A 57,671-nucleotide genomic window follows, 5' to 3' on the forward strand; every position below is an offset into this window, starting at 1 on the left:
TGTCCGGCACACTGAACGCCAGGCCGTCGTAATGGCCTCGCAGGTTCGGGTACATATCGGCCACAGCCAGGCCGGCCTCGGATCGGGAAGTGATGACCACCACCTCAGCTTGCGGATGCTGAGCCAACAGACGCAGCAATTCGACACCGGTGTAACCCGTGCCGCCGACGATACCGACCTTGACCATAAACCTGCCCTCAAAGAACCCACTGGAAAGCCGTCGATAATAGGGGCCGCATTGTCCTGCGACAACCGCCAAGGTGACGTAAGGACGCATGAGCCACTACTATCTTCAGTTACCGTGAACCTGGGAATAACTAAAAATGCTTTATCTATGGGTCAAAGCCTTCCATATCGTCAGCATCGTGTGCTGGTTTGCCGGGCTGTTCTACCTGCCGCGCCTGTTCGTCTACCACGCCCAAAGCGAAGACACCGTCAGCAAGGAACGCTTCAGCGTCATGGAGCGCAAGTTGTATCGCGGCATCATGGGCCCGTCGATGCTTGCCACGCTGGTCTTCGGCATCTGGATGATCGCCCTCAACCCCGGCCTCTTCCATATGGGCGCCTGGCTCCACGTCAAGCTGACCCTGGTCGTTCTGCTGATCGGTTACCACCACATGTGCGGCGCGCAGGTAAAACGCTTCGCCCGTGGCGAAAACACCCGCAGCCATGTCTTTTATCGCTGGTTCAATGAGTTCCCGGTTCTGATATTGCTGGCTATCGTAATTCTGGTCGTGGTCAAACCGTTCTAACGTCAATGCCTCGGGGTACCTCCAATGTCGCTGCCCGCTTTGCTTGAACAACGTTTGCGCCTGCCCGTCGTGGCCGCGCCGATGTTCCTGATTTCCAATCCGCAACTGGTCCTGGCGTGCTGCCGCAATGGCGTGGTCGGAAGTTTCCCGGCACTGAACCAGCGCGAAAGCAGTGGTTTCAAGGCCTGGCTGGAGGAAATCGAAGCGGGCCTGGCGCAGTTGAGCAACCCTGCGCCCTACGCCGTCAACCTCATCGTCCACCACAGCAACCCACGGTTGGAGGCAGACCTGGCGATCTGCGTCGAGCACAAGGTGCCGATCGTCATCACCAGCCTCGGCGCGGTGAAGGCGTTGGTCGATGCGGTACACAGCTACGGCGGCCTGGTCTTCCATGACGTCACCACTCGACGTCACGCCGAGAAAGCCGCCGAAGCCGGGGTGGACGGCCTGATCGCCGTGGCCGCCGGCGCCGGTGGCCATGCCGGCACCTGGAGCCCGTTCGCGTTGATCGCAGAGATTCGCCAGTTCTTCGATAAAACCCTGCTGCTGGCCGGCTGCCTCAACCACGGGCACGAAATCCTGGCCGCCCAGTTGCTGGGCGCGGACCTGGCGTATCTGGGCACGCGGTTTATCGCCACCGCCGAAAGCCACGCGCCGGATGCGTATAAAGAGATGCTGCTCACATCAGGCGCCGTCGACATCGTACACACTGCCGCAGTCTCCGGCGTGCCCGCCAGCTTCATGCGTCAGAGCCTGGCAAACGCCGGTTTCGACCTGGCCGCCCTGCAAGGCAAAGGCGAAGTCAATTTCGGCGCCAAGCTCAAGCCGTTGAACGACGAGGCCAAGGCCTGGAAGACCGTATGGTCCGCCGGCCAGGGCGTTGGTGAGATCGATGATTTGCCCGGCGTCGATGAACTCGTTGCGCGCCTGGATGCCGAATACCGCGAAGCCCGCGAGAAGGCGGCACAGTTGCGCTGGCCGCGCTGATACACTTGCCGGGCCCGCCCATTGAAGCGGGCCTGCCCCCTCCCCTGTAACATGACAAGGATGCCCGCATGAGCGACAACCGTTTCAAGATTGTGTTTGATGGAGCCCTGCTCCCGGGTGTCGAAAGCACCACCGCTAAACTGAATCTCGCCGAATTGTTCAAAAGCAACGTTGAGGCCATCGAGAAGCTCTTTACCGGTCGCCCCGTCGCCCTCAAGCGCGACCTCGCGCGCCCCGATGCCGAAACCTACCTCACCGCGCTGAAGAACGCCGGGATCGACGCGCGTATCGAAGCCGAACAGCCCGTGGCCTTCAGCCTTGACGAAACCCACGAGACCGAGCCCTCTGCCCGCCCTGCCGCCTCCCCGTATGCACCACCGCGTGCCGCAGTGGGTGACGATTTGCCGGAGTACGCCGAGCTCAAGATCTTCACGATCCATGGCCGCATCGGTCGCCTGCGCTACCTGGCCTGGACGCTGGTACTCACCGTCGCGATGCTCGTCGCCTCGGGCATCCTCGCCACTGCCGGCTTCGCCGTGGCGACCGCTTCGCCGACGGCGGGCATCATCCTGGGCTCGCTGCTGGGTTTCGCGCTGTTCGTGGCGATTGTCTGGGTCAGCGTGCAAATCGGCGTGCAGCGTCTGCACGACCTGGGCTGGTCCGGCTGGCTGTACCTGCTGAACCTGGTGCCGCTGGTGAACAGCATTTTCCCGCTGCTGCTGCTGGTGTTGCCAGGTAACACCGGCGCCAACCAGTACGGTGCGCCGCCACCGCGCAACTCCACGGCAGTGAAAGTCCTGGCCTCCCTGTGGCTGGCGTTTATTCCGTTGATGCTCATCATCTTGATGGCCTTGGGGATGAACGGCTACCTGGACCAAATCGAAAGCAACGTGGACAGCAGCTACGAAAGCAGCTCCATCACCTCCGATGAAGACGCCGATCAAAGCGTGATCGTCAATGAAGAAGACGTGCAAAGTGCTGACGACGCGGCCGAACCTGTAGACTCTCCAGAACAGTGAAAAAACGCCCGCCGCCTGTGATGCCTCTGTCACAGGTCCGGCGGCGTTGCGATGGAGAAAGGCATGACCCGTTACGCTCTGATCACCGGTGCCTCCAGCGGCATCGGCCTGGCCTTGGCCGAAGCACTGGCCCGGCGCGGCCGCAGCTTGATTCTGGTGGCCCGCCAGCGTGATCAGTTGGAAAGCATTGCAATCGAATTGACGCAACGCTTCGGCGTCGAGGTGCTGTTCCGCGCCTGCGACCTGGGTGAGCCGCTGCGTTTGTCCGGGTTCCTGTTGGAGCTTGAGGAAGGCGAGCGGCAGATCGACTTGCTGGTCAACTGCGCTGGCATGGGCACCAGCGGGCCGTTCCTGGCCCAGGACTGGATGACCGAGCAGGACCTGATCGAAGTCAACATCCTCGCCCTGACCCGTATGTGTCACGCCCTCGGCAATGCCATGGCCCTGCATGGCGGCGGGCAGATCCTCAACGTCGCCTCGATCGCCGCATTCCAGCCCGGCCCGTGGATGAGCAGTTACTACGCCAGCAAAGCCTATGTATTGCACTTCTCCGAAGGTCTGCGCGAAGAATTGAAAACCTGCGGCATCAAGGTCTCGGTGCTGTGCCCCGGCCCGACGCGCACGGCCTTCTTCGGCACGGCGCAAATGGACACCGCCAAGCTCGAGCGCAGCGCGCACTTGATGAGCCCGGAAGAAGTGGCGCTCTACACCGTGCGCGCCCTGGAAAAAAACCAAGCCATCATCATCCCCGGCCGCCGCAATCGCTGGCTCGCCTTCAGTCCGCGCTTGAGCCCACGCTGGCTGACCCGCAAGCTCGCCGGCGCGATCAACAAGGCCTATTGCCCGCGCTGAAGGCCTGAGTACACTCACCCTGCACATTCACCATGGAGAAACAGCTTTGGATACTCTGTTCACCAAGATCATCAACAGAGAAATACCCGCGAAGATCATCTATGAAGATGATCAGGTCCTCGCCTTCCACGATATCGCCCCACAAGCGCCGGTACATTTTCTGGTTATCCCGAAAAAACCGATCCGCACCCTGAACGATCTGACCGAAAGCGACAAAACCCTGGCTGGGCACATCCTGTTCACCGCTCAGCGCCTGGCCCTGGAACAGGGCTGCGAGAAGGGCTTTCGTGTGGTGATGAACTGCAATGAAGACGGTGGACAGACCGTTTACCATATCCACATGCATGTGCTGGGCCAGCGCCAGATGAACTGGCCGCCGGGCTGATACGCCTGACACACGGGTCGCCGGCCTCCCGCATGCGACCCCATGCCCTTGACTCAACGCAAACGCTTCGCCCTCTCTTGCGGTAAACTGGCCGCCGAGATTCTTCCCGGAGGTCAGCATGACTACCCAACGTCACTACTCGCCGATTGACCGTCTGTTGTTGCAAGCCGACACGGCCATACGCACGCTGCTGCCATTCAGCGGCCAGCCGTATCGCCCGTCGCCCGCCATCGTGCAGCCCGATGCACAGATGAACGAGACCGACACCCGCCACGTCGCCGGCCTGATGCGTATCAACCATACCGGCGAAGTCTGTGCCCAGGCGCTGTACCAGGGCCAGGCGCTGACCGCCAAGCTGCCGCAAGTGCGCGCAGCCATGGAGCATGCCGCCGAGGAAGAAATCGACCACCTGGCCTGGTGCGAGCAACGCATTCGCCAATTGGGCAGCCATCCCAGCGTGCTGAACCCGCTGTTCTATGGCCTGTCGTTTGGGATTGGCGCCGCAGCCGGCTTGATCAGCGACAAAGTCAGCCTGGGGTTTGTCGCGGCCACGGAACAGCAAGTATGCAAGCACCTGGATGAGCACCTGGAACAGTTACCGACCGAAGACGAAAAGTCCCGGGCGATTCTTGAACAGATGCGTATCGATGAAGAACACCACGCAAAAAGCGCACTGGACGCCGGTGGTTTCCGCTTCCCGGCGCCGGTGAGGTTTGGCATGAGCCTGATGGCCAAGGTCATGACCAAAAGCACCTACCGCATCTAACCTGCAAAAAAGGGCGCTATCAAAGCGCCCTGTCTTTATTGCCGGCGAATCCCTGGATCAGCCCAACTCAATGATTTCGTAATCATGGGTAATGGCGACACCGGCCGCGCCCAGCATGATCGACGCCGAGCAATACTTCTCAGCCGACAGCTCGATGGCACGCTTGACCTGGGCTTCTTTCAGCGCCCGGCCCTTGACCACGAAATGCATGTGGATCTTGGTGAACACCTTGGGATCTTCAGTCGCACGCTCGGCTTCGAGGAAGGCTTCGCAGCTTTCCACGGCCTGGCGGGACTTTTTCAAAATGCTGACCACGTCGAAATTGCTGCAACCGCCTACACCAAGCAGGAGCATTTCCATCGGGCGTACGCCCAGGTTGCGGCCACCGGCTTCCGGCGGACCGTCCATGACCACGACATGGCCACTGCCCGACTCACCGAGGAACATGGCTTCGCCCGCCCATTGGATGCGTGCCTTCATCGCCCAGACTCCACTGCTAAAAAAGGGTCGCCAGCTTAGCACACGGCCCGCGGCCGGCAGCTTTTGCGCGTAAAGCCATCAATCGCCACAGTTACCCGGTAAATTGGCTAATCGAGTCACAATGTGTCTGGTAAGCTGGCGCCAAATGAATGGCGCATTGCCATCCTTTGTACAACGTGTATCAATGCAGATACAGCTAGATAAAAACAAATCCAACCACCCTGTGCAGTCTTTTTCGGGATACAACCATGGTTGCTTTTACTCCCATACCCAAGATCAAGAATCTCGACAGACTGCTGACGCATTGCCAGAGTCGTCGCTACCCGGCCAAGCACAACATCATCTGCGCAGGCGAACGCTCCGAAACACTGTTCTTCATTATCAAGGGCTCGGTCACCATCCTGATCGAGGATGAAGATGGCCGCGAGATGATCATTGCCTACCTCAATACCGGCGATTTCTTCGGCGAGCTGGGGTTATTTGAACAAGCCGGCAAAGAACAGGAGCGCAGTGCCTGGGTGCGGACCAAAATCGAGAGCGAAGTGGCCGAGATCAGTTACACGAAGTTTCGTGAACTGACCCAGCACGATCCCGACATCCTTTATGCACTGAGCGGCCAGATTGCCCAGCGCCTGCGGGACACCACGCGCAAAGTCGGCGACCTGGCATTCTTTGATGTCACCGGCCGCGTGGCCCGCTGCCTGTTGGAGCTGTGCAAGCAGCCCGACGCGATGACTCACCCCGATGGCATGCAGATCAAAGTCACGCGCCAGGAAATCGGGCGCATTGTCGGTTGTTCGCGGGAGATGGTCGGTCGCGTGCTCAAGGATCTGGAAGAACGCAACCTGGTAGACGTCAAAGGCAAGACGATGGTGGTGTTCGGCACCCGTTAAACCGGCAGAAAGCTGGCCAGCATCTGCCGGTACAGCAGATCCAGCCGGCTGAGCGCGTCCGGTGCGGGGAAGGCTTCGTGCAGGGCGATATGGCTGTCGGCGCGAACGCGCTGTTCCAGGCCGCAGGCTTGATTGAAGCGATTGACCGCCGCGATCAGTTCTTCGCGATCGTTGTCCAGCAACAAGGCTCCGTGTACCAGCCCCACCGGACGACCACCACTTTGACGCCAGCGCTGGGCGGTGCCGACCATTTTGCGGCCATTGAGGTTGACGTTGTAGCGGCCGTCGCAGAACGCGCCGTCGATTTCGCCGACGGAAGCATCGCCGCCCAGTTCGATCAGCAAGTCACAGATCGGCTGGCACAAACGCAGGTAGCCGGTTTCGATGCGCCCCTGATCGCCTTCGCTGCGCGGCGGTGCGTAGACCAGGGCGATATTGACCGTGGCGTTTGATTGCGGCACCGGCTCGCCGCCGGTTTCGCGCAACAGCACCGGCCAGCCGGCCGCGGCTGACACTTGGCTGGCCACGTCAAACCCCGGCAGTCGGCTCAAGCGCCGCGGCATCACCAATGCCTGGTCGCTGGGCTGCCAGAACAGCAGGCCAAACGCCTGCTCCCCTGCACAAACAGCCGCCAGCAGGTTTTGCTCGGCAGCAAGCCCGGCTTCGACGCTCATCGACACTGGCTGGATCATCGAACACCTACCTCGCTGAATAAACACAAAACCCAATGTGAATGTGGGAGGGGGCTTGCCCCCGATGGCGGTGTATCAGTTGATAAATGTATCTGACTGACACTCCGCCATCGGGGGCAAGCCCCCTCCCACATGTTGACCGCACTTCAAATACTGACCGCGGTTTGATCAATCCAGGGTCGAACCGCTGACTGCCACACCACGCTCCGGGAAGAACAGGCGTTGCAGTTCGGCGCCCGGGTTCTCGGCGCGCATGAAGGTCTCGCCCACCAGGAACGAATACACGTCGCTGATTTCCATCAGTTCCACGTCGGCGCGGTTAACAATGCCGCTTTCGGTAATCACCAGGCGGTCGCGCGGGATACGCGGCAGCAGGTCGAGGGTGTTTTCCAGGCTGACTTCGAAGGTGTGCAGGTTGCGGTTGTTGACCCCCACCAGCGGTGTGTCGAGGGTTTTCAGCGCACGTTCCAGCTCATCGCCGTCGTGGACTTCCACCAGCACGTCGAGGCCGACGCTTTTGGCCACGGCCGCCAGCTCGGCCATCTTCACGTCATCCAGCGCGGAGACGATCAGCAGCACACAGTCGGCGCCCAGGGCACGGGCTTCAACGATCTGGTATGGATCGATCATGAAGTCCTTGCGGATCACCGGCAACTTGCATGCGGCGCGGGCCTGTTGCAGGAACAGGTCGGAACCCTGGAAGAAATCAACATCAGTCAGCACGGAGAGGCAAGTCGCCCCGCCTCTCTCATAGCTGGCGGCGATGTCGGCCGGTACGAAGTTTTCGCGGATCACGCCTTTGCTTGGCGAGGCCTTCTTGATTTCAGCGATGACAGCCGGCTGCTTGAGCTTGGCCTGAGCGATCAAGGCCTTGGCGAAGCCACGCGGCGCATCGGCGATTTTCGCCTGGCTTTCCAGCTCGGCCAGGCTCACGCGGGCACGGCGTTCCGCGACTTCTTCGGCTTTGCGGGCCAGGATCTTTTCCAGAACGGTCGGCACACTCATCCTTCATTCTCCATCTTGAACACCGCAGTAAAGGCCCCCAGTTCTTCGAGCTTCTCGCGGGCAAGGCCGGTGTGCAATGCATCATGCGCGAGGGCCACGCCTTCGTTAAGACTATAGGCGTGATCGGCGGCATAAAGCGCGGCACCGGCATTGAGCACAATCATTTCGGCGGCTTTCTGGCCGTTTTCGGTCTTGCGACGCCCCAAGGCGTCCTGAATCAGCGCCAGGGAATCGGCCGGGCTTTCCACTGCCAGACCATGCAGGCTCTGGCTCTTCATGCCGAGGTCTTCGGGCTCGACCCAATATTCGGTGATCTGATCATTCTTCAGCTCCGCCACAAAGGTCGGCGCCGCCAGGCTGAATTCGTCCAGGCCGTCTTTGGAATGCACCACCAGCACATGCTTGCTGCCCAGGCGCTGCAATACTTCGGCCAACGGCCGGCACAATGCCTGGCTGAACACGCCGACTACCTGATGCTTCACACCGGCCGGATTCGTAAGCGGGCCGAGCATGTTGAACAGGGTGCGCAGGCCGAGATCCTTGCGCGGGCCGGCGGCGTGTTTCATCGCGCCGTGGTGGGACTGCGCAAACATGAAGCCGATGCCCACGTTGTCGATGCAGCGCGCCACTTGTACGGGGGTCAGGTTCAGGTAGATCCCGGCCGCTTCGAGCAGATCAGCGCTGCCGCTTTTGCCGGACACCGCTCGGTTGCCGTGCTTGGCCACGGTGCAACCCGCCGCCGCGACCACGAAGGAGGCCGCCGTGGACACGTTGAAAATATTCGCACCGTCGCCGCCGGTGCCGACCACGTCGACCACGCCGTCGAGGGTCTTGAGCTCGACCTTGTCTGCCAGCTCGCGCATCACCGACACGGCGCCGACGATTTCGTCGATGCTCTCGCTCTTCATACGCATCGCCATCATGAACGCGCCGATCTGCGCGTCGGTGCATTGACCGGTCATGATCTCACGCATCACATCGCTCATTTCCGCGGTGCTCAGGTCCAGATGGCCGACGATACGGCTCAGGGCAGTCTTGATATCCATGAAAAATCCTTAGCGCGTGCCGCCGCTCTGCTTGAGAAAGTTGGCGAACAGCTCGTAGCCCTGCTCGGTCAGGATCGACTCGGGGTGAAACTGCACCCCTTCGATGTTCAGTGTCTTGTGGCGCAAGCCCATGATCTCGTCGACCGAGCCGTCTTCCAGCTGGGTCCAGGCGGTCAATTCCAGGCAGTCGGGCAGGGTTTCGTGCTTGACCACCAGCGAATGGTAGCGCGTCACGGTGACCGGCAGGTTGAGGCCTTCGAACACACCGAGGTTGTTATGGAACACCGGGCTGGTCTTGCCGTGCATCACTTGGCGCGCCCGCACCACCTCACCGCCAAACGCCTGGCCGATGGACTGGTGGCCCAGGCACACGCCGAGGATCGGCAGCTTGCCGGCGAAGTATTTGATGGCCTCCAGGGAGATGCCCGCCTCGGTCGGCGTGCAGGGCCCCGGCGAAACCACAATGCGCTCCGGGTTCAGGGCGGCGATTTCGGCGACGGTCAGTTCGTCGTTGCGCACCACCTTGACCTCGGCACCGAGTTCGCCCAGGTACTGCACAACGTTGTAGGTAAAGGAGTCGTAGTTATCAATCATCAGCAACATGGGGGAAACCTCAAGAATTCTTAGCCCTGGGGGGTCTGTTCAGCCAACGCCACTGCACGGAACATGGCGCGGCGCTTGTTCAGGGTTTCTTCCCATTCGAGGGCCGGCACCGAGTCGGCGACGATCCCGCCACCGGCCTGCACATGCAGTTCCCCGTCCTTGATCACTGCCGTGCGAATCGCAATGGCGGTGTCCATGTTGCCGTTCCAGGCGAAATACCCCACGGCGCCGCCGTAGACACCGCGCTTGACCGGCTCGAGCTCGTCGATGATCTCCATCGCGCGAATCTTCGGCGCGCCCGACAAGGTGCCCGCCGGCAGAATCGCCCGCAGCGCGTCCATCGCGGTCAGGCCGGCCTTCAATTCGCCAGTGACGTTGGAGACGATGTGCATCACGTTGGAGTAGCGCTCGATGACCATCTTCTCCGTCAACTTCACCGAGCCGATTTCCGAGACGCGCCCGGTGTCATTGCGGCCCAGGTCGATCAGCATGAGGTGCTCGGCGATTTCCTTGTCGTCGCTGAGCAGCTCTTCTTCGAGCGCCAGGTCCGCTTCCTCGGTCGCGCCACGCGGGCGGGTACCGGCGATCGGGCGCACGGTGATCAGGTTGTCTTCGACGCGCACCAGCACTTCCGGCGAACTGCCGACGACGTGGAAGTCGCCGAAGTTGAAGAAGTACATGTACGGCGTCGGGTTGAAGCAACGCAGCGCACGGTACAGGTCGATCGGCGCGGCCTTGAAGTCGATGGACATGCGTTGCGACGGCACCACCTGCATGCAGTCGCCGGCGAGGATGTATTCCTTGATGGTATCGACCGCCCGCTCATAGTCATCCTGGGTAAAGCTGGAGCGGAACACCGGGTCGGCCGCCGGCGGACGGCGCAAATCCAGGCCGCGACGCGGGGTGATCGGCTGGCGCAGTTTTTCCAGCAGGGCTTCGAGGCTGGCCAGGCCTTGCTCGAACGCATCGCTCTGGGAGGGGTCGGCCAGCACGATTGCATGCATCTTGCCGGCGAGGTTGTCGAACACCACCACGGCGTCGGAGACCATCAGCAGAATGTCCGGAACGCCCAGTGGATCGGGGTTCGGGCATTTACCCAGGCGTTTTTCCACATAACGCACGCAGTCGTAGCCGAAATACCCGACCAGGCCGCCGTTGAAACGCGGCAGCCCAGGGATGGTCGGCACGTTGTAGCGCGCCTTGAAGGTTTCGACGAAGGCCAGTGGGTCTTCGACGTCATGGCTTTCGATCTCGACGCCGTCATGGGTGATGCTGACGTGATGGTCGTACACGCGCATGACGGTGCGGCACGGCAGGCCGATGATCGAGTAACGGCCCCACTTCTCGCCGCCCTGTACCGATTCAAGCAGGTAGGAGTTGGGCGCGTCGGCCAGCTTCAGGTAGATCGACAGCGGCGTGTCGAAGTCGGCCAGGGTTTCGCAGGCCAGGGGGATACGGTTGTAGCCGGCAGCGGCCAAGCGCAGGAATTCTTCGCGGATCATGAGGTGCCTCGTGGCATGAGGGTCTAACGGTCAGGTGTGCAAACGTGCCGCAGCGCGGCCAGGATTCAGTCAGGCGCGCCAACGCCAGCGGGCCAGGGCCTTGATAACTTTCATCCAGAGTTTGCGAGTGACTACCACGATGGTATTTCCAGAAGGGGATGGATCGGTGTCGGCCAACGTTATCTCAGCGCCCGCTCCCAAGCAACCGGGGATTAGTCGGCGCAGGTCATCAATTACCAGCGCGGGCGACTCTTCGGCGATCGGCCGACCGTGGTTATAGCCGTAACTCAAGGCCACGCACTGCACGCCCGCCGCCTTGGCCGCCAGCACGTCGCTACGCGAATCGCCGACAAACAACGACTGGGACGCCGGGATATTGGCCATTTTCATCACGAAAAACAGCGCCGCCGGGTCGGGTTTCTTCTGCGGCAAGGTATCGCCACCGATGATCCAGCGGAAATAACGGCCGATTTTCATCTGGTCCAGCAACGGAGCGACGAAGCGCTCCGGCTTGTTGGTGATCAGGGCCATTTCCACGCCCTGCTTGCTCAGCCATTTGAGGGTGTCGCGCACGCCGGGGTACACCACGGTCAGTTCGTGGTGGTCTTCATAGGCGAGGTTGAACAATTCCAGGGCGTGTTCGGCCTCGACATCATCGACCCCCTCTGCCTCGATGCGGTTGGCCAGCGCCCGGCGCACCAGCACCTGCGCGCCGTTGCCGACCCATTTGCGCACCGACTCGATACCGACCGGCTTGCGCCCCAGCTTGAGCAGCATCTCGTCCACCGCCGCCGCCAGGTCCGGCACCGAGTCGATCAACGTACCGTCCAGATCGAACATCACCAGCCGTGGCAGTTTGCCGGGGAACAGCCGCTCGAAGCCGCTCATGGACGCGCCAGCGCCAGTTCCGCACGCATCTTGGCGATGACGTCCTGGTAGTCCGGCGCATTGAAGATCGCCGAGCCGGCGACAAAGGTGTCGGCGCCGGCGGCAGCGATTTCGCGGATGTTGTTGACGTTGACCCCGCCGTCGATTTCCAGGCGGATCTCACGCCCCGAGGCATCGATCAGCGCACGGGCTTCGCGCAGCTTGTCGAGGGTGCCGGGGATGAACTTCTGCCCGCCGAAACCTGGGTTGACGCTCATCAGCAGCACCATGTCGACTTTGTCCATCACGTACTTGAGCACGTCCAGCGGGGTGGCCGGGTTGAACACCAGGCCCGCCTTGCAGCCGCCTTCGCGGATCAGTTGCAGGGTGCGGTCGACGTGCAGCGAGGCTTCCGGGTGGAAGGTGATGTAAGTCGCGCCCGCTTCAATGAAGTCCCCGACGATGCGGTCTACCGGGCTGACCATCAGGTGCGCGTCGATCGGCGCGGTGACACCGTACTTGCGCAACGCCGCGCAAACCATCGGGCCGATGGTCAGGTTGGGGACGTAGTGGTTGTCCATGACATCGAAGTGGACGAAGTCGGCACCGGCGGCCAACACGTTGTCCACTTCCTCACCCAGACGGGCGAAGTCGGCGGAGAGAATCGATGGAGCGATAACGAAGGGCTGCATGACGCACCTTTTTTGAGCTAAATCACAATGGCGCGCATTGTATACCTCATGCTTTGCCCAGCGCACCGTGACCTAACTCAACGGCTAGTACGCCGCCCGATAGATTTTCTCGATATCGGCGGCGCTGAGTTGGCGCGGATTGTTGCACATCAGGCGCTCGATACCCGCCGCTTCCACGGCCATGGCTGCGAGTGCGTCTTCGGGGATACCGAAGCTGCGCAGGCCCGACGGGATCTCCACCGCGGCGCACAGTCGCGTCATCGCCTCGACCGCCTGGTCGGCGGCTTCATTGACGCTCAGGCCGGTGACATTCACGCCCATGGCCTGGGCAATGTCCTGCATGCGTTCGACACACGCCAGCTTGTTCCAGTGCATGACATACGGCAGCAACAACGCATTGCTCACGCCATGGGCGATATTGAAGCGCCCGCCCAGCGGATACGCCAACGCATGCACCGCGCCGACCCCGGCGTTACCGAACGCCATCCCGGCCATCAGGCTGGCGGTGGCCATGTCGTCGCGGGCCTGCAGGTTGGCCGGGTTGGCGTAAGCCTTGGGCAACGCCTTGGCAATCAGCTTGATCGCGCCGATGGCCAAGGCATCGGTAATCGGCGAGGCGTTCAGCGACAGGTAGGACTCAATGGCATGCACCAGCGCATCCACGCCACTGGCGGCGGTGACGCTGCGCGGGCAGGTCAGGGTCATCTGCGGGCTGATGAGTGCGACGTCCGGCAGCAGGAAATCACTGACGATGCCCTTTTTCAGTTGCGCGGCCTTGTCGGAGAGGATCGCGACGTTGGTCACTTCCGAGCCGGTGCCGGCCGTCGTGGGAATGGCAATCAGCGGCGGACCCTTGCGCGGCACCTGATCGACACCGAACAGGTCCGCCAGCGCGCCGTGGTATCCGGCATAGGCCGCCACGCTCTTGGCGATATCGATCGCACTGCCGCCGCCCAGGCCGATCAGGCCGTCATGCCCGCCTTCGCGGTAGGCGCGCATGCAATCTTCGACAATGGCGATTTCCGGGTCGGGCAGCACCCGGTCGAAGATCTCGTAGGAGCGCTCGCCCAAATGCGCCAGTGCCAGCGCCACGGTGCCGGACTTGACCAGCGCGGCATCGGTGACGATCAGCGGGTTGTCGACATCCAGCCGCGTCAACTCTGCGGCCAATTGCTCGATGGCGCCGGCGCCAGTCAACAGTTTGTGGGCGATCTTGAATGAGGAAGTACTCATGTGCGCGGCCTCTTGTCGATTGTGGGCTGGCACAAGAGTAGCTGACGGAGATCGGTTATCTTCCATTCAACAGCTGAATGGTCACAGAACCGATTGTGGGAGGGGGCTTGCCCCCTCCCACATTTAGACCTGGGCGGTGCGCAACTTCTCGCTACGGCCGCGCAGCCATTCCAGGGTCAGCAGCAGCAACACCGAGAAGGCAATCAGCAAGGTCGCCGCGGCAGCAATCGTCGGGCTGAGGTTTTCGCGGATACCGCTGAACATCTGGCGCGGCAGGGTCGCTTGCTCGGGGCCGGCGAGGAACAGCGTCACCACCACTTCGTCGAACGAGGTGGCAAACGCGAACAGCGCCCCGGAAATCACCCCCGGCGCGATCAGCGGCAAGGTCACCCGGCGAAACGCGGTCAACGGCGATGCCCCCAGGCTGGCCGCTGCCCGCACCAGGTTATGGTTGAAACCCTGCAAGGTCGCGGACACCGTGATGATCACAAACGGCACGCCCAACACGGCGTGGACCACGATCAGCGAGAAGAAACTGTTACCCAGCCCCAGCGGCGCGAAGAACAGGTAACTGGCCACGCCGATGATCACCACCGGCACCACCATCGGCGAAATCACCAGGGCCATCACCAGCGCCTTGCCGGGGAAATGCCCACGGGTCAGGCCGATCGCCGCCAACGTGCCGAACACCATGGCCAGCACGGTGGCCGCTGGGGCGACGATGACGCTGTTCTTCAGCGCCCGCATCCATTCGGCCGAGGCGAAGAAGTCCTGATACCAGTGCAGCGAGAAGCCTTGCAGCGGGTACACCAGGAAGCTGCCGCTGTTGAACGACAGCGGGATGATCACCAGCACAGGCAGAATCAGGAACAGCAGGATCAAGCCGCAGAGGATCCGCAAGCTGTAGAACCACACCCGCTCCACGGGCGACATATAAGGGCTCAGCATCGCAAGGTCTCCTTAGCTCAGGCGCAGGCGGCTGGCGCCCACCAGCCGGTTGTAGATCAGGTACAGCAGCACGGTGGCCAGCAGCAGCAAGCCGCCCAACGCGGTCGCCATGCCCCAGTTGATGCTGGTGTTGGTGTAGAAGGCCACGAAGTAGCTGACCATCTGGTCGTTCGGGCTGCCCAGCAAGGCCGGGGTGATGTAGTAACCAATCGCCAGGATGAACACCAGCAGGCAGCCTGCGCCCACACCGGCGTAGGTTTGCGGGAAGTACACGCGCCAGAAGCTGGCGAATGGGTGACAGCCCAGGGAAATCGCGGCGCGCATGTAGGTCGGCGAGATGCCTTTCATCACGCTGTAGATCGGCAGAATCATGAACGGCAGCAGGATATGCACCATGGAGATGTAGACCCCGGTGCGGTTGAACACCAGCTCCAGCGGCTTATCGATCAGGCCCATGCCCATCAGCGCGCTGTTGATCAGGCCACCGGACTGCAGCAGCACGATCCACGCCGCCACGCGCACCAGGATCGAGGTCCAGAACGGCAGCAGCACCAGAATCATCAGCAGGTTGCTTTGCCGTGCCGGCAGGTTGGCCAGCAGGTAGGCCAGCGGATAGGCCAGCAGCAGGCAGAGAAAGGTGATCACCAGGCCCATCCAGAAGGTGCGGGCGAAGATGTCCAGGTAGATCGCCTGGTCCGGCGTGGCCGGGGCCACTTCGCCGAGGTCGTCGATGCGGTGATCGACGGCCGCCAGCAGGTAGTACGGCGTCAGGCTGCTGGTATTGCGCCGGATCGCCTGCCAGTACGCCGGGTCGCCCCAGCGTTCGTCGAGGGTTTCCAACGCTTCTTTATAAGAGGCTGGCGCTTCGGTAAACGGCAGCGCCCGCGCGGTTTTGGTCAGCAGGCTGCGATAGCCGGCCAGTTCCATGTTCAAGCGTTTCGACAGATCGCCGAGGGTCTGGTTCTTGCGCGCTTCGCCAAGGTCTTCGCTGAGCGCCTGGTACACCGGCTCGCCAGGCAAGCCGCGACCGTCCCAGGTCTTCACCGCCACCACCGTGCGCGGCAGGCCGCCCACGACTTCCGGGTTGCCGACACTTTTGTACAACAGCGCAACGATCGGCACCAGGAACACCAGCAGCAAAAACAGCACCAGCGGCGCAATCAAGGCCTGGGCCTTCCAGCGATTAAGCCGCTCAGCACGCGCCAGGCGCTGCTTGAGGGTGGGGCTGTTGACCTCGGTCGAGGGAACGGCGATGGCCATGGCTAACTCCGAAACTTGAAAATGAATGCACTCTGCCAAACGCAGCAGATCCCCTGTGGGAGGGGGTTTGCTCCCGATGGCGGTGTATCAGTTGATAGATGTTCTGACTGACACTTCGCTATCGGGGGCAAGCCCCCTCCCACATGGAGTTACTTGGCAGCCCAGGAATTGAAGCGCTGCTCGAGTTGCTCACCGTTATCCGCCCAGAAGCTCACATCGATCTGCACCTGGTTGGCAATGTTCTCAGGCGTGGTCGGCATGTCTTTGAGCACGTCCTTGGCCAGCAACGGCACGGCTTGGGTGTTGGCCGGGCCGTAGGCGATGTTTTCCGAGTAGATCTTCTGCTGCTGCGGCTGCACCGAGAAGGCGATGAACTTCTTCGCCGCTTCTGCGCGATCCTTGGCCAGGCCTTTTGGAATAGCCCACGCGTCGAAGTCGTAGATGCCACCGTTCCAGACCACTTTCAGGTTGCTCTCTTTCTGTACGGCAGCGATGCGACCGTTGTAGGCCGAGCTCATCACCACGTCACCCGAGGCGAGGTACTGCGGCGGTTGCGCGCCGGCTTCCCACCACTGGATCGACGGCTTGAGTTCGTCGAGCTTTTTGAACGCACGGTCCTGGCCGTCTTTGCCGGCCAGCACTTTGTACACATCCTTCGGCGCCACGCCGTCAGCCATCAACGCGAATTCGAGGGTGTATTTGGCACCCTTGCGCAGGCCGCGCTTGCCAGGGAATTTCTTGGTGTCCCAGAAATCCGCCCAACTGGTCGGCGCGCTGCTCAGCTTGTCAGCGTTGTAGGCGAGTACGGTCGACCACACGAAGAAGCCCACGCCGCACGGCTGGATCGCGCCTTTGACGTAGTCAGCGGTGTTGCCGAACAGTTTCGGGTCCAGCGGCTCGAACATGTCTTCGTCGCAACCACGGGACAGTTCCGGCGATTCCACTTCCACCAGGTCCCAGGACACGCTCTTGGTGTCGACCATGGCCTTGATCTTGGCCATCTCACCGTTGTACTCGCCGGCGATGATTTTGCCGTTGCCTGCACTTTCCCACGGTGCATAGAAAGCCTTGACCTGTGCGGCCTTGTTCGCGCCACCAAAGGACACGACCGTCAGATCCGGGCCAGCCATGGCCTGGGTCGCGCCGATCAAGCCGATCGCCAGTGCGGAATACTTAAGGGATCTCAACATTGTTGTTCTCTCCACGTGCAGGGTTGGTGAAGCCATGGGGGCGATTATTTCGCCTCTAGAAGTGGGTCGAGTGCGCGAACGTGCTCGACTTGCCAGCCAATCGGTACCACGTCGCCGACCGCCAGTGCCGGGTCCAGCTCGGCGATCGGTTGTTTCACAAAAAAATCGGTCATGCCGCAGACTTCCAGGCGCACGCGCACGTGGTCGCCCAGGTAGACAAATTCCGCTACTCGCCCAGAGAAGCGGTTCACGCAACGTTCGCTGGAGCCATTGAGGCTGACGCGCTCAGGCCGCACCGACAAGGTCACCGGGCCGCCGACCTGGCCGACGTTCACCGCCAGCGCCTCGACTTTCTCGCCCCGCGCCAGTTCCACCACGCAGCGGTCGCCGGTGTGGCTGTGCAGGCGACCGTTGAGGCGGTTGTTTTCGCCGATGAAGTTGGCGACGAAGGTATTTTTCGGCTCTTCGTACAGGGTACGCGGCGCCGCGATCTGCTGGATCTCGCCCTGGTGGAACACGGCCACCCGGTCGGACATGGTCAAGGCTTCGCCCTGGTCGTGGGTCACATACACCACGGTCACGCCGAGGCGTTGGTGCAGGTGCTTGATCTCCATCTGCATGTGTTCGCGCAATTGCTTGTCGAGGGCGCCGAGGGGTTCGTCCATCAGCACCAGCTGCGGTTCGAACACCAGCGCCCGGGCCAACGCCACACGCTGTTGCTGGCCGCCGGAGAGTTGCGCCGGGTAGCGTTGGGCGAAGGCGTCGAGCTGGACCATGCTCAGCACGCGCTTGACCCGCTCGCTGATATCGGTCTTGCTCAACCCTCGCACCGACAGGGGAAACGCCAGGTTCTCGGCCACGGTCATGTGCGGGAACAACGCGTAGTTCTGGAACACCATGCCGATATCGCGCTTGTGCGGCGGCACGTTGTTGATGGCACGCCCGGCCAGCTGGATTTCGCCGGCAGTCGGCGTTTCGAAGCCGGCCAGCATCATCAGGCTGGTGGTCTTACCCGAATCCGACGGCCCTAGCAGGGTGAGGAACTCGCCCTTGCGAATCTCCAGGTTGAGGTCTTTGACGATCAGGTTCTCGCCGTCGTAGCTCTTCTGCACGCCACGAAAGCTGACCAGCACATCATTTGAATCCGCCTCGCTCATACCCGCACCTTTGTATTTTGGACTGCTGTGGCACAAGCGTAGTCTAGGGGCGGGCCCCCGGAAATCGGGGGCCAGGAGAGAATCACATCAGCCGGATGGAAGGTTGGGGGTAGGGAACGCCCTACAGCGATGGCGGGGATAGAACAGCGCCGCTATGAGCGCCAGCCTGCAAGCGCCGAGAACGGGCAAATGGCGCTCTGAAGGAGGTCGCAAACAGGCATGTCGTCAGAGCAGCTTGTGCTCCATGGCGTACTTCACCAGTTCGGCCAGGGAGGTGATATTGAGCTTTTGCATCAGGCGTGCCTTATGGGTGCTGATGGTCTTGCTGCTCAACGCCAGTTGCTGAGCGATGTCGTTGACGTTGGCGCCCTGGGCCAGGCGTTCGAACACCGAGAACTCGCGTTCCGACAGCAGCGAATGCAAAGGTCGCGAATCGGTCAGGCCGACCTCGAAGACCATGCGATCGGCCAGGTCCGGGTCGATATAGCGCCCACCGGCCGCGACCTTGCGAATCGCCATCAAGAGCAGGGCCGGGTCGCTGTCCTTGGTGGCATAACCGGCCGCGCCTACCTTCAAGGCCCGCGCGGCCATCTGCGCTTCATCGTGCATCGACAGCACCAGGATCGCCGGCGGATTGCTCAGCGCACGAATCCGCGCGATGGCTTCCAGGCCGTTGACGCCAGGCATCGAGATATCCAGCAACACCACCTCGCAAGGCACATGGCGCAAGGTCTCCAGCAACTGCTCGCCATTGCCCGCCTCGCCCACCACCAGCAAGTCTTTGGCCAGGCCGATCAATTGCTTGATGCCTTCACGCACGATGGTGTGGTCTTCGGCTACCAGTACACGGATCACAGGGGTTTCCTCTTATTGTTATGCATCCAATGGCACCGTCACACTCAGGGTGGTGCCCTCCCCCGGCTGGCTGTCCAGGTTCAACTGCCCGCCCATGATCAGCACGCGCTCACGCATGCCGACCAGGCCGAACGACACCGGACGGCCCTTGGCCTCGATGAAACCGACGCCGTCGTCGCTGATGGTCAGCCGCAGTTGCTTGCCCTCCACCGCCAGGGTCAGCTCGACAGTATGCGCCTGGGCATGGCGCATCACATTGGTCAGCGCCTCCTGCAGGATACGGAACAGGCCGATGGCCTTGGCATCGCTCAAGGCCGGCAGGTTATCCGGGACTTGCACCAGGCAGGGAATCTGCGTGCGCGCTTCGAAGCGCCGCGCCTGCCACTCGATGGCCGAGGCGATCCCGGCGTCGAGAATTGGCGGACGCAACGCCGTAGCCACGTCGCGCACCAATTGAAACAGTTGGGCGATCAGGCGTTTCATGCTGTTCAAGCGCTCGTTCAGGCCAGGGTCCAGTTGCGCATAGGCCAGCTCGCACATGGAGGTTTCCAGCTTGAGTACGGTGAGCATTTGCCCGAGTTCGTCGTGTACTTCGCGGGCGATGCGCGCCTTTTCTTCTTCACGCACGGTTTCCAGGTGCGCCGACAGTTCGCGCAACTGCGCTTCGCTTTGCAGCAACGCAGCCACATAACGGCGACGCTCGGTGACGTCATTGAGGTAGACCACCAGGTATTCGCCGTCGGCAAACCGCAAAAAGCTCAACGACACCTCGGCCGGCAGGATGCTGCCGTCTGCGCGCAGGCAGTCGGCGGCGAAATGCTGTGGGCCCTCTTCGCTGGCACGCGCGCGTTTCCACAGGTTCAGCCAACGGTCCATGCTCAGGCTCGGGTCGAAATCAGCCAGCGGACGCTCGATCAGCGCGCCGGGGCCATAACCGAGCATGGTTTCCGCCGCAAGGTTGGCGTAGCGCACATGGCTGTCCCAATTGACCCAGAGGATGCCGACGGTACTTTGATCGATGGAAAACTGCGTCAGGCGCAGCGCTTCGGCACCGGCGGCGCGTGCGGCGCTTTCTTCGCGAGCGGCGAGCAGTTTGTGTTCCAGCACTCGTTGCTGGCGACGCTGCCAGAACACCACCGCCAGGCTGGCGAGCAGCAGCAACCCCAGCAGCAGGCTGAGGTTTTGCCACAGGCCGGGAGACTCGGACAGACGCGGGTATTTGGGTTGCAGCCAGCGGTTGTGCAATTGGTCCAGATCGCGGGCGGGGATGGCGCGCAACGCGCTTTCCATGATGCCGGACAGTTCCGGCCAGTCGCGGCGGGTCGCCACCCGCAGCAATTGCGGCAGGCCGATATCGCCGACCACCGCCAGCCCGGAGAACTCAGGCTCGCCCGACAAACGGCTCAGTTGCGCCTCATCCACCACGGCGTAACGCGCCTGCTGACTGACCAGCAACTGCAAGGCCTGGCGCTCCATGGGCACGCCTTGCAGGTTGAGACCGGGATACGTGCTGCGCAGGTAATCGGCCACGGCGCTGGGCATACGCACGGCGACGCGGGAATGTTCGTCGAGTTTTTCCAAATCCACCGCACCGCCGCCCTCACGGACGCCGACGATACGCTGGGGCACGCGCATGTACGGGTCGGTGAACAACCACAGGCGCAAACCGGCCGGGGTTTGCTGCAGGCCGGGGGCGATGTCCACCTCGCCGTCACGCAGGGCGGCTTCCAGTTGCTCCTGAGTGGGGAAATTGCGCCACGTCAGCTCGATGTTCAGGGCCTTGGCCAGCCATTGCATCAACTCGACATTGGCCCCCGACAAACGCTGCAGGCGCCGGTCGTATTGCGCATACGGCGCCTGCAAGACCAGCCCCACCCGCAACTCCGGGTGTTGCGCCAGCCATTCGCGTTGCGGCACAGAGAGCTGCGCTTGCGCAGCGACAGGCAGGGGCGCAGCCCCCGCCATCAAGGCAAAGCACATACAGCCGATAACCAGCAGACAGCGAAAACCCATGATCCACGTCTCACATCACTGACAAATACTGACCAACCCATTAGGCTGCTGGAATCACTTCTGGCCGGGAATTAACGATGCCCTATCGAAACCGTTCGGCACTGCCAGCATTGTGCCTGTCACTCCTCTTTACCGCCGTCTTTTCTGCCCAGGCCGCCGACGCGCCTGCGCCGGTTGCGGAAAAACCGCTCGAACGCCAGCCCCTGCCGGAGCGGAGCCGGGAAGAAGCCAGCGCCCTCGAACGCCAGATCCCACGCGAAGAACAGCAACAGCTGCAGGCCGGCAGCGATTCATTCCTGGCCCTGTGGAAACCGGCCAACAGCGCCGAAGCCGAAGGCGTGGTGATTATCGTACCTGGCGCGGGTGAAAATGCTGACTGGCCGCAAGCAATTGCACCATTGCGGCGTAAATTGCCGGATGCCGGCTGGGGCACCCTCAGTCTGTCACTGCCGGACGTGAACCTGGACACCTTGCCACCACGGGTGATCGAAGCGCCCAACGCGGCCGTCGACACCAGCAGCAAAGACGGCAGCACCGCCGCCAAACCGATCGAGCAAGCCGCCAGCGCGGAAGCCGAAGGCACCGACCCGGCCGTGGTGCCGGGCGCGGACGAACAGGACAAGACCGATGCCAAGCGTATCTTCGAGCGCATCGATGCCGCCGTCGCTTTCGCCCAGACCCAAGGCGCCCGCAGCGTGGTGCTGCTTGGCCATGGCAGCGGCGCCTGGTGGGCCGCGCGGTACTTGAGCGAGAAACAACCGAGCCAGGTGCAGAAGCTGGTGATGGTGGCGGGCAAGGCCCCCGTGGGTCGCCAACCGGACCTGCAACAACTCGCCCCGGGCTTGAAAGTCCCCACGGCGGATGTCTTCTACCAGGACCTCGCCCAGGACCGGAACACCGCACGAGAACGCGCCCAAGCCGCCAAACGCTTGAAGAATGGCGGCTACAAGCAAGTGTCGCTCAAGGCCGTGCCCGGCAACAGTTCGGCCGAGCAGGAGCAGTTGTATCGGCGGGTGCGCGGGTGGTTGAGCCCCGAGCCAAAAGACAGCTGAGCGCCCGCGCCCAAATGGGACGACTAGCGGAAATCCCGCCGCTCGCGAATCAACGTATAGGCGTTATGCAGTTCGCGGGTTCGCTCGGTGGCCTCACGCACTTGCGCGGGGCTGGCGCCGCTACCGGCGATCTTGTCTGGATGGTGGCGGCTGAGCAGGCGGCGGTAGGCGCGCTTGATCGCCGAGGGCTCGGTGGTGCTGGTCACCCCCAGAATCCGCAACGCCTCCTGATACGCGGCGCCACGGCTGGCCACCGGCTTGCGCTCCGGCGCGTAATCGGCGGCCAGCGCCTGAAGCTGTTGCGGCGTCCAGCCCAACCACTTGCCCCACAAGTTGATCAGGTCACGCTCGGCATCATCCGCGCGGCCATCCGCCCAGGCCATGCGCCAACAGGCGCGCAACACGCCTTCTGACGCATGGGGCTGGGACTTGAGGACGCGCAGGTAGGCGCGCACCCGGTCAGAGCCGGATTTACCGCGGTTGAACGCCGCAATCGCCCGACGCTGGGCCGGTTCGGTCATGTCCAGCGCGCGCATTTCCTGGCGTGCCTGCTGGATATGCCCGTCCGCCACGCGGCCATTGCTTTTGGCCAGGCGGCCCAGCAGCACAAACAACAGTTCGTCATTGCGCAACGCCGGGCGCCCGCCCAGGCGCTCACGCAACTGTGCCCAGCTGTGCAGTTGCAGGCGGCGATCCAGCGCCTGCCCGAGCAAGGCTCCCAACAAGGCACCCGGAATACTGGCAATGGCAAAGCCAGCCCCGGCGCCGATCAGCGTCCCAGGCCACAACATCTTAGCGCCCCGCTGTCAGCAGGGTTTCGACTTGCGCCAGGCGCTCCAGCGTGCCGACATCGATCCAGCGTCCCGTCATGTGTTCTCCCGTTACTTGACCTTGCGCCATGGCCGCGCGCAACAGCGGCGCCAGCTTGAAGGCACCGGTGCTGCAACCCGCGAACAACTTGGGGTCGAGCACTGATATGCCACTGAAGGTCAGGTTATCGGCACCGGGCGCCGCATCATGAAGCACACCATGATCCAGGTGGAAATCCCCGCCCGAGGGGTGATGCGCCGGGTTATCGACCATCACCAAGTGGGCCAGGCCCTGGAGCGGGCGCTGGAGTTGGGCGAAGTCGTAATCGGTCCAGATATCGCCATTGACCACCAGAAAGGGTTCACCCCCCAGCAACGGCAGCGCCTGGAAAATCCCGCCGCCGGTTTCCAACGGTTCGCCCTCGGGGGAGTAGCGGATGCGCAGGCCAAACTGCGCACCGTCGCCCAGGTAGTTTTCAATCTGCTGGCCGAGCCACGCATGGTTGATCACGACATCGGTGAACCCGGCCCTGGCCAGCGCCTCCAGGTGATACTCGATCAGGCGCTTGCCGCCCGCCTGCACCAGCGGCTTGGGCGTGTGCAAGGTGAGCGGGCGCATCCGCTCGCCTTTGCCGGCCGCCAGGATCATCGCCTTCATACGCTCGCCTCGGCGGGTTGGCGCAGGCTGGCCAGCAGCTCCGCCAGTTCGCCCAACTCCGGACGGTCCGCCAGTACCGCTTCTATATAGGCAAAGAAGCGCGGCACGTCGGCCAGGTAGCGTGGCTTGCCGTCGCGGTGACAGATGCGCGCGAAGATACCGATCACCTTGAGGTGACGCTGCACGCCCATCAGGTCGCTGGCGCGCAGGAAGTCGTCGAAATCCGCCTGCACCGGGATGCCCAGGGTTACGGCGCGCTGCCAATAACCGCGCTGCCATTCGCGCACGCGGGCCTGGGGCCAACTGAGGAACGCGTCCTTGAACAGGCAGGTGATGTCGTAGGTCACCGGGCCGTAGACCGCGTCCTGGAAATCCAGCACACCGGGGTTCGGCGCGCTGATCATCAGGTTGCGCGGCATATAGTCGCGGTGTACCAGCACTTTCGGCTGGGCCAGGGCGCTGTCGATCAGGCGCTCGCTGACACGCTGCCAGAGCGCCTGCTGGTGCGCGTCGAATTCGACCCCCAGGTGGCGGCGCACGTACCATTCGGGGAAGAGTTCCAGCTCGCGGCGCAGTAAAGCGACGTCATAGCTGGGCAGCGGCGCGTCCATCGGCAACTGCTGGAAAGCCAGCAAGGCGTCGATGGCATCGGCGAACAATTGATCGGCATTTTGCTCGTCAATCACGTCCAGGTAGGTTTTTCTGCCCAGGTCGTTGAGCAAAAGAAAGCCGCGCGGCAAATCTTCTGCATAAATTTTTGGCACATTGATTGCCGATTTCGCCAGTAAATCGGCGATATCGACGAAAGGTTTGCAGTTTTCCTGGGGGGGTGGAGCGTCCATCACCACGAAAGTATGCGCCCCACCTTCCCAGCGGAAGTAGCGCCTGAAACTCGCGTCGCTACTGGCCGCGGTCAATGTGGCCGGGGGTACGGCGCCCCAATCCTGAGCGTTGAAGAGGATCGGCAACTGCTCATCCAGCCAGACTTTCAGCTGTTGTAAACGTAGATCTTGCTCGGGCATTACAAGGGTCTCCGACGGCGCTAGCCGTCAAGCGGGTCATGCTTTATTATCACGCATCTTTTTCAGACCATCGAGAGGCGTGCGGCCCACACCGCGGGCAGATGGCACGCAGGAAGCCCGGACTAATAAGATGGCATTGAAATCCCCCGCGTTTCGTAGAAAATTTCCGTTGCTGGTAACCGGCAGTCTGCTGGCCATGCAACCTTTCGCCACCTCATTCGTGGTCGCCGCGGAACAGTATGACTGCTCAGTCTCTGCTTCGGGTGCCTGGGATTGCGCGCCGAAAACCGCCGCCGCCCCATTGCCACCGCGCCCGGTGCATGACGGTGCAGCCGTCAGCTCGGCCAACGGCACGGCGCAAGCCAACGCTGAAGGCGGCACCGAGGCCGAGCCGAAGACCATGCTGGTCACCGAATCCAAGGGCCGTGGCCTGCGTTCGCGCAGCGCCGACTACAGCCACTTGGACTGGGTGCCTCGCGAGAAGCTGACCGCCGCCCAACTGGCGGAAACCGGTCCTTATTGCTCCGGCGCGTACATCGAGCCGATTCGTCCTGGCATGAACGACAAGACGAACAAGAGCGATGCGCCGACCTTCATCGGCGCCAAGGCCTCGCGTTACGAGCAGGAACAGCAGGTCGCGACCCTGGCCGGTGACGTCGTCATGCGCCAAGGCAGCATGCAGCTGGAGTCTGAAGAAGCCAGCCTGTACCAGGCCGAGAACCGTGGCGAGCTGAACGGCAACGTCCGCCTGCGCGACAACGGCGCGCTGATCGTCGGCGACCACGCCCAGGTCCAGCTCGATACCGGCGCGGCACAGATCGACAACGCCGAATACGTGATGCACAAGTCACGCATCCGCGGTAACGCGCTGTACGCCAAGCGCGCCGAAAACGCGATCATCCGTCTCAAGGACGGTACGTACACCACCTGCGAGCCAGACAGCAACGCCTGGCAGCTCAAGGGCAACAACATCACGTTGAACCCGGCCACCGGTTTCGGTACGGCCACCAACGCGACGTTGCGGATCAAGAACATCCCGATCCTGTATACCCCTTACATCTATTTCCCGATCGACAACCGTCGTCAATCCGGCTTCCTGCCGCCGAGCTTCAGCACCGGCAGCGAGACTGGCTTTACGCTGGTGACGCCGTACTACTTCAACCTGGCACCGAACTACGACGCCACGTTGTACCCGCAATACATGACCAAGCGCGGCTTGTTGATGGAAGGCGAATTCCGCTACCTCACCAAATCCAGCGAAGGCCAGTTCGGCGGCGCGTACCTGAACGACGACAACGACGAACGCAGCAAGCAGACCGATTACGAAAAAACCCGTTATATGCTCAATTGGCAGCATAAGGGCGGGTTGGATTCGCGCCTGACGACTCAGGTGGATTACACCAGGATCAGTGATCCGTTCTACTTTCAGGATCTGAAGTCATATGAAGAAGGCGTAGAGAGCCGAGACTTCCTCAACCAACAAGGCTCTTTGACCTATCGTGGCGACTCTTACCAGGCGCGCCTGAACGTCCAAGCGTATCAATTGGCGACGATCTCCCAAATCACGCCTTATGACCGACTGCCTCAGATCACTTTTAATGGCGCTCTGCCGTATCACCCCGGCGGCCTGAACTTCTCTTATGAGACTGAAGCTGTACGGTTTGATCGAGACCTCAGAAGCGGCAATGTCACCAATGAAGATGGTGGCCCGTTCAATGCGGATGGTACGGTAGGTGAGCGTCGTCTGGACACCTACGTCACAGGCCTGACCCGTGCAAACGGTACGCGCTTGAACGCGGCTCCCGCCGTCGACTACCCGATGAACTGGACCTACGGCTTTATTACGCCGAAGTTGAAGTACGTCTATACCAAGTACGATTTGGACTTGGATAGCAGAGGCAAGAACGACATTATTACCGCGCAAGCGAATGCAACCGCGACTAATCCGTATGCAGGCGGAGTATTCAAAAGCTCGCAAGACCGCGCAATTCCAATCGCCAGCGTCGACAGCGGCCTGTACTTCGACCGCAACACCAACTGGTTCGGCAAAGACTATCGCCAAACCCTCGAGCCGCGCGCGTTCTACCTTTATGTTCCGAATAAAGACCAGAGCGACATCCCGGTTTTCGACACCAGCGAATACTCGTTCAGCTATGCCTCGCTGTTCCGTGACAACCGCTTCAGCGGCACCGACCGGATCGGCGATGAGAACAAGCTGTCCCTGGGTGTCACCAGCCGTTGGATCGAAGAAAACGGCTTCGAACGCCAACGCGTCAGCGTCGGCCAGGCCCTGTACTTCAAGGACCGCGAGGTTCAGCTGCCCGGCATCCTGGCGGCCGACCGCGCCGACGCCCAGAGCGACGTTTCGCCGATCGCGCTGGACTACGAGTTCCGCTTCAACCGCGACTGGCGCGCCACTGCCGATTACAACTGGGACACGGAAAGCCACGCCCCACGTTCCGGCAGCGCGATGTTCCACTACCAGCCGGAAGACAACCCGAACAAGGTCGTCAACCTCGGTTATCGCTATCGCAACGACCAAGTGGTCTACAACCAGCTGACCGGTAAATGGCAGTTTGGCGGCGACTACGGCACGGAAGGCCAACCAAACTTCGTGAAGGATTACTACAAAATCCAACAACACGACTTCTCGATGATGTGGCCGATCATTCCCCAGTGGAACATGATTACCCGCTGGCAGTACGACTATGCCCGCAACCGTACCTTGGAAGCCTTCGGTGGCTTCGAGTACGACAACTGCTGCTGGAAACTGCGCGTCATCAACCGTTACTGGGTTTCCAACGACGAATACAGCCAGATCGCCCCGCTTAACGAAAAGGGTGACCACGGGCTCTTCTTCCAGATCGTCCTCAAAGGACTCGGCGGCCTGACCGGCGCCAAGGTAGAGAGCTTCCTCGACAAAGGCATTCAAGGTTATCGTGAACGTGAAGATCAAGCTTTCTGATTGTCTGCGCCCGCTCGTGCTGGGCGCGCTGTTCCTGGGTACCGCATCGGCGCATGCCGCGGTTCAACAGCTGGATAAGGTCGTGGCCATCGTCGATAACGACGTGATCATGCAGAGCCAACTGGACCAACGGGTCAAGGAAGTTCAGCAAACCATCGCCAAGCGTGGTGGTGGTGTGCCGCCTACCAGCGTCCTGGACCAACAGGTGCTGGAGCGCCTGATCGTCGAAAACCTGCAATTGCAGATCGGCGATCGTTCCGGCATCCGTATTTCGGACGAAGAACTGAACCAGGCTGTCGGCACGATCGCGCAACGCAACAACATGAGCATCGATCAGTTCCGCGCCGCCCTGGCCCACGACGGCCTGTCCTATGAGGACGCGCGTGACCAGATCCGCCGCGAAATGATCATCAGCCGTGTGCGTCAGCGTCGTGTGGCCGAGCGGGTTCAGGTCTCCGAGCAGGAAGTGAAGAACTTCCTCGCATCGGACCTGGGCAAGATGCAGCTCTCCGAAGAACTGCACCTGGCCAACATCCTGATCCCGACCCCGGACAGCGCCAACTCTGAGCAGCTCAATGCAGCCGCCGCCAAGACCCAGGCTATCTATGATCGCCTGAAGGCCGGTGCCGACTTCGCCCAGATGGCAATCGCCCAATCCGGCAGCGACAACGCCCTGGAAGGCGGCGATATGGGCTGGCGTAAAGCCGCTCAATTGCCACCGCCGTTCGACCGTGAGCTGAGTGCCATGGAAGTGGGAGGCATTACCCAGCCAGCCCGCACCCCAGGCGGCTTCATCATCCTCAAGTTGCTGGAACGTCGCGGCGGCGAGACCTCGCTGAAAGACGAAGTCCACGTTCGTCACATCCTGGTTAAACCAAGCGAAATCCGCACCGAAGCGCAAACCAAGGAACTGGCCCAGAAGATCTATGACCGCATCGAAAGCGGCGAAGACTTTGCCACCCTGGCCAAAAGCTTCTCGGAAGACCCGGGTTCCGCCCTCAACGGTGGCGACCTCAACTGGATCGACCCGAAAGCATTGGTGCCGGAGTTCCAGGAAGTGATGGCCAAGACCCCGCAAGGCGTACTGTCCAAACCGTTCAAGACGCAATATGGCTGGCATGTACTGGAAGTCCTTGGCCGCCGCGCCACCGACAACACCAGCCAGGCCCGCGAACAGCAAGCCCTGACCGTCCTGCGCAACCGCAAGTACGATGAAGAGCTGCAAACCTGGCTGCGTCAGATCCGTGACGAAGCCTACGTAGAAAACAAACTGCCAGGCGCCGAGCAAACAGGCACCAACCAGGCAAACCAGTGAAACCCCAGCGTTTCGCGGTGACACCCGGCGAGCCGGCCGGCATTGGTCCAGACCTGTGCCTGCTGCTCGCCTCGCAGCCCCAGCCACACACCCTGATCGCCATTACCAGCCGCGACCTGCTCCTTGAGCGGGCCGCGCAACTGGGCGTGGCCGTCAAACTGCTGGACGTTGCGCCGGGTAACTGGCCCGACCTGCCGGCTCCCGCGGGCAGCCTGTATGTGTGGGATACCCCGCTGCAGGCCAAGGTGGTCGCCGGGCAACTGGACAAGGCCAATGCGGCCTTTGTGCTGCAAACCCTGACCCGTGCCGGGCAAGGGTGTATCGACGGCGACTTCGCCGGCATGATCACCGCCCCCGTACACAAGGGTGTGATCAACGAATCCGGCATCGCCTTTTCCGGCCATACCGAATTCCTCGCCGAACTGACCCACACCCCCCAAGTCGTGATGATGCTGGCCACACATGGCCTGCGCGTCGCCCTGGTGACCACGCATTTGCCGTTGCGCGATGTGGCCGATGCCATCACCGTCGAACGCCTGGAGCGCGTCACGCGCATCCTGCATGCCGACCTGCAACAGAAATTCGGCATCGCCCAACCGCGCATCCTGGTCTGCGGGCTCAACCCCCACGCCGGTGAGGGCGGCCACCTGGGCCATGAAGAAATCGACATCATCGAACCCACCCTGGAGCGTCTGCGCCAAGACGGCATGGACCTGCGCGGCCCATTGCCCGCGGACACTCTGTTTACCCCCAAATATCTGGAGCACTGCGACGCAGTGCTGGCGATGTACCATGACCAGGGGCTGCCCGTGCTGAAATACAAAGGCTTCGGCGCCGCAGTCAACGTGACGCTGGGCCTGCCGATCATCCGCACTTCCGTCGACCATGGCACCGCCCTGGACCTGGCGGGCAGCGGCAAGATCGATACCGGCAGCCTGCGCGTGGCCCTGGAAACCGCCTATCAGATGGCCGAGACCCGTATATGACCGAGCACTACCAACACCGGGCGCGCAAGCGCTTCGGGCAAAACTTCCTGCACGACGCTGGCGTGATCGACCGCATCCTGCGCTCCATCCATGCCAAGCCCGAAGACCGTCTGCTGGAAATCGGCCCGGGCCAGGGCGCACTGACCCAAGGCCTGCTGGCCAGCGGCGCGCAACTGGATGTGGTTGAGCTCGACAAAGACCTGATCCCGATCCTCAATCAGCAGTTTGGCGGCAAGTCCAACTTCATCCTGCACCAGGGCGATGCGCTGAAGTTCGACTTCACCAGCCTCAATGCCGCGCCCAACAGCCTGCGGGTGGTGGGTAACCTGCCGTACAACATCTCCACGCCGCTGATCTTCCACCTGCTGAACAACGCAGGGATCATCCGCGACATGCACTTCATGCTGCAGAAAGAAGTGGTTGAGCGCTTGGCCGCCGGCCCTGGCGGCGGCGATTGGGGCCGCCTGTCGATCATGGTTCAGTACCACTGCCGCGTCGAACACCTGTTCAATGTTGGCCCGGGCGCGTTCAACCCGCCGCCGAAGGTCGATTCAGCCATCGTGCGCCTGGTGCCTCACGCCGTGCTGCCGCACCCGGCCAAGGATCACAAACTGTTGGAGCGCGTCGTGCGCGAAGCCTTCAACCAGCGCCGCAAGACCCTGCGCAATACACTCAAAGCGCTGTTGAGCAACGCCGAGATCGAAGCCGCTGGCGTCGACGGCAGCCTGCGCCCGGAACAACTGGACCTGGCCGCATTCGTGCGCCTGGCCGACCAGCTTGCGATCCAGCCGCCGCCCGTCGCGGACTGAAGCCCGCCCTGCACCAGGCCCGACAGCATGTCTGGCCTAGTGCCCGCCTCTTGGCCTAGACTGATCCGCATCTGCTGTCCTCCGCTTTTGCTTTTAAGGCCTCTTGCATGTCCGATCCTCGCTACCAGATCGACGTCAGCGTCGTTACCCGCTTCCTGGCGGACCAATCGCAACCTGAACACAACCGTTTCGCCTTTGCCTACACCATCACGGTGAAAAACAACGGGCTGGTGCCGGCCAAGCTGCTGTCACGCCACTGGGTGATCACCGACGGTGACGGTCAAGTGGAGGAGGTGCGGGGTGCCGGCGTGGTCGGCCAGCAACCGCTGATCGATATCGGCGCCAGCCATACCTACAGCAGCGGCACGGTGATGACGTCCAAGGTCGGCACCATGCAAGGCTCGTATCAGATGAAAGCCACTGACGGCAAACTGTTCGACGCGATCATCAAGCCATTTCGCCTGGCCGTGCCCGGAGCCTTGCACTGATGGCAACCTATGCGGTCGGCGACCTGCAAGGCTGCCTGCAGCCCCTCAAGTGCCTGCTCGAGCGCGTGGCCTTCGACCCGGCGAACGATCGCCTGTGGCTGGTAGGCGACCTGGTCAATCGTGGCCCCGAGTCCCTGGAGACCCTGCGCTACTTATATGGCCTGCGCGATTCCCTGGTGTGCGTACTGGGCAACCACGACCTGCACCTGCTCGCGGCCGGCAGTAACATCGAGCGCCTGAAAAAAGCCGATACCCTGCGGGAAATCCTCGAGGCCCCGGATCGCGCCGACTTGCTGGACTGGCTGCGCCGGCAAAAGATCATGCACTACGACGAACAGCGCGACATGGTGCTGGTCCATGCCGGCATTCCACCGCAGTGGACGCTGAAAAAAGCCCTCAAGTGCGCCGCCGAAGTCGAAAGCGCCCTGGCCGATGACAACCTGTACATCGCCTATCTCGACGGCATGTACGGCAATGAACCGGTGAAATGGGACAACGACCTGACGGGCGTCGCCCGCCTGCGCGTGATCACCAACTATTTCACACGCATGCGCTTCTGCACCGCCGACGGCAAACTGGACCTCAAGAGCAAGGAAGGCGCCGACACTGCACTGCCCGGCTACAAACCGTGGTTCGCCCACAAGGAACGCAAGACCCGCGACACGAAGATCATCTTCGGTCACTGGGCGGCCCTCGAAGGCAAATGCGATGAACCCGGCGTGTTCGCCCTCGACACCGGCTGCGTGTGGGGCGGCGCCATGACCCTGATGAACATCGACACCGGCGAGCGCCTGAGCTGCCAGTGCCCTTCCCCTCTTCCCGTGACCCCGTCGGTTGCCGCGAAGCGCTAGACGCCGCTTGCAGCCAAACCCAAGGAGCCCGCCATGAGCGAATTCAAACGTATCCCTCCCGAACAAGCCCAGGCCCTGCGCGAACAAGGCGCGGTGGTGGTGGATATTCGTGATCCGCAGGCCTACGCCCTGAACCACATCAAAGGCGCCCGGCACCTGGACAACCACAACATCGCCGATTTCATCCGCGCCGCCGACCTCGACGCGCCGGTGATCGTGGCCTGCTATCACGGCAATTCCAGCCAGAGCGCGGCCGCCTATCTGATCAGCCAGGGCTTCTCCGACGTCTACAGTCTGGACGGTGGCTTTGAGCTGTGGCATACGACCTATCCTGCAGAAATTGCCTCCGGCGATTCGCAATAATTTTTTTCACACCCCGCCACCCCGCGTGACGCTTGGGCTTGCGCCGTTTCTGACGAACGGCGCACCCAAACTAATTGCGTATCCCTCCTTTACCTCGCGGATTCCGAACTATCCTTAAGCGCAGGCCATCCGAATCAGGGGAGAGCCGGTACACCGGCGTGCGGGTCATCGGTAGCGTTTCAGGGTGTTCTGGGGGGAAAACGGCCATTGGCGTTCGTCAATGACTGCCAGCATCGACTGATTGATCCGGCGTCGGCTCCACGTATCGAGCGAGGTGACGACGTCATGAGTATTTTTAGCCACTTCCAACAACGTTTCGAGTCCACGCAGCAGGAGGAACTCACACTGCAAGAGTATCTCGACCTGTGCAAGCGTGACCGCAGCACCTACGCGTCTGCCGCCGAGCGTTTGTTACTGGCGATTGGCGAGCCGCAGTTGGTGGACACCTCCAACAACTCGCGTCTGTCGCGAATCTTCTCGAACAAGGTGATCCGCCGCTATCCGGCCTTTGAAGACTTCCACGGCATGGAAGAATGCATCGACCAGATCGTCTCCTACTTCCGGCACGCCGCCCAAGGCCTGGAAGAGAAGAAACAAATCCTCTACCTGCTCGGCCCGGTTGGCGGCGGTAAATCGTCCCTGGCCGAAAAGCTCAAACAACTGATCGAGAAAGTGCCCTTCTACGCCATCAAGGGTTCGCCGGTCTTCGAGTCGCCCCTGGGCCTGTTCAACGCCACGGAAGATGGCGCGATCCTCGAAGAAGACTTCGGCATCCCACGGCGCTACCTCAACACCATCATGTCGCCCTGGGCCACCAAGCGCCTGGCCGAGTTCGGCGGTGACATCAGCCAGTTCCGCGTGGTGAAACTCTACCCGTCGATCCTCAACCAGATCGGCGTGGCCAAGACCGAGCCGGGCGATGAGAACAACCAGGACATCTCGGCGCTGGTGGGCAAAGTCGATATCCGCAAACTGGAAGAATTCCCACAAAACGACGCCGACGCCTACAGCTACTCGGGCGCACTGTGCCGGGCCAACCAGGGCCTGATGGAATTCGTGGAGATGTTCAAGGCTCCGATCAAGGTCCTGCACCCACTGCTCACCGCAACCCAGGAAGGCAACTACAACAGTACCGAAGGCCTCGGCGCGATTCCGTTCACCGGGATTCTGCTGGCCCACTCCAACGAATCGGAATGGCACACCTTCCGCAACAACAAGAACAACGAAGCCTTCATCGACCGGATCTACATCGTCAAGGTGCCGTACTGCCTGCGGGTCAGCGATGAAATCAAGATCTACGACAAGCTGCTGTTCAACAGCTCCCTGGCCAAGGCCCATTGCGCGCCCGACACCTTGAAGATGCTCGCGCAATTCACCGTGCTGTCGCGCCTCAAGGAGCCGGAGAACTCGAATATCTATTCGAAAATGCGCGTGTACGACGGCGAAAACCTCAAGGACACCGATCCGAAGGCCAAGTCGATCCAGGAATACCGCGACACCGCCGGCGTGGACGAGGGCATGAATGGCCTGTCGACGCGCTTCGCGTTCAAGATCCTGTCCAAGGTGTTTAACTTCGACCCTCACGAGATCGCCGCCAACCCGGTCCACTTGCTCTATGTGCTGGAGCAGCAGATCGAACAGGAACAATTCCAGGCCGAAACCCGCGAACGCTACCTGCGCTTCCTCAAGGAATACCTGGCGCCGCGCTATATCGAGTTCATCGGCAAGGAAATCCAGACTGCCTACCTGGAATCCTACAGCGAATACGGCCAGAACATCTTCGACCGCTACGTGCTGTATGCCGACTTCTGGATTCAGGACCAGGAATACCGCGACCCGGAAACCGGCGAAATCCTCAACCGCGTAGCCCTCAACGAGGAACTGGAAAAGATCGAAAAACCCGCCGGCATCAGCAATCCGAAGGATTTCCGCAACGAAATCGTCAACTTCGTGCTGCGTGCCCGCGCCAACAACAACGGCAAGAACCCCACTTGGCTCAGCTACGAGAAGCTGCGGGTGGTCATCGAGAAGAAAATGTTCTCCAACACCGAGGATCTGCTGCCGGTCATCAGCTTCAACGCCAAGGCCAGCAAGGAGGATCAGCAAAAACACAACGACTTCGTTACACGGATGGTCGAGCGTGGCTACACCGACAAACAGGTACGGCTGCTCTCCGAGTGGTATCTGCGGGTGCGCAAATCGCAGTAAGGCAGCGACGGGCGTGTACTGCCGGGCCCACGGCCTGGCAGTCGACCGCTTGTCTCTAAGCTTCCAGCTCGCGGCTTGAAGCTTGTAACGTGAAGCTGCCCGGAGGGCTCCCCATGAGCTATGTGATCGACCGACGCCTCAATGGCAAGAACAAGAGCACGGTAAACCGTCAACGTTTCCTGCGGCGTTACCGTGACCACATCAAAAAGGCCGTTGAAGAGGCCGTCAGCCGCCGTTCCATCACCGACATGGAGCATGGCGAACAGATCAGCATTCCCGGACGGGACATCGACGAACCGGTGCTGCACCACGGCCGGGGTGGCAAGCAGACTGTCGTGCATCCGGGCAACAAGGAGTTCACCACCGGCGAACACATCCAGCGCCCCCAAGGCGGTGGCGGCGGCAAGGGCCCCGGCAAGGCGGGTAACTCCGGCGAAGGCATGGATGAGTTCGTCTTCCAGATCACCCAGGAAGAATTCCTCGAATTCATGTTCGAAGACCTCGAACTGCCCAACCTGGTCAAGCGCAACCTGACCGGCACCGACACGTTCAAGACCGTGCGCGCCGGGATCAGCAACGAAGGCAACCCTTCACGGATCAACATCATCCGCACCCTGCGTTCGGCACACGCCCGGCGCATCGCCCTGTCCGGCAGCAGCCGCGCCAAATTGAAGGAGGCCAAGGAAGAGTTGGCGCGTTTGAAACGCGAAGAACCGGACAACTTCGGCGATATCCAGGAAATCGAGACAGAAATCGAGAAACTCAGCGCGCGCATTCACCGCGTGCCGTTCCTCGACACCTTCGACTTGAAATACAACCTGTTGGTCAAACAACCCAACCCAAGCTCCAAGGCGGTGATGTTCTGCCTGATGGACGTGTCCGGCTCCATGACCCAGGCCACCAAAGACATCGCCAAGCGCTTTTTCATCCTGCTGTACCTGTTCCTCAAGCGCAACTACGACAAGATCGATGTGGTGTTCATCCGCCACCACACCAGCGCCCGGGAAGTCGATGAGGAGGAATTCTTCTATTCACGGGAAACCGGCGGCACCATCGTCTCCAGCGCGTTGAAACTGATGCAGGAAATCATGGCCGAGCGCTACCCGGCCAACGACTGGAACATCTACGCGGCGCAGGCCTCCGACGGCGACAACTGGAATGACGACTCGCCGATCTGCCGCGACATCTTGATCAACCAGATCATGCCATTCGTGCAGTACTACACTTATGTCGAGATCACCCCCCGTGAGCACCAGGCGCTGTGGTTCGAATACGAGCGCATCGGCGAAGCCTTCGCCGACACGTTCGCCCAGCAGCAATTGGTCTCGGCCGGCGATATCTACCCGGTCTTCCGTGAACTCTTCCAGCGCAGGTTAGTGACATGACCGCCAAAGAGCATAAACGCCAACCCATTTCCACGGGGTCTGAGTGGACCTTTGAACTGATCCAGGCCTACGACCGGGAAATCAGCCGCATCGCGGCCGGTTATGCCCTGGACACCTACCCCAACCAGATCGAAGTGATCACCGCCGAACAGATGATGGATGCCTACGCCTCGGTAGGCATGCCCCTGGGTTACCACCATTGGTCCTACGGCAAACACTTCCTCAGCACCGAAAAGTCCTACAGTCGCGGCCAGATGGGTCTGGCCTACGAAATCGTGATCAACTCCGACCCGTGCATCGCCTACCTGATGGAAGAAAACACCATCTGCATGCAGGCGCTGGTGGTGGCTCATGCCTGCTACGGGCATAACAGTTTCTTCAAGGGCAACTACCTGTTTCGTACCTGGACCGACGCCAGCTCGATCATCGACTATCTGGTGTTCGCCAAGCAGTACATCATGCAGTGCGAGGAGCGCCACGGCATCGATGCGGTGGAAGACTTGCTCGACTCCTGCCATGCCCTGATGAACTACGGCGTCGATCGCTACAAACGCCCGTATCCGATTTCCGCCGAAGAAGAACGCCTGCGCCAGAAGGAGCGCGAGGAACACCTGCAGAAGCAGATCAACGACCTGTGGCGCACCATTCCCAAACGCGCCGATAAAAACAGCGACAAGGACAATGCGCGCTTCCCCGCCGAACCTCAGGAAAACATCCTGTATTTCCTGGAAAAGCACGCGCCCCTGCTGGAGCCGTGGCAACGGGAAATCGTGCGTATCGTGCGCAAGATCGCCCAGTACTTTTACCCACAGCGCCAGACCCAGGTGATGAACGAAGGCTGGGCGACGTTCTGGCACTACACCCTGATAAACGACCTGTACGACGAAGGCCTGGTCACTGACGGCTTCATGATGGAGTTCCTCACTTCCCACACCAGCGTGGTGTACCAACCCGGCTTCGACAGCCCGTATTACAGCGGCATCAACCCGTATGCGCTGGGCTTTGCGATGTACCGCGACATCCGGCGCATGTGCGAAAACCCCACTGAGGAAGACCGCCACTGGTTCCCGGAAATCGCCGGCACCGATTGGCTTTCCACCATCAAGTTCGCCATGAGCAGCTTCAAGGACGAGAGCTTCATCCTGCAGTACCTGTCGCCCAAGGTGATTCGCGACCTCAAGCTGTTCAGCATCCTCGATGACGACCTCAAGGACGACCTGGTGGTACCGGCCATCCACGACGAGCCCGGCTACCGCACCATTCGCGAAACCCTGGCGGCGCAGTACAACCTGGGCAACCGCGAGCCCAACGTGCAGATCTACAGCATCGACGTGCGCGGCGACCGCTCGCTGACCCTGCGTCACCAGCAGCACGACCGCAAACCCCTGGGCGACTCCACCGAGGAAGTACTCAAGCACCTGCATCGGCTGTGGGGGTTCGACATCCACCTGGAAACCCTGCAGGGCGATCAGGTGATGAAAACCCACCACGTCCCCCCACGCAGCGATCACAACGATAACGACTACGGCCGCCTGGACCTGGCCGTCGTTCATCTCTGAAACGGCAAAGCCGCCATTGGCCGGGCACAGGCGTTATCCTGTGCGGCTAATGGAGGCTTTTTCATGAAAATCTACAAAGTCGGCGGCGCGGTGCGTGACCGCCTTCTGGGCATCAAGGTCACCGATATCGACCGTGTCGTCGTCGGCGCAACGGCCGAGGAAATGCTCGCCAAGGGCTATAAACCGGTGGGCGCGGACTTCCCGGTATTCCTCGACCCGAAAAACGGCGACGAGTACGCCCTCGCCCGTACCGAGCGCAAGAGTGGCCGGGGCTATGGCGGCTTTGTGTTTCACGCCAGCCCCGACGTCACGCTGGAAGAAGACCTGATCCGCCGCGACCTGACCATCAACGCCATGGCAGAGGACGACGACGGCAGGCTGACCGACCCCTATCACGGCCAGCGCGACCTTGAAGCCCGCGTTTTACGCCACGTTTCCCCGGCGTTCGCCGAAGATCCCCTGCGCGTATTGCGGGTTGCGCGCTTTGCTGCGCGCTACGCCCACCTGGGTTTTACAGTGGCGCCACAAACCCTGGACCTGATGCGTCAACTCAGCGAATCCGGTGAACTCGAAGCCCTGACGCCGGAGCGCAGTTGGAAGGAAATTTCCCGTGCCCTGATGGAAGACCAGCCCCAGGTATTCATCCAGGTGCTGCGCGATTGCGCCGCACTGAAAACCTTGATGCCGGAAGTCGACGCCCTGTTCGGCGTGCCGCAGCCCGCAGCCCATCACCCCGAGATCGACAGCGGCGTTCACACCTTGAGCGTGCTCGAACAGGCCGCCTTGCATCACCAACCGCTGACAGTGCGCTGGGCCTGCCTGCTGCATGACGTCGGCAAAGGCCTGACGCCTGTGGATAAGTTGCCACAGCATATTGCCCATGAGCAGCGCGGCCTGAAGCTGATCAAGGCGGTCAATGAACGCTTCAAGGCGCCGAGGGACTGCCAGGAGCTGGCGCTGCTGGTGGGCCAATACCACACCCATGGGCATCGCGCGCTGGAGTTGAAAGCCTCGACATTGCTGGAGTTGCTGCAGAGTTTTGACGTTTACCGGCGGCCGCAGCGCTTTGAAGAGTTTGTGGTCGCCTGTGAAATGGACGCCCGCGGCCGCAAGGGCTTGGAACAACGCAGTTATCCACAGGCGGATTATTTACGCGGCGCCGCAAAGGCCGCGCGCGAGGTCGCGGTGGCGCCGTTGCTGGAGAAGGGTTTCAAGGGCCCCGAACTGGGCGAGGCCCTGAAGCGCGAACGGCTCAAGACCTTGAAAGCCTACAAGGAACAGCACGCCCTATAGCAGCGCGCTCGGCGTCAGTTGCTGGCCCCGCCATTCGAATCCGACGGGCGCCAGCACCTGATCGATCTGTGCATCCCGCCACAGCTCAGCCAGCGTCTTGCCCACTTCAGGGTGTACACGATCTGGCGCCATCATCGACAACGGCCACAGCACGAAGGCGTTTTTCAGGATTTCTGCACGCGGCAGGATCAGGCCATCGAAGTTGCCCACCAGATCGCCGTACAGCAGCACGTCGATATCCAGCGGCAGGCCCTTGCGATCCGGCGCGTAACGGCCATTGTCGGCCTCGATGGATTTCAGCCGGCGATCCAGCTCCATCAACGACAGGTCGGTATAGGCCGACACCACCAGGTTGAAGAACAGCCCGCTCTTGATGCCCACCGGCTGGCTCTCGAACACCGCCGAGCAGCGCATGTCGATCAAGAAGCCCGCGAGTGCATCCAGGCCCGCGCACAGATGGGGCTCGCGCTCGATATTGCTGCCAAGACCAAGGTAAACCTGAGTTAGCGACATCCGCGCTCGATCTCCACGCCCACGCCCTTGGCGGCCGGCACGGCCCCCGGCTTGGTCAACTTGAGGTGCAGCCAGGGAATCTGGAACTCGCTCATCAGCACTTCGGCCAGACGCTCGGCAAAGGTTTCCACCAACTGGTACTGCGACTGCTCGGCAAAGGCCTGGATACGCGCGGACACACTGGCGTAATCCAGTGCCAGGGTGAGGTCGTCACCCGCAGCGGCCGGGCGGTTGTCCCAGGCGAAACTCAGGTCCAGGCGCAAGCATTGCTTGATGCCGCGCTCCCAGTCGTAGGCCCCGATCACGGTGTCGACTTCCAGGCCTTCGATAAACACTCTGTCCAAGCTCTTCTCCGCAGCACGACAAGGGCGCGATGCCCCGTTAGAATCAGGGCGTCCTCGCCCGGAATAGTTAGCATGTTTTGGTCACTGGCGATTTTCGCCTACCTGCTCGGCTCGCTGTCCTTCGCCATCTTGCTCAGCCGCCTGACGGGAAATCCCGACCCGCGAATGGGTGGCTCAGGCAATGCCGGCGCCACCAACATGCTGCGCCTGGCCGGCAAGAAGCTCGCCGTGCTGACGCTGCTGGGCGACGTGTGCAAGGGCCTGTTGCCCGTGCTGATCGCCAGCCTCGCCGGCCTTAACCTGCAACAGCAAGCCTGGGTTGGCGTGTGCGCCGTCCTCGGCCATCTGTTTCCGTTGTACTTCCGTTTTCGCGGCGGCAAGGGTGTCGCCACGGCGGCCGGCATGCTGCTGGGGATCTACCCTCCGGCGGCGCTGCTGGCCATGCTCGCCTGGCTGCTGACCTTCTACCTGACCCGCACCAGCTCGCTGGCCGCGCTGATCGCCACGCCGCTCACCCTGCCGTTGCTGGCCTGGCAGGAACCGGCGGCGCTGTTGCCGATGAGTGTGCTGACCCTGCTGATCGTCTGGCGCCATCGCGGCAATTTACGCGACCTGTTTGCCGGGCGCGAACGGCATTTTTAAATCCGGCCGATGAATTCCGCTCACCTTGAGCGCCTACAACGGTGACAACTGCTCCATCGGCCAGCGTGCCTGCACGCTGATCGCCAGGCTTTCGTGCTGCCCGGCCTGCAGGCGCTGGCAACCGGCATAAGCGATCATCGCGCCGTTGTCGGTGCAGAATTCAGGGCGCGCATAGAACACATCGCCCTTCATGTCGCCGAGCATTTTTTCCAGGGATGCGCGCAAGGCCTTGTTGGCGCTGACGCCGCCTGCGATCACCAGGCGCTGCATGCCCGCCTGTTTCAGGGCGCGCTTGCACTTGATGGTCAAAGTCTCCACCACAGCCTGCTGGAACGCCAGCGCGATGTCGCAACGGGCTTGCTCACTGTCGTCCCCGGCGCTGACGCTGTGCTGCCAGGTATTCAGGGCAGAGGTCTTCAAACCGCTGAAGCTGAACATCAGCCCCGGGCGATCACACATCGGACGCGGGAAGGTATAGCGACCGGCGACGCCTTTTTCGGCCAGGCGCGCGATTTCCGGACCGCCGGGATAATTGAGGCCCATCATCTTCGCGGTCTTGTCGAACGCCTCACCGGCGGCATCGTCCAGCGACTCGCCCAATAGCGTGTATTGACCGATCCCATCGACCTGAACCAGCTGCGTATGGCCACCCGAAACCAACAAAGCGACGAACGGGAACTGCGGCGGTGTTTTTTCCAGCATCGGCGCCAGCAAATGGCCTTCCATATGGTGTACGCCGAGGGCCGGAATGTCCCAGGCAAATGCCAGCGCCTGGGCGCAAGAAGCCCCAACCAGCAGGGCTCCGACCAATCCGGGGCCGGCGGTGTAGGCGATCGCATCGATCTCGGTCGGCACGCAGCCGGCCTCGTCCAGCACCTGCCGAATCAACGGCAGCATGCGTTTGACGTGATCACGGCTGGCAAGCTCCGGCACCACGCCGCCATAGGCGCGATGCAAGTCGATCTGACTGAACAGCGCATCGGCCAAAAGCCCGCGTTCACTGTCGTAAAGTGCGACACCGGTTTCGTCGCAGGAGGTTTCAAGTCCCAGTACTAGCATGGGTTTGCGCCTTGTAGAGGCTGAATTCGAAGGCGCGCATAATAGTCGCCACTCCCCCTCCCGACTAGCGGTTTTCGATCAGAGGCTTTGCATTCCTGGCAATGAGGGGTTAACATCCGCAACCCTTAAAAACCGACGACCTCAGCCGCGAATTTTTTGCGACGAGAACGTTGATTCCCGGTAATGAAAGAAGGTAGCTCTGGATGCCAGCCGTCAAAGTAAAAGAGAACGAACCCTTCGACGTAGCTCTGCGTCGTTTCAAGCGCTCCTGCGAAAAAGCCGGTGTTCTGGCTGAAGTTCGTAGCCGCGAATTTTACGAGAAGCCAACTTCTGAGCGTAAGCGTAAAGCAGCAGCCGCTGTTAAGCGTCACGCCAAGAAAGTTCAGCGCGAGCAGCGCCGCGCCGTTCGTCTGTACTAATACACAGACGTTCGTAGCAAGCTTCTGCCAAGCCCGGCCCTAAGCCGGGCTGTTGGCATTTGCGGATATCGCTTGATGCTTCACCGTCGACGCCGCCCACGCGACCGAGACACTGCTTCACACGTCAGGACTGGCTCTTCTGCCAGCGGTGCGCGTCTCTTCTGACGAGTCTAACAAGGCTACTGACGAGCACACTTATTTCTTCAAGCAGACGATCGACTGTGTCGGCTGTGCCCATCGATGCGCTTCCGAGGCCCGCCATTGGCCAAGACCGGACGCCGGGGCAACATTTCTTCGCCGAACAGACTGAGTAGAAATTAACGTCAGTGGATGTTCGGCAGATACACTTCCTGACAGCCCAAGCAGACGATTGATGGTCGAGCCATACGATACGTGCGCTTGAGCACTTCACGGGCCCTCATTTCCACGCAGTGATGACGAGAACGCCATGGCCGGGCTGATTCCCCAGAGCTTTATTGACGACCTTCTGAACCGCACCGACATCGTCGATGTGGTCAGCTCGCGCCTGCAAATGAAGAAGGCGGGCAAGAACTACACCGCCTGCTGCCCGTTCCACAAGGAAAAGACCCCGTCGTTCAGCGTCAGCCCCGACAAGCAGTTCTACTACTGCTTCGGCTGCGGCGCGGGCGGCAACGCCCTCGGCTTTATCATGGACCACGACAACCTGGACTTCCCCCAGGCCGTCGAGGAACTGGCCAAAGCCGCCGGCATGGAGATCCCCCGCGAAGAAAGCGGCCGCCCGCACAAACCGCGGCAACCCACCGATTCGCCGCTGTACCCGCTGCTGACCGCCGCCGCCGACTTTTATCGCCAGGCGCTCAAGAGCCATCCGCAGCGCAAAGCCGCCGTCGACTACCTCAAGGGGCGCGGCCTCACCGGCGAAATCGCCCGCGACTTCGGCCTGGGCTTCGCCCCGCCGGGCTGGGACAACCTGTACAAACACCTGAGCAGCGACACCCTCCAGCAAAAAGCCATGATCGACGCCGGCCTGCTGGTGGAAAACGCCGAGACCGGCAAGCGCTACGACCGCTTCCGCGACCGCGTGATGTTCCCGATCCGCGACAGCCGTGGCCGGATCATCGCCTTCGGCGGCCGGGTGCTCGGGGACGACAAGCCCAAGTACCTCAACTCGCCGGAAACCGCAGTGTTTCACAAGGGCCAGGAACTCTACGGCCTGTTCGAAGCGCGCAAGAACAACCGCAACCTCGACGAAATCATCGTGGTTGAAGGCTATATGGACGTGATCGCCCTCGCCCAGCAAGGCCTGCGCAATGCCGTGGCGACCCTGGGCACCGCCACCAGCGAAGAACACTTGAAGCGCCTGTTCCGCGTAGTACCCAGCGTGCTGTTCTGCTTCGACGGCGACCAGGCCGGCCGCAACGCTGCCTGGCGCGCCCTCGAAGCCACGCTGCCGTGCCTGCAGGACGGGCGCCGCGCACGCTTCTTGTTCCTGCCCGAAGGCGAAGACCCGGACACCCTGGTCCGCTCCGAAGGCACCGACGCCTTCCGCGCGCGCATCAACCAGCATGCGCAGCCGCTGGCGGACTATTTCTTCCAGCAACTGACCGAAGAAGCCGACCCGCGCTCCCTCGAAGGCAAGGCGCACATGGCCACCCTCGCGGCGCCGCTGATCGACAAAGTGCCGGGCGCGAACCTGCGCACCCTGATGCGTCAACGCCTGCTGGAAATCACCGGACTGAGCGGCGAAGCGGTCAGCCAGCTGGTCCACAGCGCACCGCAAGATGCGCCGCCGGCCTACGACCCAGGCATGGATTACGACGCCATGCCGGACTATTCCGACTTCCACCAACCGCAGGAGGCCTACACGCCCCAGCAGGAGTGGACACCGAAAAAGCCCGGCGCCGGCGGCAAGAAATGGGACAAGAAGCCCTGGAACAAAAACGGCAAGCGTGGTGACCGCGACGAGGCCTACGCCCCGCGCACCCCGGTGGCCGTAGAGGCGCCGACGCTGATTGCCCTGCGCACGCTCATCCACCATCCGCAATTGGCGGGCAAGGTCGAGAGTGCCGAGCACTTTGCCAACGAGAGCAATACCTATGCCCAGGTACTGATCGCGCTGATCGAGGCGGTGCAGAAAAATCCTAAGCTAAACTCCATTCAGCTGATGGCTCGCTGGCATGGCACCGAACAAGGGCGGTTGTTGAAAGCACTCGCGGAAAAGGAGTGGCTAATTGACGGCGATAACCTTGAACAACAGTTTTTAGACACCATTACTAGGTTATCCGCGGGTCAGCACACGCAGACCCTCGATGAACTCATCAAGAGAGCGAGGCAGCCGGGATTATCGGCTGAAGAGCAAATTCAGATAGCAAAACAGATGCGTGACGTCTTAAAACAGAATGTTTCCGCATCAAACCCGACCTCAGCTGGCGCGTGAGGTCATAGCTCGGGTATAATCCTCGGCTTGTTTTTTGCCCGCCAAGACCTTCAGTGGATAGGGTGTTATGTCCGGAAAAGCGCAACAGCAGTCTCGTATCAAAGAGTTGATCACCCTGGGTCGTGAGCAGAAGTATCTGACTTACGCAGAGGTCAACGATCACCTGCCTGAGGATATTTCAGATCCAGAGCAGGTGGAAGACATCATCCGCATGATCAACGACATGGGGATCCCCGTACACGAGAGTGCTCCGGATGCGGACGCCCTTATGTTGGCCGACGCCGATACCGACGAGGCAGCCGCTGAAGAAGCCGCTGCCGCGTTGGCCGCGGTGGAGACCGACATCGGTCGCACGACTGACCCTGTACGCATGTATATGCGTGAAATGGGTACCGTCGAGTTGCTGACACGCGAAGGCGAAATCGAAATCGCCAAGCGTATTGAAGAGGGTATCCGTGAAGTGATGGGCGCAATTGCGCACTTCCCTGGCACGGTTGACCACATTCTCTCCGAGTACACTCGCGTCACCACCGAAGGTGGCCGCCTGTCCGACGTCCTGAGCGGTTATATCGACCCGGACGACGGCATTGCGCCACCTGCTGCCGAAGTGCCGCCGCCTGTCGACCCGAAAGCCGTGAAAGCGGATGACGATGCCGAAGACGACGATGCCGAAGCCAGCACCGACGACGAAGATGAAGTCGAAAGCGGTCCAGACCCGATCATCGCTGCCCAGCGTTTCGGTGCGGTTTCCGATCAAATGGAAATCACCCGCAAGGCCCTGAAAAAGCACGGTCGCTCCAACAAGCTGGCAATTGCCGAGCTGGTGGCGCTGGCTGAGCTGTTCATGCCGATCAAGCTGGTGCCGAAGCAATTCGAAGGCCTGGTCGAGCGTGTTCGCAGCGCCCTTGAGCGTCTGCGCGCACAAGAGCGGGCGATCATGCAGCTCTGTGTGCGTGATGCGCGCATGCCGCGTACCGACTTCCTGCGCCAGTTCCCGGGCAACGAAGTTGACGAAAGCTGGACCGACGCTCTGGCCAAGGGCAAGGCGAAATACGCCGAAGCCATTGGTCGCCTGCAGCCCGATATCATTCGTTGCCAGCAGAAGCTGACCGCACTTCAGACCGAAACCGGCCTGACGATTGCCGAGATCAAGGACATCAACCGTCGCATGTCGATCGGTGAGGCCAAGGCCCGCCGCGCGAAGAAAGAGATGGTTGAAGCGAACTTGCGTCTGGTGATCTCCATTGCCAAGAAGTACACCAACCGTGGCCTGCAATTCCTCGATCTGATCCAGGAAGGCAACATCGGCTTGATGAAGGCGGTGGACAAGTTCGAATACCGTCGCGGCTACAAGTTCTCGACTTATGCCACCTGGTGGATCCGTCAGGCGATCACTCGCTCGATCGCCGACCAGGCCCGCACCATCCGTATTCCAGTGCACATGATCGAGACGATCAACAAGCTCAACCGTATTTCCCGGCAGATGTTGCAGGAAATGGGTCGCGAACCGACCCCGGAAGAGCTGGGCGAACGCATGGAAATGCCTGAGGATAAAATCCGCAAGGTATTGAAGATCGCTAAAGAGCCGATCTCCATGGAAACCCCGATCGGTGATGACGAAGACTCCCACCTGGGCGACTTCATCGAAGACTCGACCATGCAGTCGCCAATCGATGTAGCCACCGTTGAGAGCCTTAAAGAAGCGACCCGCGACGTACTGTCCGGCCTCACTGCCCGTGAAGCCAAGGTACTGCGCATGCGTTTCGGCATCGACATGAATACCGACCACACCCTTGAGGAAGTCGGTAAACAGTTTGACGTGACCCGCGAGCGGATCCGTCAGATCGAAGCCAAGGCGCTGCGCAAGTTGCGTCACCCGACGCGAAGCGAGCATCTGCGCTCCTTCCTCGACGAGTGATCCCAGAACCCCCGGCCCAGGCCGGGGGTTTTGCTTTCTACCGATTACTTTTTATAGATTCACCGCTGCGCCCTCCCTCCCCCGCAATGCCCGTCTACACTCGAAACATTCCCCGTGCCATAACGAGACCGTTATGCCCAGATTGCCGACCGTGCTTTTGCTGTCGCTGCTGACCTGGACCGCAACGGCTGGCGCCTTGACTCTCACGGAGGATGAGCGTGGCTGGTTGGCGGACCATCAGGAGCTGCGCCTGGGGGTAGATGCCTCCTGGCCGCCCTTCGAATACCGCGACGAGAACGGACGCTACCAAGGCTTGGCGGCGGATTACGTGCGCCTGATCCAAGACCGCCTGGGCGTCCGGATCAAGCTGATCGAGCCGGTGAACTGGAGCGCCGTCCTCGAACAGGCCCGCAACAACCAGCTCGACCTGCTGCCGGGCATCATGTCCACCCCCGAGCGCCAGGCCTACATGGCGTTCACGCGGCCTTACCTGGACTTCCCCATCGTCATCCTCGCCCATGAAGGCGGTGCGCAACCGCACAACCTGAAGGACCTCTATGGGTTGAAGATTGCCGTGGTGGAAAACTACGCGCCCCATGAATTGCTGCGTACCCACCACCCCGACCTCAACCTGGTGGCCTTGCCGAATGTCAGCTCGACCCTGCAGGCGCTGGCCACCGATGAAGTGGACGCAGTAGTCGGCGACCTGGCTTCGAGCGTATGGAGCTTGCGCCAACTCAAGCTCGACGGCTTGTACGTCAGCGGTGAAACGCCCTACCGCTACCAACTGGCGATGGGCGTGCCTCGTGAAAACAAAATGCTGGTAGGGATTCTGGACAAGGTCCTCGCTGACCTCAGCCCGGACGAAACGCAAGCGATCCAGCGACACTGGGTCGGCAGCCTCACCGATCACCGCACGTTCTGGACGGATCTGCTGACGTATGGCCTGCCCACGATACTGCTGCTGAGCAGCGTATTGGTCGTCGTGATTCGGATCAATCGTCGGCTCAGTTCGGAAATTTCCCGCCGCGTCGCCCTCGAGCAGGAATTGCGCAGCAGCGAATATCACTATCGCGGCCTGGTGGAGAGCTTGTCCGCCATCGCCTGGGAAGCCAGCATTAGCGATTTCACCTACAGTTACGTGTCGCCGCATGCCGAAGAACTGCTCGGTTACCCCCGCGCCCATTGGCTGATTCCAGGCTTCTGGCGCAGCATCATTCACCCCGCCGACCTGACGCGCACCGAAGCCTATTGCTACCGCGAAACCCGCGCCAGCCGTGATCACAGCGTCGATTACCGGGTGATCACCGCCGACGGCCGTTGCCTGTGGGTACGCGACATTGTCAGCCTGATCGAACACGGCCATGAACCGGTACTCCGTGGCTTGATGATCGACATCAGTGACGCCAAGCGCACGGAAGAGGCGCTGCAATTGTCCGAGCAAAAATTTGCCTCGGTGTTCCAACAGTGCCCAGACATTCTGGTGATCGCACGAATGTCCGACGGCTGCCTGTTGGAGGTCAACAAAGCGTTTGAGGACCAGGTGGGCCTGAAGGCCGAGGACGTGATCGGTAAAACCGCTACTTCGCTGAATATCTGGGGTATCCCGGGCATCGGCCCGGACCTGCTGCAACGGCTGCAGACCACCAGCATCCGCAACCTGGAAATGCGCTTTCTGCGCAGCAACGGCCAAGCCTTTACCGGGCTGATTTCCGCCGAACCGTTCCAACTCGACACGACCGAAGCCCTGGTAATTGTGGTGCGAGACATCACCCAGCTCAAGGAAACCCAGCAACAGCTGCAAACCTCCGAAGAGAAATTCGCCAAGGCCTTCCATGCCTCGCCCGACGGTTTGCTTTTGAGCCGTCAGAGCGATGGCCAACTGATCGAGGTCAACGAAGGGTTCAGCCGCATTACCGGCATCGCCAGCGTGAGTACCCTCGACCAGTCAACCCTGGACCTGGGCATCTGGGTCGACCTCAACGAACGCAAACACATGCTGGAGCTGCTGCAACGCGACGGGTTTGTCCGCGATTTCATCTGCCATATCCGCCGCAGCGACGGGCAGATCCGGCTGTGCGAGTTGTCCAGCCGTCCGCTGCCCATCGGCGATGACGACTGCATGCTGACCATCGCCCGGGACATTACCGAGCGCCAACAGATGCAGGAAAAACTGCAACAGGCCGCCACCGTCTTCGAAAGCACCGCCGAAGGCGTGTTGATCACCGACACCCGGCAAAACATCAGCGCCGTGAACCGCGCCTTCAGCGAGATCACCGGCTACAGTGAAGCCGAAGCCCTCGGCCACACCCCGCGCCTGCTCGCCTCCGGCCTGCATGACAGCGCATTCTATGCCGCAATGTGGCACCAGTTGACCACTCACGGGCATTGGCAGGGCGAGATATCCAACCGTCGCAAGAACGGCGAGGTCTACCCCAGTTGGCTGACCATCAGCGCCGTGCGCAACCGCGACCAGGCGATCACGCACTTCGTCGCGGTGTTTGCCGACATCTCCAGCCTCAAACACGCCCAGGCCCGCCTCGACTACCAGGCCCATCACGACCCGCTGACCGGCCTGCCCAACCGCACCCTGTTTGAAAACCGGCTACAGGCCGCGCTCAACAATCAACAGGAGAGCGGCCACCAGGGCGCCGTGCTGTTCCTCGACCTGGATCGCTTCAAACACATCAACGACAGCCTCGGCCACCCGATCGGCGACCTGCTGCTCCAGAACATCGCCGTGCGCCTCAAGGAGCAACTGCGCGACATCGACACCGTCGCCCGTCTGGGCGGCGACGAATTCATCATCCTCCTGCCCGGCCTGCAGCAAGCCAGCGACGCCCAGCATCTGGCCAATAAACTGCTGGCCTGCTTCACCCCGCCATTCCAGGCAGGTGAGCACGAGTTTTTTATCAGCGCCAGCATCGGCACCAGCCTGTACCCCCAGGACGGCATGGACGTCGCCACCCTGGTCAAAAACGCCGACGCCGCGATGTACCGCTCCAAGGCCAAGGGCCGCAACCGCGTCGAAGGCTACACCCGCGACCTGACCGCCCAGGCCAAAGAACGCGTGGCGCTGGAACATGAACTGCGCCGGGCCATCGAACGCAATGAGCTGAGCCTGTATTACCAACCCAAACGGAGCCTGGAGACCCAGGAACTGATCGGCGCCGAAGCGCTGATCCGCTGGCACCACCCGACCTTCGGCGACGTACCGCCCGAACACTTCATCGCCCTGGCCGAAGAGAACGGCATGATCCTGCAGATCGGCGATTGGGTCCTGGAACAGGCCTGCCAACAAATGCACGCCTGGCAAACCGTGTTCGATCACTTCGGCCCGCTGTCAGTCAACCTCGCCGGCGCACAACTGCGCCAGCCCAACCTGCTGTCACGCATCGAACAGCTACTGCGCGATTACCGCCTCGAACCGGGCTGCCTGCAACTGGAGATCACCGAAAACTTCATCATGAGCCAGGCCGAAGAAGCGCTGGACGTGCTGCACCAACTCAAACGCCTGGGCGTACAACTGGCGATCGATGATTTCGGCACCGGCTATTCATCCCTCAGCTACCTCAAGCGCCTGCCCCTGGACTTCCTGAAAATCGACCAATCCTTCATCCGCGGCCTGCCCGACGACCCCCACGACGTGGCGATCGTGCGCGCCATCATTGCCCTGGGCCACAGCATGCAATTCACCATCATCGCCGAAGGCGTAGAGACCCCCGCCCAACAAACCTTCCTCGCCGCCGAGGGCTGCGAACAGATGCAAGGCTACATCGTCAGCCTGCCCCTGCCCCCGGAGCTTTTTGCCGCGACGTTTCTTCGTATGAGGGTTCAGGATTTTTCGGATAGCACAGCGGAGAAACCATCGCTATAATCCGCGACCTGTTAAGGGCCTATAGCTCAGTTGGTCAGAGCAGAGGACTCATAATCCTTTGGTCCACGGTTCAAGTCCGTGTGGGCCCACCAACTCCAAAGCCGCGCATTGCGCGGCTTTTGTGTGTCTGTCGCTGCCGTTTTAGCCAGCGCCCTCGCCCTCAGGCTCACGTCGCAAACAACTGCCCAATATCCCGGAACGCCTTGAACTCCAACGCGTTACCGCAGGGGTCAAACAAAAACAGTGTCGCCTGCTCCCCCACCTGGCCTTTGAAGCGAATGTGCGGTTCCAGCACGAACGCGGTCTGCCGTGCCTGCAAGCGCGCCGCCAGGGCATGCCAGTCGTCCCAGCTCAATACCACGCCGAAATGCGGCACGGGGACGTCGTGGCCGTCGACTGCGTTGGTGTGCGCCGCAGCCTGGGAGGCTGTTTTGGGGTGTTCATGAATCACCAGTTGATGGCCGAAGAAGTTGAAGTCGACCCAGTGGTCGCTGGAACGCCCCTCTTGCAGGCCGAACACGTCAGCGTAGAAATGCCGGGCAGCGGCCAGGTCGAATACTGGAATGGCCAAGTGAAAAGGTGCCAGTGTCATCAGGTCAAACCTCTGCGGGTCGTGGAGAGGCTCGAGTTTAGCCTTGCTGCTGGCGATGAAAAGACGATAGTTTTTGCGCCGAGCTCAAATAATTTCGATGAGTTGAGGCGCCCATGCTGCGTGAATTGAAGACCTTTATCGCGGTAACGCGCCACGGTACGTTCGCCGCGACGGGCATGCATATCGGGCTGACGCAATCGGCGGTCAGTGCGCAGATTCGTCAACTGGAGCAGGCGCTCGGGGTGGCGTTGTTCGACCGCACCGGGCGCCAGGCTACGCTGAATGCCGCAGGCGTTCGCGCCTTGCCGCTGGCCAAGGAGATTCTGGAGACGTTCAACCGCATGGCAGTGCCGGTGGATGCCAATGAATACCGGGGCGAGCTGAAAGTCGGGGCGATCGGCACTGCGCAGACCGGGTTGCTGCCCCTGGCCCTGGTCCGGTTACGTCAGGCCGCGCCGACCGTGGAATGCAAGTTGGTGCCCGGCGTGTCCCTGGAATTACTGAGCCAGGTGGACGCCGGCGAGTTGGACTCGGCGATTATCATTCGACCGCCTTTTGACTTGCCTAAGGAGCTGCACGTACAGGTGCTGCGCAAGGAGCCTTTTGCGCTGATCGTGCCGCATGCACTGGCAGGCGATGACCCCTTGCAGTTGCTCGGCAGCCAACCCCATGTGCGCTACGACCGGGCGTCGTTTGGCGGTCGATTGGTCAGCCGGTTTCTGCGCGAGCAGAAGCTCGAGGTGCAGGTGGCGCTAGAGTTGGATGAGCTGGAAGCCATCGTCAAGATGGTCGAGTGTGGCCTGGGGGTGTCGCTGATTCCTCAGGCGGGGCTGTGGCTCGAACGCTCGCCCCAGGTACGAATTATCCCGCTAGGCCATCTGACCTTTTACCGGGAGATCATCCTGCTCAGTCGCTACAACCACCGCAACCTGCCCGTGCCGCAACTGTTTGCCCGCTGTCTGTTGGCTGACGCAAGCCTGTAACATATGCCCCCTATCCGTCCGCACCGGAGCTGCCCTTGCCTGTCCTCGATGAAATCGACCGCCAACTGATCGCCGCGTTGCAGATCAATGCCCGTGAAAGCGTCGCCATGCTGGCACGGCAACTCGGCATTGCGCGCACCACGGTGACGTCGCGCCTGGCTCGTCTGGAGAAAACCCAGGTGATTACCGGTTATGGCGTGCGCCTCGGCCAGCGTGTGGTGGATGGCGGGCTGCAGGCGTATGTCGGCATCACCGTGCAGGCGCGCTCGGGCAAGGACGTGCTGCGCAAGCTCAGTGCCATGGCCCAGGTTCAGCAACTGTGCGCGGTGAGCGGCGAGTTCGATTACGTGGCATGGCTGCGCACCGATTCGCCGGAACAGCTCGATCAATTGCTGGACCAGATCGGCAGCGTCGACGGTGTGGAAAAAACCACCACGTCGATCATCCTCAGCAACAAACTCGATCGCAGACAACCAATCTGACCGCCAATCTCGTCACTTTGACTGAAAACAATTCAATTCGACGACACTTTGCGTCTTATTAACGAACGCTACGCTCCCTAAACTGGCTGCCATCTTTTCCTATACTCAGCGGGCACGTCCCGCGAGCCGCTAGTAAGGTCAGCCATGAGCATTCCGTCCAGCAGCATCAGCAAGACCAATCGCCACCCCGCCGACGGTAAAAAACCGATCACCATCTTCGGCCCGGATTTCCCCTTTGCGTTTGATGACTGGATCGAACACCCCGCCGGCCTGGGCAGTATTCCGGCCGCCAACCACGGCGCCGAAGTGGCGATCGTCGGCGCCGGGATCGCCGGCCTGGTGGCCGCCTACGAACTGATGAAGCTGGGCCTCAAGCCCGTGGTGTACGAGGCCTCGAAGATGGGCGGCCGTTTGCGCTCCCAGGCGTTTGAAGGCGCCGAAGGGATCATCGCCGAGTTGGGCGGCATGCGTTTCCCGGTGTCGTCCACCGCGTTCTACCACTATGTCGACAAGCTCGGCCTGGACACCAAACCCTTCCCCAACCCGCTGACGCCGGCTTCCGGCAGCACGGTCATCGACCTGGAAGGCCAGACCCACTACGCACAAAAACTGTCCGACTTGCCTGCGCTGTTCCAGGAAGTGGCTGACGCGTGGGCCGACGCCCTGGAAGCCGGCTCGCAGTTCGGCGATATCCAGCAAGCCATTCGCGACCGCGATGTGCCGCGCCTCAAGGCACTGTGGAACAAACTCGTGCCGCTGTGGGACGACCGCACCTTCTACGACTTCGTCGCCACCTCCAAGGCCTTTGCCAAGCTGTCCTTCCATCACCGCGAAGTGTTTGGCCAGGTCGGCTTCGGCACCGGTGGCTGGGATTCGGACTTCCCCAACTCCATGCTGGAAATCTTCCGCGTGGTGATGACCAACTGCGACGACCATCAACACCTGGTGGTCGGCGGCGTGGCGCAGGTGCCCATGGGTATCTGGCGCCATGTGCCGGAGCGCTGCGCCCACTGGCCGGCGGGCACCAGCCTGAGTTCGCTGCACAGCGGCGCGCCACGGGCCGGGGTCAAGCGCATTACCCACGCGCCCGGCGGCCGTTTCGCCGTGACCGACAACTACGGCGATACCCGCGAATACGCCGCCGTACTGACCACCTGCCAAAGCTGGCTGCTGACTACCCAGATCGAATGCGACGAAACCCTGTTCTCGCAAAAGATGTGGATGGCCCTGGACCGCACCCGCTACATGCAATCGTCGAAGACCTTCGTGATGGTCGACCGCCCGTTCTGGAAAGACAAAGACCCGCAAACCGGCCGCGACCTGATGAGCATGACCCTCACCGATCGCCTGACCCGTGGCACTTACCTGTTCGACAACGGCGACGACAAGCCGGGCGTGATCTGCCTGTCGTACTCGTGGATGAGCGATGCGCTGAAAATGCTCCCGCAGCCCATCGATAAACGCGTGAAGCTGGCCCTCGACGCACTGAACAAGATCTACCCGAAAGTCGACATCAAGGCGCGCATCATCGGCGACCCGATCACCGTGTCCTGGGAAGCCGACCCGCATTTCCTCGGGGCCTTCAAAGGTGCGTTGCCTGGTCACTATCGCTACAACCAGCGGATGTACGCGCACTTCATGCAGAAGGACATGCCCGCCGAGCAACGTGGGATTTTTATCGCCGGCGATGACGTATCCTGGACACCGGCCTGGGTCGAAGGCGCGGTGCAAACCTCATTGAACGCGGTGTGGGGCATCATGACCCACTTCGGCGGCCACACTCACCCAGAGAACCCGGGGCCGGGTGATGTGTTCGATGAAATCGGGCCAATTGCCCTGGCCGATTAAGGAGCCAAGCCATGCGTGTCGCCCTGTACCAATGCCCGCCGCTGCCGCTGGACGTGGCCGGCAACCTCGAGCGCCTGCATCAACTCGCGCATGAGGCATCCGGCGCCGACCTGCTGGTGCTGCCGGAGATGTTCCTCACCGGCTACAACATCGGTGCCGAAGCTGTCGGCGCATTGGCCGAGGCGCAGGATGGCGAGTCGGCGCGAACGATTGCCGAACTGGCGCGAAGTGCCGGGCTGGCAATCCTGTATGGCTACCCGGAGCGCGCCGCGAACGGGCAGATCTATAACGCCGTGCAGTTGATCGATGCCCACGGCCAGCGCCTGTGCAACTACCGCAAGACGCACCTGTTCGGCGACCTCGATCATTCGATGTTCAGTGCCGGCGGCGATGATTTTCCGCTGGTGGAACTCAACGGCTGGAAACTGGGCGTGCTGATCTGTTACGACCTGGAGTTCCCGGAAAACACACGGCGCCTGGCCCTGGCCGGCGCCGATCTGATCGTGGTGCCCACCGCGAATATGGTGCCGTTCGACTTTGTCGCCGACGTCACCGTGCGGGCGCGGGCCTTCGAGAACCGGTGCTACGTGGCGTACGCCAATTACTGCGGGCACGAAGGCGAGATTCAGTATTGCGGGCAAAGCAGCATCGCCGCGCCGGATGGGCAGCGAATCGCCCAGGCCGGCCTGGATGAAGCCTTGATCGTCGGCACGCTGGAACACCAATCGATTCTCGATGCCCGCGCCGCCAATGACTACCTGCAAGACCGCCGCCCCGAACTGTACGGCACGCTGCACAAGCCCTGATCTGGAGGGTTTGCTAGCATAGGCACTTCCCTCGTATCGGAAGTGCCCATGCCTGCGCCGGCCCAGCCCCATCACCTTCACCTGACCCTGGCCAACGGCCTGCGGGTTTCCCTGCGCCATGCCCCGCGTTTAAAGCGTTGCGCCGCTGTTTTGCGGGTGGCGGCCGGCAGCCATGACGTGCCGTTGGCGTGGCCCGGCCTGGCGCACTTTCTGGAACATCTGTTGTTTCTTGGCACTGAGCGTTTTCCGAGCGATGAAGGGCTGATGACCTACGTGCAGCGCCACGGTGGCCAGGTCAATGCCAGCACCCGCGAGCGCACCACGGATTTCTTCGTTGAACTGCCGTTGTCGACCTTTGCCGATGGGCTCGAACGCCTGGCCGATCTGCTGACCCATCCGCGCCTGGCGCTGGACGATCAACTGCGCGAGCGCGAAGTGCTGCACGCGGAATTCATCGCCTGGTCCCAGGACGCCAACGCACAACAACAGGTCGCGCTGCTGGAGGGCCTGGCGGCCGATCATCCGCTGCGCGGCTTCCATGCGGGCAATCGCGACAGCCTGCCGGTGGAACGTCAGGCGTTTCAGCAAGCATTGCGGGATTTCCACCAGCACTTCTATCAGTCGGGGCAAATGACCTTGAATCTGGCCGGCCCACAACCGCTGGCAGAACTGGAACGCCTGGCGCGGCGCTTCAGTGAGCAACTGCGCGCCGGCCCGCGACACCCGCAGGCGGCCCCGCCAGCACTGATGCCCGCTCATACACAGCATTTCCAACTCAGCGCCGACGGCCATCTGCATCACGTCATCAGCGTCGACGCCCCCAGGGAAGCCCTGGATTTCCTTTGTTTCTGGCTCAACGCCTCGGCGCCCGGCGGGTTGCGCGCGGAACTGCAAGCGCGGCAATTGGCGAGCACTGTGCAGGCCTCCGTGCTCTACCATTTCGCCGGGCAAGCGCTGCTGGATCTCGATTTTACCCTCGGAACTCAAAGCGACGCGGCGACACAGATCGAAGCGTTGTTGTACGACTGGCTGAGCTTTTTCGCACACAGCGACTGGACATCTCTGCGCGAGGAATTCGCCCTGCTCAACGCGCGCCAACAGCAGGTCCAAGGCGCCCTCGCGTTGGCGCGGCATGACAGCGAAGAACTCGAAGCGCCGGTGTCGGAGCAGCACGTTGCCGCCCTCAAAGCCCTGCTCGACGCCCTGCCGCTGCAAGCCTGCCGACATGCGTGGCAACTGCCGCCCAACAACCCGTTCCTGCGCCCACCCGTGAAGGACGAACGCGCCGGCCTGATTCGCGGCCAGACCAGCGCCCACCGGGGCCTGCGCACCTTTGCCCAGGACCGTTCCCGAGGGCGGCGAGAGCTGTCGGCGTTGTCGTTCAGCCCGGCGTTGGCCGATGCCCATGAGGAAGGCGCGCTCTACCTGCGCTGGCGGCTGGATTGCGCGCTCCCATCGACGCTGGAAAACACCCTGGCACCGTTGCGCGAAAATGCCCGCCAGGCCGGCGTCGACTTATCCTTCGACGCGATCGGCAATGACTGGCTGGTGAAGATGGTCGGTCTTCACCAACCCATGCCGGCGATACTCGATGAACTCGCGCGCAGCCTGAACCTGCTTGAGGAGGATCGGCAACACGCCACTGCTGGTACACCGCCGATTGCCATCCGGCAATTGCTCAAGGCGCTGCCGGCGTGCTGTGTCGGCGTTCGACCAAACCCGCCTGCGCCCTCGCTGTCGTGGACCCACGCACGCTGGGAAGGCCTGGGCATTGGGCTGCCCGCCCACTGCGAAGCGGCGCTCAGATCCGCCGCCACCCGCTTGCCCGGGCAGCCGGCCATTCTTGAATCCGAATGCCCCAGCCTCAACGGCCAGCGTCTATGGCATGAGGTCCACACCGATGCCCTCGATGCGGCCTTGCTGCTGTTCTGCCCGACGCCGACGCGCGCCCTGGCAGATGAAGCCGCATGGCGCCTGCTGGCGCACCTGCTCCAAGGGCCGTTCTACCAACGCCTGCGGGTAGAGCTGCAAATCGGCTACGCGGTGTTCAGCGGTATCCGACAGATCAATGGGCAAACCGGCCTGCTGTTTGGCGTGCAGTCGCCCAGCGTTTCCCTTGAGGGCATCATGCAGCACCTGCACACCTTCCTCGCGCAATTACCGGCATTGATCGACGCCAGCGACGACCTCGGCCACCCAGCGCTGGCGCAACAATTCACGGCGCAGGCGCTGCCCCTCGCCCAGGCCGCCGAACTGTTGTGGCAGGCGCGCCTGGCCGGCCATCCAGCAGAGTATCTGGCGCTGCTTCAACACCAGATCCAAGCCCTGACGCACGCGGATCTGCAGCGCGCCGCCCAACAGGTGCAGGACGCCGCGGGCGGCTGGCGCTGCATCGCCAACGGCCCGCGCAGCGGCGGTGACTGGCAATCGGCAGACTGATCGTTGCTGCTGCCGCAATAGGCTTTTTCCACCAAGACAGCGCTAACTTGGAAAAAAATGCGTAATATTCATAGGCACACATCTGAACATCTCCGACTGGAGGTGGACTATATGTATTACTTGGTAGTAAACGTCCCATCCCTTCGTAGGAGTAAGAATATGACTTGGTCCAAACCTGCTTACACTGATCTGCGCATCGGTTTCGAAGTGACTATGTACTTCGCCAGCCGCTGATTGGCTGGGTAAGACAACGCCTCGGCTCGTCCGGGGCGTTTTTGTTTTCAGCTTTGTTTGATGGAGCGGCCATGTTTGTCCAGATTCTAGGTTCCGCCGCCGGCGGCGGCTTCCCGCAGTGGAACTGCAACTGCGC

General features: G+C 61.6%; 54 protein-coding genes and 1 tRNA gene (2 of these 55 running past the window's edge). 32 read left to right on the top strand and 23 right to left on the bottom strand.

Annotated elements, in window-relative coordinates:
- Nucleotides 1–187 carry the 5' end (the start) of an N-acetyl-gamma-glutamyl-phosphate reductase gene (gene argC / locus MOQ67_RS28705; RefSeq protein WP_017847781.1) on the bottom strand. It extends 848 nt beyond the left edge of the window, so only the first 187 of its 1,035 coding nucleotides appear in the window; it begins with the start codon at nt 185–187; the stop codon falls past the left edge of the window.
- 136 nt (nt 188–323) lie between these two features.
- On the opposite strand from argC, the gene hemJ reads away from it, so the two are divergent.
- From hemJ to coq7, 6 genes are all read left to right on the top strand, one after another.
- Nucleotides 324–752: a protoporphyrinogen oxidase HemJ gene (gene hemJ, locus MOQ67_RS28710; RefSeq protein WP_017847782.1), complete on the top strand. Its 429-nt coding sequence runs from the start codon at nt 324–326 to the stop codon at nt 750–752.
- A 24-nt stretch (nt 753–776) separates the two neighbouring features.
- The gene (locus MOQ67_RS28715; RefSeq protein ID WP_017847783.1) at nt 777–1,739 is read left to right on the top strand and encodes an NAD(P)H-dependent flavin oxidoreductase; all 963 of its coding nucleotides are present in this window, start codon (nt 777–779) and stop codon (nt 1,737–1,739) included.
- A 68-nt stretch (nt 1,740–1,807) separates the two neighbouring features.
- Nucleotides 1,808–2,758 carry a DUF805 domain-containing protein gene (locus MOQ67_RS28720; protein WP_126587666.1) on the top strand — a complete coding sequence of 317 codons (951 nt, stop codon included), beginning with the start codon at nt 1,808–1,810 and terminating at the stop codon, nt 2,756–2,758.
- Between the two features lie 63 nt (nt 2,759–2,821).
- A complete protein-coding gene (locus MOQ67_RS28725; protein WP_017847785.1) occupies nt 2,822–3,610 on the top strand; it encodes an SDR family NAD(P)-dependent oxidoreductase in 789 nt (262 codons plus the stop codon).
- A gap of 46 nt (nt 3,611–3,656) precedes the next feature.
- Nucleotides 3,657–3,995 carry a histidine triad nucleotide-binding protein gene (locus MOQ67_RS28730; protein ID WP_017847786.1) on the top strand — a complete coding sequence of 113 codons (339 nt, stop codon included), beginning with the start codon at nt 3,657–3,659 and terminating at the stop codon, nt 3,993–3,995.
- Nucleotides 3,996–4,113: 118 nt separating this feature from the next.
- Nucleotides 4,114–4,761: a 2-polyprenyl-3-methyl-6-methoxy-1,4-benzoquinone monooxygenase gene (gene coq7, locus MOQ67_RS28735; RefSeq protein ID WP_126587664.1), complete on the top strand. Its 648-nt coding sequence runs from the start codon at nt 4,114–4,116 to the stop codon at nt 4,759–4,761.
- A gap of 57 nt (nt 4,762–4,818) precedes the next feature.
- On the opposite strand, the gene MOQ67_RS28740 is transcribed toward coq7, so the two are convergent.
- Nucleotides 4,819–5,241, bottom strand: coding sequence for an OsmC family protein (locus tag MOQ67_RS28740; RefSeq protein ID WP_005792019.1), 423 nt, complete (start codon nt 5,239–5,241; stop codon nt 4,819–4,821).
- A 248-nt stretch (nt 5,242–5,489) separates the two neighbouring features.
- Here MOQ67_RS28740 and crp point away from each other — a divergent pair, with 248 nt between their 5' ends.
- On the top strand, nt 5,490–6,134 hold the full coding sequence (gene crp / locus MOQ67_RS28745) for a cAMP-activated global transcriptional regulator CRP (RefSeq protein ID WP_017847788.1): 645 nt from the start codon (nt 5,490–5,492) through the stop codon (nt 6,132–6,134).
- On the opposite strand, the gene MOQ67_RS28750 is transcribed toward crp, so the two are convergent.
- The 14 genes from MOQ67_RS28750 to MOQ67_RS28815 form a co-directional block, all read right to left on the bottom strand.
- The gene (locus tag MOQ67_RS28750) at nt 6,131–6,826 is read right to left on the bottom strand and encodes a lipoate--protein ligase family protein (protein ID WP_126587662.1); all 696 of its coding nucleotides are present in this window, start codon (nt 6,824–6,826) and stop codon (nt 6,131–6,133) included. The genes crp and MOQ67_RS28750 overlap by 4 nt on opposite strands.
- A 168-nt stretch (nt 6,827–6,994) precedes the next feature.
- Nucleotides 6,995–7,831, bottom strand: a complete 837-nt coding sequence (gene trpC / locus MOQ67_RS28755) for an indole-3-glycerol phosphate synthase TrpC (protein ID WP_017847790.1) — start codon at nt 7,829–7,831, stop codon at nt 6,995–6,997.
- Entirely contained in the window at nt 7,828–8,877 is a 1,050-nt protein-coding gene (gene trpD / locus MOQ67_RS28760) for an anthranilate phosphoribosyltransferase (RefSeq protein WP_017847791.1), read from the bottom strand. Before trpD ends, trpC begins: the two co-directional genes overlap by 4 nt.
- A gap of 9 nt (nt 8,878–8,886) precedes the next feature.
- A complete protein-coding gene (locus tag MOQ67_RS28765; RefSeq protein WP_126587660.1) occupies nt 8,887–9,480 on the bottom strand; it encodes an aminodeoxychorismate/anthranilate synthase component II in 594 nt (197 codons plus the stop codon).
- Nucleotides 9,481–9,500: 20 nt separating this feature from the next.
- A complete protein-coding gene (trpE, locus tag MOQ67_RS28770) occupies nt 9,501–10,982 on the bottom strand; it encodes an anthranilate synthase component I (protein ID WP_017847793.1) in 1,482 nt (493 codons plus the stop codon).
- Nucleotides 10,983–11,051: 69 nt separating this feature from the next.
- Nucleotides 11,052–11,870, bottom strand: coding sequence for a phosphoglycolate phosphatase (locus tag MOQ67_RS28775; protein ID WP_017847794.1), 819 nt, complete (start codon nt 11,868–11,870; stop codon nt 11,052–11,054).
- Nucleotides 11,867–12,541 (bottom strand): ribulose-phosphate 3-epimerase, encoded by a 675-nt coding sequence (gene rpe / locus MOQ67_RS28780; RefSeq protein WP_017847795.1) that lies wholly within the window; start codon nt 12,539–12,541, stop codon nt 11,867–11,869. The genes MOQ67_RS28775 and rpe overlap by 4 nt, the downstream gene beginning before the upstream one ends.
- 84 nt (nt 12,542–12,625) lie before the next feature.
- Entirely contained in the window at nt 12,626–13,774 is a 1,149-nt protein-coding gene (locus tag MOQ67_RS28785) for an iron-containing alcohol dehydrogenase (protein WP_126587658.1), read from the bottom strand.
- Nucleotides 13,775–13,897: 123 nt separating this feature from the next.
- The gene (locus MOQ67_RS28790) at nt 13,898–14,722 is read right to left on the bottom strand and encodes an ABC transporter permease (RefSeq protein ID WP_017847797.1); all 825 of its coding nucleotides are present in this window, start codon (nt 14,720–14,722) and stop codon (nt 13,898–13,900) included.
- 12 nt (nt 14,723–14,734) lie between these two features.
- Entirely contained in the window at nt 14,735–15,982 is a 1,248-nt protein-coding gene (locus MOQ67_RS28795) for an ABC transporter permease (protein ID WP_017847798.1), read from the bottom strand.
- Between the two features lie 149 nt (nt 15,983–16,131).
- Complete coding sequence (locus MOQ67_RS28800; protein WP_017847799.1) at nt 16,132–17,172, bottom strand: ABC transporter substrate-binding protein; 1,041 nt, start codon at nt 17,170–17,172, stop codon at nt 16,132–16,134.
- Between the two features lie 44 nt (nt 17,173–17,216).
- Nucleotides 17,217–18,329 carry an ABC transporter ATP-binding protein gene (locus tag MOQ67_RS28805; protein WP_448675733.1) on the bottom strand — a complete coding sequence of 371 codons (1,113 nt, stop codon included), beginning with the start codon at nt 18,327–18,329 and terminating at the stop codon, nt 17,217–17,219.
- A gap of 225 nt (nt 18,330–18,554) precedes the next feature.
- On the bottom strand, nt 18,555–19,184 hold the full coding sequence (locus MOQ67_RS28810) for a response regulator (RefSeq protein WP_017847801.1): 630 nt from the start codon (nt 19,182–19,184) through the stop codon (nt 18,555–18,557).
- 18 nt (nt 19,185–19,202) lie between these two features.
- Nucleotides 19,203–21,197, bottom strand: a complete 1,995-nt coding sequence (locus tag MOQ67_RS28815) for a sensor histidine kinase (RefSeq protein WP_126587657.1) — start codon at nt 21,195–21,197, stop codon at nt 19,203–19,205.
- Nucleotides 21,198–21,274: 77 nt separating this feature from the next.
- On the opposite strand from MOQ67_RS28815, the gene MOQ67_RS28820 reads away from it, so the two are divergent.
- Nucleotides 21,275–22,249, top strand: a complete 975-nt coding sequence (locus tag MOQ67_RS28820; protein WP_017847803.1) for an alpha/beta hydrolase family protein — start codon at nt 21,275–21,277, stop codon at nt 22,247–22,249.
- A 23-nt stretch (nt 22,250–22,272) separates the two neighbouring features.
- Here MOQ67_RS28820 and MOQ67_RS28825 read toward each other — a convergent pair whose 3' ends face one another.
- The 3 genes from MOQ67_RS28825 to MOQ67_RS28835 are packed head-to-tail and all read right to left on the bottom strand — an operon-like array spanning nt 22,273 to nt 24,738.
- On the bottom strand, nt 22,273–23,040 hold the full coding sequence (locus tag MOQ67_RS28825; RefSeq protein ID WP_017847804.1) for a TerB family tellurite resistance protein: 768 nt from the start codon (nt 23,038–23,040) through the stop codon (nt 22,273–22,275).
- Between the two features lies 1 nt (nt 23,041).
- A complete protein-coding gene (gene murU, locus MOQ67_RS28830) occupies nt 23,042–23,716 on the bottom strand; it encodes an N-acetylmuramate alpha-1-phosphate uridylyltransferase MurU (RefSeq protein WP_126587656.1) in 675 nt (224 codons plus the stop codon).
- On the bottom strand, nt 23,713–24,738 hold the full coding sequence (locus MOQ67_RS28835; protein ID WP_126587655.1) for an aminoglycoside phosphotransferase family protein: 1,026 nt from the start codon (nt 24,736–24,738) through the stop codon (nt 23,713–23,715). The genes murU and MOQ67_RS28835 overlap by 4 nt, the downstream gene beginning before the upstream one ends.
- Before the next feature lie 130 nt (nt 24,739–24,868).
- Here MOQ67_RS28835 and MOQ67_RS28840 point away from each other — a divergent pair, with 130 nt between their 5' ends.
- From MOQ67_RS28840 to MOQ67_RS28890, 11 genes are all read left to right on the top strand, one after another.
- The gene (locus tag MOQ67_RS28840) at nt 24,869–27,703 is read left to right on the top strand and encodes an LPS-assembly protein LptD (RefSeq protein ID WP_126587653.1); all 2,835 of its coding nucleotides are present in this window, start codon (nt 24,869–24,871) and stop codon (nt 27,701–27,703) included.
- Nucleotides 27,678–29,018, top strand: a complete 1,341-nt coding sequence (locus tag MOQ67_RS28845; RefSeq protein WP_026140134.1) for a peptidylprolyl isomerase — start codon at nt 27,678–27,680, stop codon at nt 29,016–29,018. Before MOQ67_RS28840 ends, MOQ67_RS28845 begins: the two co-directional genes overlap by 26 nt.
- The gene (gene pdxA, locus MOQ67_RS28850; RefSeq protein ID WP_046489152.1) at nt 29,015–30,004 is read left to right on the top strand and encodes a 4-hydroxythreonine-4-phosphate dehydrogenase PdxA; all 990 of its coding nucleotides are present in this window, start codon (nt 29,015–29,017) and stop codon (nt 30,002–30,004) included. Before MOQ67_RS28845 ends, pdxA begins: the two co-directional genes overlap by 4 nt.
- Nucleotides 30,001–30,813 (top strand): 16S rRNA (adenine(1518)-N(6)/adenine(1519)-N(6))-dimethyltransferase RsmA, encoded by an 813-nt coding sequence (gene rsmA / locus MOQ67_RS28855; protein ID WP_017847810.1) that lies wholly within the window; start codon nt 30,001–30,003, stop codon nt 30,811–30,813. The genes pdxA and rsmA overlap by 4 nt, the downstream gene beginning before the upstream one ends.
- A gap of 107 nt (nt 30,814–30,920) precedes the next feature.
- Nucleotides 30,921–31,301 carry a Co2+/Mg2+ efflux protein ApaG gene (gene apaG / locus MOQ67_RS28860; protein WP_017847811.1) on the top strand — a complete coding sequence of 127 codons (381 nt, stop codon included), beginning with the start codon at nt 30,921–30,923 and terminating at the stop codon, nt 31,299–31,301.
- On the top strand, nt 31,301–32,152 hold the full coding sequence (locus MOQ67_RS28865; RefSeq protein WP_017847812.1) for a symmetrical bis(5'-nucleosyl)-tetraphosphatase: 852 nt from the start codon (nt 31,301–31,303) through the stop codon (nt 32,150–32,152). Before apaG ends, MOQ67_RS28865 begins: the two co-directional genes overlap by 1 nt.
- 33 nt (nt 32,153–32,185) lie before the next feature.
- A complete protein-coding gene (glpE, locus tag MOQ67_RS28870) occupies nt 32,186–32,515 on the top strand; it encodes a thiosulfate sulfurtransferase GlpE (RefSeq protein ID WP_102618125.1) in 330 nt (109 codons plus the stop codon).
- A gap of 285 nt (nt 32,516–32,800) precedes the next feature.
- Nucleotides 32,801–34,723, top strand: coding sequence for a PrkA family serine protein kinase (locus MOQ67_RS28875; RefSeq protein WP_017847814.1), 1,923 nt, complete (start codon nt 32,801–32,803; stop codon nt 34,721–34,723).
- 113 nt (nt 34,724–34,836) lie between these two features.
- Entirely contained in the window at nt 34,837–36,108 is a 1,272-nt protein-coding gene (locus tag MOQ67_RS28880; RefSeq protein WP_017847815.1) for a YeaH/YhbH family protein, read from the top strand.
- Entirely contained in the window at nt 36,105–37,667 is a 1,563-nt protein-coding gene (locus MOQ67_RS28885; protein WP_046381856.1) for a SpoVR family protein, read from the top strand. Before MOQ67_RS28880 ends, MOQ67_RS28885 begins: the two co-directional genes overlap by 4 nt.
- Nucleotides 37,668–37,730: 63 nt before the next feature.
- Nucleotides 37,731–38,960 (top strand): multifunctional CCA addition/repair protein, encoded by a 1,230-nt coding sequence (locus MOQ67_RS28890; RefSeq protein ID WP_126587651.1) that lies wholly within the window; start codon nt 37,731–37,733, stop codon nt 38,958–38,960.
- On the opposite strand, the gene folK is transcribed toward MOQ67_RS28890, so the two are convergent.
- Both folK and folB read right to left on the bottom strand, forming a co-directional pair.
- Nucleotides 38,955–39,473 carry a 2-amino-4-hydroxy-6-hydroxymethyldihydropteridine diphosphokinase gene (gene folK / locus MOQ67_RS28895; RefSeq protein ID WP_046381854.1) on the bottom strand — a complete coding sequence of 173 codons (519 nt, stop codon included), beginning with the start codon at nt 39,471–39,473 and terminating at the stop codon, nt 38,955–38,957. The two genes, MOQ67_RS28890 and folK, sit on opposite strands and share 6 nt — an antisense overlap.
- The gene (folB, locus tag MOQ67_RS28900) at nt 39,464–39,817 is read right to left on the bottom strand and encodes a dihydroneopterin aldolase (protein ID WP_026140135.1); all 354 of its coding nucleotides are present in this window, start codon (nt 39,815–39,817) and stop codon (nt 39,464–39,466) included. The genes folK and folB overlap by 10 nt, the downstream gene beginning before the upstream one ends.
- A 72-nt stretch (nt 39,818–39,889) precedes the next feature.
- Here folB and plsY point away from each other — a divergent pair, with 72 nt between their 5' ends.
- Nucleotides 39,890–40,459 (top strand): glycerol-3-phosphate 1-O-acyltransferase PlsY, encoded by a 570-nt coding sequence (plsY, locus tag MOQ67_RS28905; RefSeq protein WP_046381852.1) that lies wholly within the window; start codon nt 39,890–39,892, stop codon nt 40,457–40,459.
- 33 nt (nt 40,460–40,492) lie between these two features.
- On the opposite strand, the gene tsaD is transcribed toward plsY, so the two are convergent.
- A complete protein-coding gene (tsaD, locus tag MOQ67_RS28910) occupies nt 40,493–41,518 on the bottom strand; it encodes a tRNA (adenosine(37)-N6)-threonylcarbamoyltransferase complex transferase subunit TsaD (protein ID WP_017847821.1) in 1,026 nt (341 codons plus the stop codon).
- A gap of 203 nt (nt 41,519–41,721) precedes the next feature.
- Between tsaD and rpsU the strand changes: the two genes are divergently transcribed.
- The 5 genes from rpsU (at nt 41,722) to MOQ67_RS28935 (ending at nt 50,243) form a co-directional block, all read left to right on the top strand.
- The gene (gene rpsU / locus MOQ67_RS28915; protein ID WP_002551877.1) at nt 41,722–41,937 is read left to right on the top strand and encodes a 30S ribosomal protein S21; all 216 of its coding nucleotides are present in this window, start codon (nt 41,722–41,724) and stop codon (nt 41,935–41,937) included.
- 448 nt (nt 41,938–42,385) lie between these two features.
- Entirely contained in the window at nt 42,386–44,356 is a 1,971-nt protein-coding gene (dnaG, locus tag MOQ67_RS28920) for a DNA primase (RefSeq protein WP_448675734.1), read from the top strand.
- A 67-nt stretch (nt 44,357–44,423) separates the two neighbouring features.
- On the top strand, nt 44,424–46,274 hold the full coding sequence (rpoD, locus tag MOQ67_RS28925; RefSeq protein ID WP_017847823.1) for an RNA polymerase sigma factor RpoD: 1,851 nt from the start codon (nt 44,424–44,426) through the stop codon (nt 46,272–46,274).
- A gap of 133 nt (nt 46,275–46,407) precedes the next feature.
- Nucleotides 46,408–50,151: an EAL domain-containing protein gene (locus MOQ67_RS28930; RefSeq protein ID WP_448675735.1), complete on the top strand. Its 3,744-nt coding sequence runs from the start codon at nt 46,408–46,410 to the stop codon at nt 50,149–50,151.
- Nucleotides 50,152–50,166: 15 nt separating this feature from the next.
- Nucleotides 50,167–50,243: transfer RNA gene (locus tag MOQ67_RS28935), tRNA-Ile, on the top strand.
- A gap of 74 nt (nt 50,244–50,317) precedes the next feature.
- Here the strand turns inward: MOQ67_RS28935 and MOQ67_RS28940 are convergent.
- Entirely contained in the window at nt 50,318–50,743 is a 426-nt protein-coding gene (locus tag MOQ67_RS28940) for a VOC family protein (RefSeq protein ID WP_017847825.1), read from the bottom strand.
- Between the two features lie 113 nt (nt 50,744–50,856).
- Between MOQ67_RS28940 and MOQ67_RS28945 the strand changes: the two genes are divergently transcribed.
- The 7 genes from MOQ67_RS28945 to pqqB form a co-directional block, all read left to right on the top strand.
- Complete coding sequence (locus tag MOQ67_RS28945; protein ID WP_448675736.1) at nt 50,857–51,726, top strand: LysR family transcriptional regulator; 870 nt, start codon at nt 50,857–50,859, stop codon at nt 51,724–51,726.
- Between the two features lie 35 nt (nt 51,727–51,761).
- Complete coding sequence (locus tag MOQ67_RS28950) at nt 51,762–52,208, top strand: Lrp/AsnC family transcriptional regulator (RefSeq protein ID WP_017847827.1); 447 nt, start codon at nt 51,762–51,764, stop codon at nt 52,206–52,208.
- Nucleotides 52,209–52,373: 165 nt separating this feature from the next.
- A complete protein-coding gene (locus MOQ67_RS28955; protein ID WP_448675962.1) occupies nt 52,374–54,056 on the top strand; it encodes a flavin monoamine oxidase family protein in 1,683 nt (560 codons plus the stop codon).
- A gap of 11 nt (nt 54,057–54,067) precedes the next feature.
- Complete coding sequence (locus MOQ67_RS28960; protein WP_017847829.1) at nt 54,068–54,862, top strand: carbon-nitrogen hydrolase family protein; 795 nt, start codon at nt 54,068–54,070, stop codon at nt 54,860–54,862.
- 48 nt (nt 54,863–54,910) lie between these two features.
- Complete coding sequence (gene pqqF, locus MOQ67_RS28965; protein ID WP_448675737.1) at nt 54,911–57,301, top strand: pyrroloquinoline quinone biosynthesis protein PqqF; 2,391 nt, start codon at nt 54,911–54,913, stop codon at nt 57,299–57,301.
- A 159-nt stretch (nt 57,302–57,460) separates the two neighbouring features.
- Complete coding sequence (gene pqqA / locus MOQ67_RS28970; protein ID WP_003194766.1) at nt 57,461–57,535, top strand: pyrroloquinoline quinone precursor peptide PqqA; 75 nt, start codon at nt 57,461–57,463, stop codon at nt 57,533–57,535.
- A 71-nt stretch (nt 57,536–57,606) separates the two neighbouring features.
- Nucleotides 57,607–57,671: the beginning of a pyrroloquinoline quinone biosynthesis protein PqqB gene (gene pqqB, locus MOQ67_RS28975; RefSeq protein WP_448675738.1), read on the top strand. Its footprint extends 847 nt past the window's final position; only the first 65 of its 912 coding nucleotides appear in the window; it begins with the start codon at nt 57,607–57,609; its stop codon lies beyond the right edge, outside the window.

Source organism: Pseudomonas sp. LY-1, assembly GCF_053502595.1.

Bases quoted from the DNA above. Each gene is read 5' to 3' on its own strand.
- hemJ (WP_017847782.1), top strand. From the start codon at position 324: ATGCTTTATCTATGGGTCAAAGCCTTCCATATCGTCAGCATCGTGTGC.
- MOQ67_RS28715 (WP_017847783.1), top strand. From the start codon at position 777: ATGTCGCTGCCCGCTTTGCTTGAACAACGTTTGCGCCTGCCCGTCGTG.
- MOQ67_RS28720 (WP_126587666.1), top strand. From the start codon at position 1,808: ATGAGCGACAACCGTTTCAAGATTGTGTTTGATGGAGCCCTGCTCCCG.
- MOQ67_RS28725 (WP_017847785.1), top strand. From the start codon at position 2,822: ATGACCCGTTACGCTCTGATCACCGGTGCCTCCAGCGGCATCGGCCTG.
- coq7 (WP_126587664.1), top strand. From the start codon at position 4,114: ATGACTACCCAACGTCACTACTCGCCGATTGACCGTCTGTTGTTGCAA.
- MOQ67_RS28740 (WP_005792019.1), bottom strand. From the start codon at position 5,241: ATGAAGGCACGCATCCAATGGGCGGGCGAAGCCATGTTCCTCGGTGAG.
- crp (WP_017847788.1), top strand. From the start codon at position 5,490: ATGGTTGCTTTTACTCCCATACCCAAGATCAAGAATCTCGACAGACTG.
- MOQ67_RS28750 (WP_126587662.1), bottom strand. From the start codon at position 6,826: ATGATCCAGCCAGTGTCGATGAGCGTCGAAGCCGGGCTTGCTGCCGAG.
- trpC (WP_017847790.1), bottom strand. From the start codon at position 7,831: ATGAGTGTGCCGACCGTTCTGGAAAAGATCCTGGCCCGCAAAGCCGAA.
- trpD (WP_017847791.1), bottom strand. From the start codon at position 8,877: ATGGATATCAAGACTGCCCTGAGCCGTATCGTCGGCCATCTGGACCTG.
- MOQ67_RS28765 (WP_126587660.1), bottom strand. From the start codon at position 9,480: ATGTTGCTGATGATTGATAACTACGACTCCTTTACCTACAACGTTGTG.
- trpE (WP_017847793.1), bottom strand. From the start codon at position 10,982: ATGATCCGCGAAGAATTCCTGCGCTTGGCCGCTGCCGGCTACAACCGT.
- MOQ67_RS28775 (WP_017847794.1), bottom strand. From the start codon at position 11,870: ATGAGCGGCTTCGAGCGGCTGTTCCCCGGCAAACTGCCACGGCTGGTG.
- rpe (WP_017847795.1), bottom strand. From the start codon at position 12,541: ATGCAGCCCTTCGTTATCGCTCCATCGATTCTCTCCGCCGACTTCGCC.
- MOQ67_RS28785 (WP_126587658.1), bottom strand. From the start codon at position 13,774: ATGAGTACTTCCTCATTCAAGATCGCCCACAAACTGTTGACTGGCGCC.
- MOQ67_RS28790 (WP_017847797.1), bottom strand. From the start codon at position 14,722: ATGCTGAGCCCTTATATGTCGCCCGTGGAGCGGGTGTGGTTCTACAGC.
- MOQ67_RS28795 (WP_017847798.1), bottom strand. From the start codon at position 15,982: ATGGCCATCGCCGTTCCCTCGACCGAGGTCAACAGCCCCACCCTCAAG.
- MOQ67_RS28800 (WP_017847799.1), bottom strand. From the start codon at position 17,172: ATGTTGAGATCCCTTAAGTATTCCGCACTGGCGATCGGCTTGATCGGC.
- MOQ67_RS28805 (WP_448675733.1), bottom strand. From the start codon at position 18,329: ATGAGCGAGGCGGATTCAAATGATGTGCTGGTCAGCTTTCGTGGCGTG.
- MOQ67_RS28815 (WP_126587657.1), bottom strand. From the start codon at position 21,197: ATGGGTTTTCGCTGTCTGCTGGTTATCGGCTGTATGTGCTTTGCCTTG.
- MOQ67_RS28820 (WP_017847803.1), top strand. From the start codon at position 21,275: ATGCCCTATCGAAACCGTTCGGCACTGCCAGCATTGTGCCTGTCACTC.
- MOQ67_RS28825 (WP_017847804.1), bottom strand. From the start codon at position 23,040: ATGTTGTGGCCTGGGACGCTGATCGGCGCCGGGGCTGGCTTTGCCATT.
- murU (WP_126587656.1), bottom strand. From the start codon at position 23,716: ATGAAGGCGATGATCCTGGCGGCCGGCAAAGGCGAGCGGATGCGCCCG.
- MOQ67_RS28835 (WP_126587655.1), bottom strand. From the start codon at position 24,738: ATGCCCGAGCAAGATCTACGTTTACAACAGCTGAAAGTCTGGCTGGAT.
- MOQ67_RS28840 (WP_126587653.1), top strand. From the start codon at position 24,869: ATGGCATTGAAATCCCCCGCGTTTCGTAGAAAATTTCCGTTGCTGGTA.
- rsmA (WP_017847810.1), top strand. From the start codon at position 30,001: ATGACCGAGCACTACCAACACCGGGCGCGCAAGCGCTTCGGGCAAAAC.
- apaG (WP_017847811.1), top strand. From the start codon at position 30,921: ATGTCCGATCCTCGCTACCAGATCGACGTCAGCGTCGTTACCCGCTTC.
- MOQ67_RS28865 (WP_017847812.1), top strand. From the start codon at position 31,301: ATGGCAACCTATGCGGTCGGCGACCTGCAAGGCTGCCTGCAGCCCCTC.
- glpE (WP_102618125.1), top strand. From the start codon at position 32,186: ATGAGCGAATTCAAACGTATCCCTCCCGAACAAGCCCAGGCCCTGCGC.
- MOQ67_RS28875 (WP_017847814.1), top strand. From the start codon at position 32,801: ATGAGTATTTTTAGCCACTTCCAACAACGTTTCGAGTCCACGCAGCAG.
- MOQ67_RS28880 (WP_017847815.1), top strand. From the start codon at position 34,837: ATGAGCTATGTGATCGACCGACGCCTCAATGGCAAGAACAAGAGCACG.
- MOQ67_RS28885 (WP_046381856.1), top strand. From the start codon at position 36,105: ATGACCGCCAAAGAGCATAAACGCCAACCCATTTCCACGGGGTCTGAG.
- MOQ67_RS28890 (WP_126587651.1), top strand. From the start codon at position 37,731: ATGAAAATCTACAAAGTCGGCGGCGCGGTGCGTGACCGCCTTCTGGGC.
- folK (WP_046381854.1), bottom strand. From the start codon at position 39,473: ATGTCGCTAACTCAGGTTTACCTTGGTCTTGGCAGCAATATCGAGCGC.
- plsY (WP_046381852.1), top strand. From the start codon at position 39,890: ATGTTTTGGTCACTGGCGATTTTCGCCTACCTGCTCGGCTCGCTGTCC.
- tsaD (WP_017847821.1), bottom strand. From the start codon at position 41,518: ATGCTAGTACTGGGACTTGAAACCTCCTGCGACGAAACCGGTGTCGCA.
- rpsU (WP_002551877.1), top strand. From the start codon at position 41,722: ATGCCAGCCGTCAAAGTAAAAGAGAACGAACCCTTCGACGTAGCTCTG.
- dnaG (WP_448675734.1), top strand. From the start codon at position 42,386: ATGGCCGGGCTGATTCCCCAGAGCTTTATTGACGACCTTCTGAACCGC.
- rpoD (WP_017847823.1), top strand. From the start codon at position 44,424: ATGTCCGGAAAAGCGCAACAGCAGTCTCGTATCAAAGAGTTGATCACC.
- MOQ67_RS28930 (WP_448675735.1), top strand. From the start codon at position 46,408: ATGCCCAGATTGCCGACCGTGCTTTTGCTGTCGCTGCTGACCTGGACC.
- MOQ67_RS28940 (WP_017847825.1), bottom strand. From the start codon at position 50,743: ATGACACTGGCACCTTTTCACTTGGCCATTCCAGTATTCGACCTGGCC.
- MOQ67_RS28945 (WP_448675736.1), top strand. From the start codon at position 50,857: ATGCTGCGTGAATTGAAGACCTTTATCGCGGTAACGCGCCACGGTACG.
- MOQ67_RS28960 (WP_017847829.1), top strand. From the start codon at position 54,068: ATGCGTGTCGCCCTGTACCAATGCCCGCCGCTGCCGCTGGACGTGGCC.
- pqqF (WP_448675737.1), top strand. From the start codon at position 54,911: ATGCCTGCGCCGGCCCAGCCCCATCACCTTCACCTGACCCTGGCCAAC.